35 protein-coding genes are annotated in these 44,129 nt (G+C 66.2%); 19 read left to right on the forward strand and 16 right to left on the reverse strand.

Going from position 1 to position 44,129, the window contains the following annotated elements; translation table 11 throughout:
* Positions 1 to 454: 454 nt before the first annotated feature.
* Genes NK214_RS18060 through NK214_RS18080 form a run of 5 tightly spaced genes read right to left on the reverse strand, consistent with a single transcriptional unit; the run spans position 455 to position 7,412 of the window.
* Positions 455 to 1,366 carry a GNAT family N-acetyltransferase gene (locus tag NK214_RS18060; protein WP_253315148.1) on the reverse strand — a complete coding sequence of 304 codons (912 nt, stop codon included), beginning with the start codon at positions 1,364 to 1,366 and terminating at the stop codon, positions 455 to 457.
* Complete coding sequence (locus NK214_RS18065) at positions 1,363 to 2,637, reverse strand: phenylacetate--CoA ligase family protein (protein WP_253315149.1); 1,275 nt, start codon at positions 2,635 to 2,637, stop codon at positions 1,363 to 1,365. The genes NK214_RS18060 and NK214_RS18065 overlap by 4 nt, the downstream gene beginning before the upstream one ends.
* Positions 2,634 to 5,057, reverse strand: a complete 2,424-nt coding sequence (locus tag NK214_RS18070; RefSeq protein ID WP_253315150.1) for an acyl-CoA reductase — start codon at positions 5,055 to 5,057, stop codon at positions 2,634 to 2,636. The genes NK214_RS18065 and NK214_RS18070 overlap by 4 nt, the downstream gene beginning before the upstream one ends.
* 1 nt (position 5,058) lies before the next feature.
* Positions 5,059 to 6,192, reverse strand: a complete 1,134-nt coding sequence (locus NK214_RS18075; protein ID WP_107801494.1) for an acyl-protein synthase — start codon at positions 6,190 to 6,192, stop codon at positions 5,059 to 5,061.
* 29 nt (positions 6,193 to 6,221) lie between these two features.
* On the reverse strand, positions 6,222 to 7,412 hold the full coding sequence (locus NK214_RS18080) for an MFS transporter (RefSeq protein ID WP_253315151.1): 1,191 nt from the start codon (positions 7,410 to 7,412) through the stop codon (positions 6,222 to 6,224).
* A gap of 567 nt (positions 7,413 to 7,979) precedes the next feature.
* Between NK214_RS18080 and NK214_RS18085 the strand changes: the two genes are divergently transcribed.
* The 6 genes from NK214_RS18085 to NK214_RS18110 all read left to right on the forward strand — a co-directional run bounded on the left by NK214_RS18085 (position 7,980) and on the right by NK214_RS18110 (position 14,478).
* Positions 7,980 to 8,465 carry an oxidoreductase gene (locus tag NK214_RS18085; RefSeq protein ID WP_107801495.1) on the forward strand — a complete coding sequence of 162 codons (486 nt, stop codon included), beginning with the start codon at positions 7,980 to 7,982 and terminating at the stop codon, positions 8,463 to 8,465.
* 427 nt (positions 8,466 to 8,892) lie between these two features.
* The gene (locus NK214_RS18090; protein ID WP_253315152.1) at positions 8,893 to 10,965 is read left to right on the forward strand and encodes a M60 family metallopeptidase; all 2,073 of its coding nucleotides are present in this window, start codon (positions 8,893 to 8,895) and stop codon (positions 10,963 to 10,965) included.
* A 230-nt stretch (positions 10,966 to 11,195) separates the two neighbouring features.
* Positions 11,196 to 12,152 carry a choline ABC transporter substrate-binding protein gene (choX, locus tag NK214_RS18095; RefSeq protein WP_253315153.1) on the forward strand — a complete coding sequence of 319 codons (957 nt, stop codon included), beginning with the start codon at positions 11,196 to 11,198 and terminating at the stop codon, positions 12,150 to 12,152.
* On the forward strand, positions 12,149 to 13,051 hold the full coding sequence (locus NK214_RS18100; RefSeq protein ID WP_107801498.1) for a 3-keto-5-aminohexanoate cleavage protein: 903 nt from the start codon (positions 12,149 to 12,151) through the stop codon (positions 13,049 to 13,051). Before choX ends, NK214_RS18100 begins: the two co-directional genes overlap by 4 nt.
* 1 nt (position 13,052) lies before the next feature.
* Positions 13,053 to 14,015 carry an L-carnitine dehydrogenase gene (locus NK214_RS18105; protein WP_107801499.1) on the forward strand — a complete coding sequence of 321 codons (963 nt, stop codon included), beginning with the start codon at positions 13,053 to 13,055 and terminating at the stop codon, positions 14,013 to 14,015.
* Complete coding sequence (locus tag NK214_RS18110; protein WP_253315154.1) at positions 14,008 to 14,478, forward strand: thioesterase family protein; 471 nt, start codon at positions 14,008 to 14,010, stop codon at positions 14,476 to 14,478. The genes NK214_RS18105 and NK214_RS18110 overlap by 8 nt, the downstream gene beginning before the upstream one ends.
* An 8-nt stretch (positions 14,479 to 14,486) precedes the next feature.
* Here NK214_RS18110 and NK214_RS18115 read toward each other — a convergent pair whose 3' ends face one another.
* Positions 14,487 to 15,422, reverse strand: coding sequence for a GlxA family transcriptional regulator (locus NK214_RS18115; protein WP_253315155.1), 936 nt, complete (start codon positions 15,420 to 15,422; stop codon positions 14,487 to 14,489).
* Between the two features lie 327 nt (positions 15,423 to 15,749).
* Between NK214_RS18115 and NK214_RS18120 the strand changes: the two genes are divergently transcribed.
* From NK214_RS18120 to NK214_RS18145, 6 genes are all read left to right on the forward strand, one after another.
* Positions 15,750 to 16,475 carry an ABC transporter substrate-binding protein gene (locus NK214_RS18120; RefSeq protein ID WP_227106043.1) on the forward strand — a complete coding sequence of 242 codons (726 nt, stop codon included), beginning with the start codon at positions 15,750 to 15,752 and terminating at the stop codon, positions 16,473 to 16,475.
* A gap of 463 nt (positions 16,476 to 16,938) precedes the next feature.
* Positions 16,939 to 18,060, forward strand: coding sequence for a Re/Si-specific NAD(P)(+) transhydrogenase subunit alpha (locus NK214_RS18125; RefSeq protein WP_253315156.1), 1,122 nt, complete (start codon positions 16,939 to 16,941; stop codon positions 18,058 to 18,060).
* 10 nt (positions 18,061 to 18,070) lie between these two features.
* Entirely contained in the window at positions 18,071 to 18,367 is a 297-nt protein-coding gene (locus NK214_RS18130; protein ID WP_019101645.1) for a proton-translocating transhydrogenase family protein, read from the forward strand.
* A gap of 9 nt (positions 18,368 to 18,376) precedes the next feature.
* The gene (locus NK214_RS18135) at positions 18,377 to 19,753 is read left to right on the forward strand and encodes an NAD(P)(+) transhydrogenase (Re/Si-specific) subunit beta (protein WP_107801504.1); all 1,377 of its coding nucleotides are present in this window, start codon (positions 18,377 to 18,379) and stop codon (positions 19,751 to 19,753) included.
* A 317-nt stretch (positions 19,754 to 20,070) separates the two neighbouring features.
* Positions 20,071 to 20,745, forward strand: a complete 675-nt coding sequence (locus tag NK214_RS18140; RefSeq protein ID WP_227106042.1) for an META and DUF4377 domain-containing protein — start codon at positions 20,071 to 20,073, stop codon at positions 20,743 to 20,745.
* Positions 20,746 to 20,810: 65 nt separating this feature from the next.
* Positions 20,811 to 21,488 (forward strand): META and DUF4377 domain-containing protein, encoded by a 678-nt coding sequence (locus NK214_RS18145; protein WP_227106041.1) that lies wholly within the window; start codon positions 20,811 to 20,813, stop codon positions 21,486 to 21,488.
* Positions 21,489 to 21,682: 194 nt separating this feature from the next.
* On the opposite strand, the gene pgi is transcribed toward NK214_RS18145, so the two are convergent.
* The 5 genes from pgi to zwf all read right to left on the reverse strand — a co-directional run bounded on the left by pgi (position 21,683) and on the right by zwf (position 27,671).
* A complete protein-coding gene (gene pgi, locus NK214_RS18150) occupies positions 21,683 to 23,341 on the reverse strand; it encodes a glucose-6-phosphate isomerase (RefSeq protein WP_107801507.1) in 1,659 nt (552 codons plus the stop codon).
* A gap of 5 nt (positions 23,342 to 23,346) precedes the next feature.
* Positions 23,347 to 24,198, reverse strand: coding sequence for a transcriptional regulator HexR (hexR, locus tag NK214_RS18155; RefSeq protein ID WP_048415130.1), 852 nt, complete (start codon positions 24,196 to 24,198; stop codon positions 23,347 to 23,349).
* A gap of 4 nt (positions 24,199 to 24,202) precedes the next feature.
* Complete coding sequence (locus tag NK214_RS18160; protein WP_107801508.1) at positions 24,203 to 25,228, reverse strand: glucokinase; 1,026 nt, start codon at positions 25,226 to 25,228, stop codon at positions 24,203 to 24,205.
* Complete coding sequence (gene pgl / locus NK214_RS18165) at positions 25,209 to 25,886, reverse strand: 6-phosphogluconolactonase (protein ID WP_107801509.1); 678 nt, start codon at positions 25,884 to 25,886, stop codon at positions 25,209 to 25,211. The genes NK214_RS18160 and pgl overlap by 20 nt, the downstream gene beginning before the upstream one ends.
* Positions 25,887 to 26,192: 306 nt before the next feature.
* A complete protein-coding gene (gene zwf / locus NK214_RS18170) occupies positions 26,193 to 27,671 on the reverse strand; it encodes a glucose-6-phosphate dehydrogenase (protein WP_253315157.1) in 1,479 nt (492 codons plus the stop codon).
* A gap of 254 nt (positions 27,672 to 27,925) precedes the next feature.
* Between zwf and edd the strand changes: the two genes are divergently transcribed.
* The 3 genes from edd (at position 27,926) to NK214_RS18185 (ending at position 31,411) form a co-directional block, all read left to right on the forward strand.
* A complete protein-coding gene (edd, locus tag NK214_RS18175) occupies positions 27,926 to 29,776 on the forward strand; it encodes a phosphogluconate dehydratase (RefSeq protein ID WP_253315158.1) in 1,851 nt (616 codons plus the stop codon).
* 2 nt (positions 29,777 to 29,778) lie between these two features.
* Positions 29,779 to 30,405, forward strand: coding sequence for a bifunctional 4-hydroxy-2-oxoglutarate aldolase/2-dehydro-3-deoxy-phosphogluconate aldolase (locus tag NK214_RS18180; protein WP_048408066.1), 627 nt, complete (start codon positions 29,779 to 29,781; stop codon positions 30,403 to 30,405).
* Between the two features lie 184 nt (positions 30,406 to 30,589).
* Entirely contained in the window at positions 30,590 to 31,411 is an 822-nt protein-coding gene (locus NK214_RS18185) for an HDOD domain-containing protein (protein WP_107801512.1), read from the forward strand.
* A 209-nt stretch (positions 31,412 to 31,620) separates the two neighbouring features.
* On the opposite strand, the gene NK214_RS18190 is transcribed toward NK214_RS18185, so the two are convergent.
* Positions 31,621 to 33,534, reverse strand: coding sequence for a ribonuclease catalytic domain-containing protein (locus tag NK214_RS18190; protein ID WP_227106037.1), 1,914 nt, complete (start codon positions 33,532 to 33,534; stop codon positions 31,621 to 31,623).
* A 113-nt stretch (positions 33,535 to 33,647) separates the two neighbouring features.
* Here NK214_RS18190 and NK214_RS18195 point away from each other — a divergent pair, with 113 nt between their 5' ends.
* A complete protein-coding gene (locus NK214_RS18195) occupies positions 33,648 to 35,237 on the forward strand; it encodes a diguanylate cyclase (protein ID WP_227106036.1) in 1,590 nt (529 codons plus the stop codon).
* Between the two features lie 166 nt (positions 35,238 to 35,403).
* Here the strand turns inward: NK214_RS18195 and NK214_RS18200 are convergent, their stop codons facing one another.
* The 3 genes from NK214_RS18200 to argH form a co-directional block, all read right to left on the reverse strand.
* Positions 35,404 to 36,171, reverse strand: coding sequence for a DeoR/GlpR family DNA-binding transcription regulator (locus tag NK214_RS18200; protein ID WP_019103455.1), 768 nt, complete (start codon positions 36,169 to 36,171; stop codon positions 35,404 to 35,406).
* Between the two features lie 120 nt (positions 36,172 to 36,291).
* Positions 36,292 to 37,896 carry an EAL domain-containing protein gene (locus NK214_RS18205; protein WP_158274404.1) on the reverse strand — a complete coding sequence of 535 codons (1,605 nt, stop codon included), beginning with the start codon at positions 37,894 to 37,896 and terminating at the stop codon, positions 36,292 to 36,294.
* Positions 37,897 to 38,549: 653 nt separating this feature from the next.
* Complete coding sequence (argH, locus tag NK214_RS18210; RefSeq protein ID WP_107801515.1) at positions 38,550 to 39,935, reverse strand: argininosuccinate lyase; 1,386 nt, start codon at positions 39,933 to 39,935, stop codon at positions 38,550 to 38,552.
* 159 nt (positions 39,936 to 40,094) lie between these two features.
* Between argH and NK214_RS18215 the strand changes: the two genes are divergently transcribed.
* From NK214_RS18215 to NK214_RS18225, 3 genes are all read left to right on the forward strand, one after another.
* A complete protein-coding gene (locus NK214_RS18215) occupies positions 40,095 to 41,087 on the forward strand; it encodes a sensor histidine kinase (RefSeq protein WP_227106033.1) in 993 nt (330 codons plus the stop codon).
* 145 nt (positions 41,088 to 41,232) lie between these two features.
* Complete coding sequence (locus tag NK214_RS18220; RefSeq protein ID WP_081556483.1) at positions 41,233 to 41,811, forward strand: TMEM175 family protein; 579 nt, start codon at positions 41,233 to 41,235, stop codon at positions 41,809 to 41,811.
* Between the two features lie 125 nt (positions 41,812 to 41,936).
* Positions 41,937 to 43,469: a catalase gene (locus NK214_RS18225; RefSeq protein ID WP_253315159.1), complete on the forward strand. Its 1,533-nt coding sequence runs from the start codon at positions 41,937 to 41,939 to the stop codon at positions 43,467 to 43,469.
* Between the two features lie 429 nt (positions 43,470 to 43,898).
* Here NK214_RS18225 and NK214_RS18230 read toward each other — a convergent pair.
* The coding region (locus tag NK214_RS18230; protein ID WP_253315160.1) for a hypothetical protein at positions 43,899 to 44,129 on the reverse strand (231 nt) is incomplete at its 5' end.

Genomic DNA, 44,129 nt, shown 5'->3' on the forward strand with positions numbered 1-44,129 from the left:
GCCCAGCAGCAGCACATTGCCGGCGGCGGCGGGCAAGCGCTGAGCGCAGGAACGCAGTTGCTCCATCACCGGCGCAGCGGCGGGCTCGGGGCGTTCTCCTGCGCCATGGGGACAGGCGGGAGGGGGCATTGCGGGAGGAAAGGTGGAAAAGGTCATCACGGTCTCCATGTCAGCTTTGGAAACCTGCCCAGGCGAGGCTGGGACAGGCACATGACAAGGTGGCAAGACCGGCTTACTAGACCAACGACCGGCAGTCCAGAGGACTCCCTGCCACGGCCCGTCCCGAATGGGTACGGCGTGGCAGCAGACGTAGCAGTGCCAAAGGCGGACACGGCTTGTCTGCGGTCTAGTAATTTATAGGCTTGCCAGCCCGACGCGGCGTGATTGAGCGCAGCGCGGGACCAAGCCTAAACAGGCTGGCAGAGGCCGTCAAGGCGCAGGGGAGGCACGGGCCTCAGGCGGCAACCGCCGCCGCCACCTGCCGGCTCAACTGATGCAGACGATTGGCCAAAGGGCAGCTCAGCGCCAGTTCCTGCCGGCCGTGTCCACGCAGCAGCAACGCCTGCCAGCTGCCGTCCGGGCCGGGCACCAGGCCGCCGCAGACGAAGCCGGCCTGTTGCAAGGCGTCCGCCGCGCGCGGGGCGTCCGGTCCCAGCGCCAGCCTGACGTAGACCAGCCGTCCGGCCGGCAGCGCCGCCACTTCCCTCAGCCGGCCGCCGCTGACGTCCTCCAGCCCCACTTCCAGCCGCCGGCCGTGGCTGGCGATGCTGAGTCCGCCGGCCGGCCCCTGCGCCGGCGGCGGCGCGCTGCCGAAGGCGCGGGTCAGCGGCGTCAGCCATTCCCGCCACGCCGCCGGCCAGTTCAGCGCCGGGATCGGCCGGCTTTGCAGCGGCAGGCAGCCCAGCACGATGCTTTCCGGCTGCGGCTGGCCAAACGGCGAGGCCACGTAGTCCAGCAGCAGGCCGGTGGTGTGGAAGCCCAGGGTCTTGGCCAGGCGCTGGCTCTGGCCGTGGGACGACACTTGCTTGATGGTGAGCATGCTCAGGCCCAGGGTGACGCCTTGGGCGCGCAGATGGCGGCCCAGCGCGGTGGCCAGGCCCTGGCCGCGGGCGTCCGGATGCACCACGTTGAGCGCCAGCTCGGCGCTGCCCGGACAATGCGGGTCGCGCCACAGCGCGGCGTGGCCCAGCACCCGGCCGCCGCTCACGGCGACGGCGGAATGCCAGCGACCGGCGGCGTTGTGGCGGCGGATCATAGACGGCAGATACACGTCGGGATAGACGTAGTGTTCGCCGTAGATGGCGCGGAACAAGGCGCTGACGCCGGCGGCGTCGTCCGCCTGGAAATCGCGGATGGCGATGCTCATGCCGCCACCTCGTCGTAAGCGCGCTGGTCCACCACGCGCATCAGCTTGCCGGAACGCGGATGGGTGAGCATCGCCTCCGGCGCGCAATATGCGACGTCCAGCCGCAGCAGGCCCTGGCGGCAGAGTTCGGCCAAGGCCGGTTGCGCGGCCAGCAGCCGTTCGCGCAGCGGCTCCGCCGCCGGGGCCGGCGCGTATTCGCTGGCCACTCGCAGGCTGAGGGTGTCGACGCCGTCGCGGCGGCCCACCAGCAACTGCCAGGCCAGCACGCCGTCCTGCCCCCGCAGCAGCGGGTCCAGCTCGTCCGGGAACAAGGACAGCGTGCAGACGCGCACGCGGTGGCCGCGGCTGGCGCGCCCTTGCAGCGCGAACTTGCGTTCCGGCCGCCCGGCCGGCTCGCGCCAGCAGGCCAGATCGCCGGTGGGGTAGCGGATCACCGGCATCAGCCGCCGTTGCAGATTGCTGACCACCAGCAGGCCTTTGCGGTCCGGCTCCGTGATCGGCAGGCCGCTGGCCTCGTCGATGATTTCGACGATGGTGTCGGCGTCGAACACGCGGTGTTCGCCCTGGGCGCAATCCGGCCCGGCGGCGCCGATCAGGCCGGCGTCCACGCTGGCGCAGCCGATGGAGCCGATGCGGGCATTGGGAAACGACCGGCCCAGCAGGGCCAGTTGTTCGGCGAACAGGCTTTCGCCGCCGTAAAGCAGGCAGTGCACGCCGGGCAGCGCGCGGCCGGCCTGTTGCAGCCAGCTGGCGAAGCGCACCAGTTGCACCGGCACGCCGGCCAGCACATTGATGTCCAGCGTGTCGATGGCGTCGGCCAGCGCCGCGTCCTCGACATTGCAGGTGAAGGGAAACTCCACCACCGGCGCCGGCGAGTGCGACAGCGCGCCGTGGATGAACAGCAGGCTGGTGTAGAGATCGCCGGCGAAGAACAGGTTGGCGACGCGGTCGCCGGGCAGCAGTTGCCGGCCCAGGCCTTGGCCGAAGGCGCGCACGAAGGCCTGCCATTCGTCCCGGCGGAACACCGACAATTTGCCCTCGCTGGTGGAGCCGCCGGTCTTGAACACATGGCCGTCCGCCAGCGGGCCGCTCAGCACCGGCCAGTTTTCCAGCGGCTGGCATTGGCGCCAGTAGTCCGCCGGCTCGATCAGCGGCAGATCGCTCAGCGTCCAGTCCTCTGGCAGTTCGCGGTACAGCGCGCTGAAAAACGGCGAGTGAGCGCGGGCGTGTTCCACCAGCCGGCGCAGCCCGGCCTCCGTGGCGGCCTTCATCGCGCCGGCTCCGTGTTGCGGCGCAGGTCCAACACCAGCGGGGTCTTGCCGCTTTGCGGATGGCGCTGGAACTGGCCGGCCGGGGTGGCGATGACGTCCAGTTGCAGCAGGCCGCCGCTGACCACCTCGTTCAGCATCGGGTGTTGCAGCAGGCGGGCGCGCACCTGCGCGGCGTCGCCGTCGGCCAGCACCCGGATGCGGTCGCCGCCGCTGGCGGCGTGGTCCACCAGCCATTGCAAAGCCAGGCCCAGCGGCGCGGACAGCGCTTCCGGGTTGACGAAGATGGTGCCGGCGCGCAGCAGCGCGCCGTGGCGGCCGGTGAGCTGGAAGCGCGGCGCCGGCAGGCCGCAGCCGCAGCGGCCGGGCAGCCAGCGGCCCAGATCGCCCAGGTCGTAGCGCCGCACGCTTTGGCCTTCTCGCGCCAGCGAGGTGAAGGCCAGGCGGCCGACGGCGCCGGGCGCGGCCGGGCGGTCGCTGTCCTGCTCCAGGATTTCCAGCCACTGGATATCGGCCAACAGATGGAACTCGCCGTCGCGGCCGTGGCCGCAGGCGTGGCCCAGCGGGCCGGCGTCCACCGATCCGTACATCGCGGAGCGGATCAGCTCCACGCCGAAGCCGGCCAGGAACTGGCGCTGGCCGTCGCTGATGTGTTCGCCGCCGCAGAACAGCTTGCGCACGCCGCCGTAGGCGCGCAGCGCGGTTTCCTCGCATTCGAACAGGCGCTGCAAGGTGCCCGGCATCCCCACCAGGGTGTTGACGCCTTGGGACACGATGAAGTGGGCGATCTGGCTGAAGTCGTCGTCCACCGGGCCGCCCATCGGGTATTGCGGCACGCCCAGCTTGTCCAGGATGGTGAAGAAGCTGAGCATGCCGCCGTAGAGGTTGCCGCCGTAGAGCAGATTCATCACCCGGTCATGCGCCGGGTCCAGGCCGGCGGCGAGCAGGCCGTCCGCCGCCGCCTGCATCTGGCGGTGGTAGTCGCGGTAGCTGAAGCCGGCCAGTTTGGGTTCGCCGCTGCTGCCGCCGCTGCGGAAGAACAGCTGGGCGGCCGGCCCCATTTCGGCTTGCTGGAAGGCCGTTTTGTCCATCACCGGCAGCGCGTCCAGGCCGGCCGGCGGCGGCGGCAAGGCGTCCAGCGTCGCATGGCCCGGCAGTTGGCCGTCGCGCAGGCTGACCGACACCCGCCGCGTCAGCCGGCTCAGCGCGTAAACGCCGTCGTGCGGCTCGCCGGGGTAGCCGTCGTGCATCGCTCCCGCCGGGCACAGCCGGCCGACGCCGGCGTCCAGCAGCAGGCGGCTGAGCGCCGGCAGCTGTTCCGGCGCGGCAATCAGGCCGCAGCTTTGCAAATGGGTGCGCCAGGGCAGCAGCAGTTCCACCAGCCGCGCGCGCGGCGCCGGCCGCAGTTGCAGGGTGCGGAACAGCGGCGAGGCCGCCAGTTCCTGGCGCTGCGCCCAGGCCACGCGCCAGCCCTCGCCCTGCTCCACCGCGCCGGCCACGCCGGCGAAAGACTGGTCCAGCCGCATCATGGCCAGCTGGCTGGAGATTTCCGCGGCTTCCTGCACGTCCGGCTGCAGGGCGGGCCAGGCCGGCGCGCGCCGCGCCAGCGCGGCGGCCATGGCCTGGGCCGCGCCGCGCAAGACGGCTTCGTCCTCGCTGTCCACCAGCAGGCATTGCGGGCTGGAGCAGGCTTGCTGGTCGAAACGGCAGACGTCGTCGGCCAGCGCGTCGTAATCGGCCTCCGTCGCCGCGGCCGGGTCCAGGTAGGCGAAGCTGATGCGGTGGCCCCAGGGTATCCAGCGGCAGCCGGCCGGCACTTGGCGGCGGATCGCTTCCAGCGCGGCGTCGCCGCCCCAGGCGGACACCGCGTCGGCGCGGGCCAGCAGGCCGGCCAGTTGGTCGGTGGCCAGCGGCAGCACCGCCACGTGGGCGGCCAGATCGCCGGCGGCGTCGTGGCTCAGGAAATCGGCCAGCAGCCGCGCGCTGCGGCCTTGGTCGCTGCCGCTGGGGCGCAGCCAGTTGACGTTGCCGGCCAGCAGGCTTTCCAACACCGCCATGAAGGGCAGCAGCGGCGCGTTGGCCGGGGTGATGTGGGCCACCAGGCCCAGCGGCCGCCAGCTTTCGAAGCGCGGCTGACGGTAGTCGAAGCGGCGCAGCGAGAAGGCCTGTTCGCCCAGTTCTCGGCTTACCTTGGCTTCCAGCGCCTCGCGCCGGCAAAAACCTTGCAGCGCGTCGACGGAGGCGGCGTCCAGGCCCAGAGCCTCCGCCCGTGCCGGCAGCGCGGCGGCGAAGCGCTCAGCGCAATCCAGCACCGCGTCCAAGACCGGCGGCCGGGCCAGCGCGGCCGGCAGGCTGGCTTGCAATTGCGCCAGCGCGGCGGCGGCGTCCGCGGCGGCGTTCAGTGTTCCGTTCAATAGATACATATCAGGATTCCTTGATCAATTCGGAGGCGGCCACCGCGCAGCTGCGGCTCTTGCTGGTGCCGGCGCGGCCCAGCAGTTCGAACCAGTCGGTGGCCAGGCCGCAGCCGCAGCTCTCGGCCGGATGCAGCACGGCCAGATCGCCCATCACGATGCTGTGGGCCGGGCTGGAGGTGATGTAGGGCGACAGCAGGTTGAGGAAGCCGGCCGCGCCGTAAGGCTGCGGCCGCAGGCTGGCGGTGTCGCGGATTACCGCGCGGGCGTAGCTGGGCAGGTGGAAGCGGTGGCGTTCGCATTCCACGTAAGGCACCGGGTGCTCCACCGCGCCGTAGCCGTCGCGGCAGCGCGCGTCCGGAATGCCCAGTTGCTCGCCCAGCCGCCGGTACAGCTCGGCCTTGGGAATGGCGCGGTCGGCGTGGGTTTTCCAGCCGCCGCCCAGGAACACCAGTGATTCCGGGTGCAGTTGCAGCGGCGGCAGGCCCAGTTCCCGCATGCGCTCCAGCGCGAACCACAGGAAGGCGGGGAAGCCCAGCATGCGCACCGGCAGGCCTTGTTCGGCGAAGTCCTGCAAGGCGCGGATTACGCCGAAGGGATCGAACTCATTGCCGTGGCCGTTGTGGCGCAAGGCGTAACAGGCCTGGTTCACCGGCGCGTACTTGCACAGGAATTGGTCGGTGTAGGCGGTGCCCAGGGTGATGGCGCCGGCCGGCTCGTAGCTGAGCAGCAGGTAGTTGCACGGCTGTTGCGGCGTGTCCCAGCCGTAATGCCGGAAGATGCGGTCCACCATGCTTTGCGCCGCGCCCAGGCTGCGCGCGTCGTAACGCATGCGGCTTTTCTGGCCGGTGGTGCCGGAGGAGGTCAGCTCCAGCGCGTCCTGGCCGGCGGCGCTCACCACCAATTGGCGTTTGAAGTAGTTGGCGAACAGCGGCGGCAGCCGCGACCAATCGTCCAGACCGTCCAGACCGTCCAGCGCGGCGGCGTCCAGGCCGTTGGCCTGCAGCCAATGGCGGTAGCCGGGCGTGTGTTCGCAGTGGTAATGGCTCAGCTCGCGCATGGCGGCGTCGAACAGACGGTCGCCGTCGGCATCGGCGCGATAAGGGTGTTCCAGCGCGCACAGCGCGTCGACATGGTTCAGCATGGTGGAGCTCCGGGAATGAGGAAGGGGATTCAAGCCGCTTGCAGCGCGTAAGCGCGCTGCTTGAGCAAGCGCCACAGCGGCCAGGCCGCCAGGCCGGCGCCCAGCGCGGCCCAGCCGGCGAAGGCTTGCAGGCCGGTGCCTGCGCCCAGCCAGGCCAGCGCGCTGCAACCCAGGCCGAGCAAGGCGGTGGAGATCATGCCCAGCATCGCCGCCACCGCGCCCTTGCCGCTGTCGCTGGCGTAGAGGGTGAAGCGGTACAGGGTGGCGTGGCCCAGGCCCAGGCCGAAGGCGTACAGCGTCAGGCCCGCCGCCAGCGCCGGCAGCGCGCCGCTGGACCAGGTCAACGCCAACATCGCCGCCAGGCCGCCGAACAAGGGCAGCAGCGCCAGCCGCAGCACCCGCTCCAGCTCCAGGCGCGCCGCCAGCCGGTTCAAGGTCAGATTGCCGGCGATCAGGCCGCCGAACACCGGCAGCTGCCACAGGCCGTATTCAACGCCGGACAGGCCCAGGCCGCGCATCAGCAGCAAGGGCGACAGGCCGATCCAGCCCACCAGCGGGATGGACAGCAGGCCCAGCGCCACGCTGCCCTGCATGAAGGGGGCGTTGCGCAGCAGCGCCGCGTACTGGCGCGCGCTGCGGCCCAGGCGCAGCGGGCTCGCCGCCAGCCGGCTGCCGTCGCGACGCTCCGCGCCCAGGGTTTCCGGCATCCAGCGCCACAGGCCGACGGCCACCAGCGCCGCCAGCGCGCCGATCAGCGCGAACAGGCCGCGCCAGGGCAGCAGGCCCAGCAACAAGCTGCCCAGCAGCGGGCCGACCAGCGGCGACAGCAGCGCGATATTGGCCAGCAAGGCCATCAGGCGCACCGCGTCTTTTTCCGGAAACGCTTCTTGCAGCGCCGGATAGCTGACCACCATCACGAAGCCCAGCGACAGGCCCTGGATGAAGCGCAGCAGATTGAACAGCTCGATGTCGCGGCTGCCGACGGCGGCGAGACAAGCCAGGGCGAAGCCGACGGCGCCGGCCACCAGCAGCGGTTTGCGGCCGTAACGGTCGGACAATGGGCCAATCAGCCATTGCAGGGCCACCCCGCCCAGCAGATAGGCGTTGAGCGCGGTGGGCACGTGGCGGGCGTCGGCGTTCAAGTCCGCGACGACTTGCAACATGGCCGGCATCACCATATCGCTGCCGATATACGTCAGCAGTTCAAAAGCGGCCAGCAATAGGCAAAAGCCTAACGCCCGGCCCCGGGAAATAGGCAGCAGGGATTGAATTGAGTTTTGACTCATAAAATATCTAGGTAATTTAATGGCGGCCCTATAAAAAACACGGACCATTTAAAACCGACAATAAAAAACGACGCGGAAAAGTGAACTGCGCGGCATTTGTTTCGGTGATCAAGTAGCGCCGAAGAATGACATCGGCGTACTTAGAAGGGGCGAGATTATAGACAGGCTTGCGAATTGAATTGACTGCCCTATTGGACAGTTATCCTAGAGTAAATATATTAATATCCAAGTTTGGCGACGGATATTTATACAAATAAACCATAACATAAAATAATATGCAAATGGCAAGTCAATTAATATTTGGAGGAACGATTCCAATCAAAACCACCAATAGATTGAATGATGATTTTCCAAATCAGAATCTAAACCGCGTCGCCTCATGCCGGCGGCCAGCCCGCAAAGAGCTCGTTTTCATTGCTTTGCAACAAGCATGACAATGGATTCCCATGGTTAAAATGTCATCTTCACTGACATCCCCCATGCCTTCAGGAGCCCATCCCCATGAGATCCGTCCTGCCCTTTGCCGCCTTCCTGTCCATGTTCTGCGCCGCGCTTGCGCTGGCCGGCGCGCCGCCGGCGCTGGTGGTCACCGGCCAGATCAAGGTGTCCAATCAGACCCGCGCCGGCGAATACCACTTCAGCAAGGCCGATCTGGAGCGCCTGCAGCAGCGCACCATCCAGACCAAGACCACCTGGACGCCGAAGTCGGCCTTTACCGGCCCCACGCTCTCCGCCATTCTGCGCGCCGTGGGCGCGACCGGGCGGCCCGTGGAAGTGGTCACAGAAGACCAGTACAAGGTGGTGATTCCGCCCGGCGACCAAAGCCGCTATCAGCCCATCCTGGCGCTGCGCATCAATGGCCGGCCGCTGGAGGAGATGGGCTTCAGCCAGTGGATGATGTATCCGCTCAACGACTTCCGCGAACTGCAAACCGCCGACATCGACGCCAAGCTGGCCTGGCGGGTGAAAGCGCTGGTGGTGCGTTGAGCGCGGCGTAGCGCTTAGACCCGCTAACAAAACCCCTGATGCTGCGTTGCGCCGACTTGCCGTACTCAAGTACTGTCTGCGTCGGCGCGCCTTGCCTCAGCCGTAAAACTGAGTTTTGTTAGCGGCTCTTAAGCCGCTAGCCAAGCGCTGATGCCGCGTTGCGCCGATTGGCCTCAGCCGCGAGAGCGGTTTTTATGAGCCGCTTTTAGCCGAATTCTCGACTAAAAATGTCAATGCGCTGAATAAATCCAGTTAGTCCCAAGTAAATATTTACCTGAATAAAATAAGAACTTTGGAATAAGAAGCGGACTCCAGTGGGTAGGCTCCCGCCCTTCATGCCGGCGGGAGCCAGGGCGCAACCCGCAACTGGACAGGCCGTGCCCTGCGCCCGCAGCAGTCCGGCATGGCCTGATGGAATAAGAGAAATATGCACGCATTTAAGCTCAGTTCCTGTCTATGGCTTGGCGCCGCGATGGCCGCCAGCCTGCCCTCTCTGTCCGCCTTCGCCGATGCGCCGCGCCAGCTAACGCTGGAACAGCGCGGCGATCCGGGAGAATGGCTGCTGGCGCACCGCCGCGGCTTCCTCACCCATCCCACTCAGTCCACCGGCTATTGGGCCCGCAAGGGCGAAGCGCTGAGCGTCAATATCGCCTATCAGGGCACGCCGCCCAATCTGCCCCCGGAGCTGTGGCTGGTGCCTATCGCCAACGCCAACAGCGCCATGCCGTCCAATCAGGTGGTCCAGCTGCGCCCCGGCCTCAATCAGATCACCGCGCAGAACGACGGCGTGATCTATTTCGCGCCGCGCAGCCAGCCCGGCAGCGGCAAGATCGTGGCCACGCTGCAAAGCGGCGGCCGCGAAATACCGCGTTTCGTGCTGGGTCAGCACAGCAGCGCGGACTGGAACGCCATGCTGAACCGCCTGCCGGCCGAGCCCTACGCGGAGCTGGTGGGCAAGCGCATGATCGTGACCATGCCGCTGCCCATCCTGCGTCAGCAAGTGGACGATCCAGCCGCCGCCATGACGCTGTGGGATCGCATCGTCACCCTGGCCGAGGAACAATACGGCCTGGCCGCCGGCAATCCTTACCCGCACGCGGCGACGCCGTTCCAATACCAGTTCGTCACCAAGCCGGACAGCAGCGGCGGCTATATGTCGGCCAGCAATTACTGGCTGGGCACCAATGTCGGCGGCGCCGGCTCGGTGGCCAACTCCAAATTGCTGCAGCAGGACGGCTGGGGCCCCTGGCATGAGCTGGGTCATCACTACCAGATGCCGGCGATGACTTGGAACGACCAGACCGAGGTGACGGTGAACCTGACCTCGCTCTATGTGCAGCGCGCCTTGGGCCAGCGTTCGCGGCTGGAAACTGGCGGCAAATGGGACCTGGTGCGCCAGCACCTGAACCAGGCGCAGCCGTCTTACGAGGCGCAAACGGACTTGTTCGTGCGCGCGGCGATGTTCTGGCAGCTGGACCTGGCTTTCGGCAAGGATTTCTACAGCCGGCTGGGACAGCGCTACCGCAGCATGCCCTTCGCCGAGCTGCCCGCCAGCGACGAGGACAAGCGCCAGCGCTTCATCATCGAAACCAGCCGCGTCGCCGGCCAGAATCTGACCCCGTTCTTCGACAAATGGGGCTTGAAGGCCAACTTGAGCACCCGGCAAACCGTGAACAGCCTGCCCGTCCTGTCGCAGCCGATCTGGCTGAACCGCGACGAAAACCTGCTCTATCGCTATCCGCTGGAACAGCAGGGCCTGGCCGGACGCGTGTCGCTGCCGGCCGCTGTCAACGCCGGCGGCACGTTCAACGTGGAGGCGCGGGTCGGCAACGCCGGCGGCAAGACCCTGCGTTACCAGTGGCAGGTGCCGACCGGTTTCGGCGGATCCCCCGGCAATGGCGCGACGGCGACGCTGACCGCGCCCGCTCAGGCGCTGCAAGGCGCGTACGCGCCGATACGCGTCACCGTCAGCGACGGCGTCACCCAGATGACGCTGGGCAGCGCCATCCAACTGCGCCGCCCCGGCGCGCAAGGCTACGACGCGATGATTCTGGCCGCCTACAACAAGGGTGCGCTGCAAAAATGGAGCGAGAGCCGCGCGGGCACGCCGGGCGACGTCTACGTCTACGACAACCCCTACCGCAACACCCGCGACTACTTCCAGCTGAAAACCGCCAGCTACGGCTATTTCCCGACCGAAGGCGGCAGCAACGCCGGCTGGCAGTTCCTGGACAGCTATAACGGCGCCCCGCTGTCCGCCACCCAGTCCTACGATCTGGCGATATTGACCGCGCAGCGCAAGAGCCGCCTGAACAGCTGGAGCGACAGCCGAACCGGCACGGTGGGGGACGTCTACGTCTACGACAACCCCTATCGCTCCACGCGCGACTACTTCGTGCTGAAGAACGCGAACTACGGCTACTTTCCCACCACCGGCGTCAGCAACAGCAATTGGACCTTCGTCGGCTCCTATGACGGCAGCCAGTACCTGACCCCGTAAACCCGGGTTCCGCAACCGGCGCCGGCCTCCTTCGTCGAGGCCGGCCCGGTCGCCCGGGTGACGGCATTGGTCGCTCCCGTGCGCTACTATTCGGCGCCGCCCGCCTAGATTGGTCCTTGCGCTCCGGCTCCCTCCGAGTCCGCGGCGTCGACATGGCCACGGCCATGCCTTCCAACCCAGCGGCCCGGCGCTGCCCGTCGGCAACGGAACCGCTTGCGGGAGAAGCCGACATGAAACTCTCCACCCCCTGGCTGGCGCTGCTGTGCGGCGCGCTGGCCGCCCAGGCCTGGGCCGCGGAGCCGGAAAGCTGTCGCAAGATACGCTTCGCCGACATCGGCTGGACCGATATCGCGGCCACCACCGGCCTGGCCTCCGCCGTGCTGCAAGGCTTGGGCTACCAGCCCAGCACCCAGCTCGCCTCGGAGCCCATCGCCTTCACCGGGCTCAAGAACCAGCAGATCGACGTGTATCTGGGCTACTGGGTGCCGTCGCAAACGCCGGCCATCACGCCCTTTCTACAGGCCAAGGCGCTGCAAGTGCTGCCCGAGCCCAATCTGAGCGGCGCCAAATACACGCTGGCGGTGCCCAGCCAGCTTGCGGAGCAGGGCCTGCGCACCTTCGCCGACATCGCGCGCTTTCGCAAACAGCTGGACGGCAAGATCTACGGCATAGAATCCGGCAGCCAGGGCAACGCCATCATCAAGCGGATGATCGCCAACAACGATTTCGGCCTGAAAGGCTTCACCCTGGTGGAGTCCAGCGAAAGCGGCATGCTGGCCGCGGTATCCCGCGCCATCCGGCAACAACGCATGGTGGTGTTCCTCGCCTGGGAGCCGCATCCGATGAACTACCTGATGCGGCTAAGCTATCTGGCCGGCGGCGACCAGGTCTTCGGCGCCGAATACGGCGGCTCCAAGGTCTATACCGTGGTGGCCAACGGCTTCATGCAGCGCTGTCCCAACGCCGGGAAGCTGATCAGTCAGCTGCGCTTCAGCCTGGACATGGAAAACCAGGTGATGAACGCCATCCTCAAGCGGGTCCCGCCCGCGCGCGCCGCGCGCCAATGGCTGCAAGCCAACCCTCAGCCGCTGGAACGCTGGCTGGACGGCGTCTCCTCCTTTGACGGCAAAGCCGGCCTGCCCGCGGTCCAGGCCCATCTGCGCCAAGGCGAAGGGAACGGGCCATGAACCGGGACATCGTGCTGAGCTGCGCCGTCACCGGCGCCGGCGACACCGTGGGCAAGCACCCGGCGATACCGGTCACGCCCAAGCAGATCGCCGCCGCCGCGGTGGAGGCGGCCCGCGCCGGCGCCACCGTGGTGCACTGCCATGTGCGCGACCCGCTCACCGGCAAGGGCAGCCGCGAGCCGGCACTGTATCGGGAGCTGGTGGACCGCATCCGCGCGTCCGGCGTGGACATGATTCTGAATCTGACCGCCGGAATGGGCGGCGACGTGGAGATCGGCCCCGGCGAGCGGCCGCTGCCGCTGGGGCCGGGCACGGATCTGGTCGGCGGCCTGGAGCGCCTGCTGCATGTGGAGGAACTGCGCCCGGAAATCTGCACCCTGGACTGCGGCACGCTCAACTTCGGCGACGGCGACTTCCTCTACGTGGCCACGCCCGGGCAGCTGCGCGACGGCGCGCGACGCATTCAGCAACTGGGCGTCAAGCCGGAGCTGGAAGTGTTCGACACCGGCCACCTGCGCTTCGCCAAACAATTATTGAGCGAGGGGCTGCTGGACGCGCCGCCGCTGTTCCAGCTCTGCCTGGGCATCCCCTGGGGCGCGCCGGCCGACACCACCACGATGAAGGCCATGGTGGACAGCCTGCCGCCGGGCGCGCAGTGGGCGGCCTTCGGCATCGGCCGGCTGCAAATGCCCATGGTGGCGCAAGCGGCCTTGCTGGGCGGCCATGTCCGGGTGGGGCTGGAAGACAATCTGTATCTGGCCAAAGGGGTGTACGCCAGCAACGGCGCGCTGGTGGAACAGGCGCGGCGATTGCTGGACCTGATGGGCGCGCGGGTGCTGACGCCGGCGGAAGGCCGGATCCGCCTGGGCCTGCCGCCGCGCGGCGTAAAAGGAGATTGAGATGCACCGTACCGACATCGCCACCCTGGGCCTGCTGGGCGCCGGCGTCATCGGCGGCGGCTGGGCCTGCCGCGCGCTGGCGGCCGGCCGCGACGTGCTGGCCTGGGACCCCGCGCCGCAGGCCGAAGCGCGTCTGCGCGCCCAAGTGGAGCGCGCCTGGCCGGCGCTGGAACGCCGCGGCCTGGCCGCCGGCGCCGCGCCCGAGCGGCTGCGCTTCGTCTCCCGGCTGGAAGACTGCGCCGCCGCCGCCGACTTCATCCAGGAAAGCGCGCCGGAAACGCTGGCGCTGAAACGGGAGCTGCATCGCCGCGCCGACGCGGCCGCGCCGGAGACGGTCATCATCGCCTCCTCCACCTCCGGCCTGCTGCCTTCCGAGTTTTACCAGGATGTCCGCCGTCCGGCGCGCTGCGTGGTGGGCCATCCCTTCAATCCGGTCTATCTGCTGCCGCTGGTCGAGGTGCTGGGCGGACGCGACACCGCGCCGCAGGCGCTGGACGCCGCCGAGCGCGTCTATACGGCGCTGGGCATGCGGCCGCTGCGCGTGCGTCACGAGGTGCCCGGCTTCATCGCCGACCGGCTGCTGGAGGCCCTGTGGCGGGAAGCGCTGCACCTGGTCAACGACGGCGTGGCCACCACCGGCGAAATCGACGACGCCATCCGCTTCGGCGCCGGCCTGCGCTGGGCCTTCATGGGCACCTTCCAGACTTACGCCCTGGCCGGCGGCGAAGCCGGCATGCGCCACTTTCTGAGCCAGTTCGGCCCGGCGCTGCAACTGCCCTGGACCCGGCTGCCGGCCCCGGACTTGAGCGAGGCGCTGATAGACCGGGTGGTGGACGGTTGCGCGCGCCAGCTGGGTCAACGCTCCATCGCCGATCTGGAACGCTATCGCGACGACTGCCTGATTGGAATCATGGAAGCGGTGGCGGCCGCCAAGCGCAAGCATGGGCTGGCCGCGCATGAATAAGCGCCTCGTTCTGCTCCGCGCGCAAACGCGGCCGGAATGGCTGGACTACAACGGTCATGTCCGCGACGCCTATTACCTGCTGGTGTTCAGCCACGCGGTGGACGCGCTGATGGAGCGCATCGGCATGGACGCCGCGGCGCGCGAGCGCGGCGGCCACACCCTGTACACGGCGGAGCTGCATCTGCGCTATCTGCACGAAATCCGCCAACAAGCCGAGCTGAGGGTGGAGGGGCGGCTGCTGGAGCACGACGCCAAGCGGCTGCGGCTCTATCTGAGCCTGCATCGCGACGAGGAGGCCGACGCCGCGGCCGGCTGCGAGCTGATGCTGCTCAATGTGGACCCCGGGCTGGGCCGGAGCGCGCCGTTCTCCGCGCCGGTGCGGCACAGCCTGGACGCGCTGGCGCGGCGGCAAGCCGGCCTGCCCTGGCCCGAGGATTGCGGCCGCCGCATCGAGATGCGCTGAGAAGCGGCTCACGCCTCGCCCCGCTCCGTCCCCGGCGCGCAGCCGAAGCGGCGGCGATAGGCGCGCGCGAAGTAGCTGGCGGACTCGAAGCCGCACGCCGCGCTGACCTGGGTGACGTTGAGCCCGCTCTGGCGCAGCAAGCGCCGGCCGTGTTCCAGGCGCAGGCCCAGGTAAAAGACATTGGGCGCCGCGCCCAACTGGGCGCGGAACAAGCGTTGCAGCTGACGCGCCGTCACCCCCGCCCCGGCCGCCAAGGCCGCGCTGTCCAGCGGCGCGTCCATATGTTTTTCCATCAGGGCCAGGGCCTGGATCAGCTTGCGGCTGTGCACGCCGTAACGCGCGCCCAGTTCCAGCCTTTGATGATCGCTCTGGGCGCGGATGCGCCCCAGCACGAATTGCTCCGAAACCTGCACCGCCAGATCATGGCCATGGCTGCGCGCCATCAGGGCCAGCATCATGTCGATGGAGGCGGTGCCGCCGGCGGAACTGATGCGCCGCGGCCCCAGTTCGTAAAGCTCCTGCGTGGCGTTGAGCAAGGGATAGCGCTCGCGGAACGCCGGCAGCGCCTCCCAGTGCAGGGTCAGCCGCTGCTGCCGGAACAGTCCGGCCTCGGCCAGGACGAAACAGCCGGTGTCGATGCCGCCCAACACCCGGCCGGCGGCGTCCTGAGCGCGCAGCCAGGCCAGCAGGCCGGCGCCGCCGTGGCGCAGCGGATGAAAGCCGGCCACCACCAGCACCGCGTCGGCCGCCTCCGACTCGCCCCAGCCGCCATGCGCCGCCAAGGACATGCCGTTGCTGGCGACCACCGGCCGGCCATCGGCGCTCAACAGCCGCCAGCGATAGGCGCCGCCGTGAAAGCGGTTGGCCACGCGCAAGGGCTCGGTGGCCGCCAGCAAACCCAGCATGGAAAACTCGGGCAGCAGCACAAAGCTGAAATCCCGCATGCTCAGCCCTTGTCCGCGGCAATGATGAAACCCATGGCGCGCCTTCGTTAAACATGTTTACAATCAACAGCCTACCGTTCATCCACTGAAAACGGCAAGCCGACGCGCGGCGATCCACGCCGGTCCGCGCCGCGCCAGCCAATGGGACAGGTTGCCGATGCGGACATTTCCAATACCATATTGTTTCCATGGTTTTTTTCGGAACGGTGAATTTTTCCGCCCGCGCCGCGCCAGGCCGTCCGATAATGACCCACTGGCCGCAGTCGGCAGCGCGGGGCCGCCGACGCCCGTTCGCACCTGTTCATCATTGTGAAACTCAAGTCTCTTTTGGCTCTGGTCTGCCTGCTGGCAGGCATGCAGTGCGCGGCGGCGGAGCCGACACTGGTCTTCGCCTACAATCTGTTCCCGCCCTGGAAGACCATGGACGCCCATGGCGTGCCGCAAGGCCCTTACACCGAGCTGATGCGGGAGGTGGCCAGGCGCGCCAAGCTGCGGCTGGTCTTCCTGCCCTGCCCGCTAGCGCGCTGCCTGCAATACCTGCGCCAGGGCAAGGCCGATGTGGTGATCGGCGTGAAGAACACCGCCTCCCGCCGCGAATTCATCGACTTCATCGAACCCGCCTTCGCCAGCGGCAGCCGGCTGGCCCTGTACCAGCGCGCCGACGACCCGCGGCCGCTGCGCAGCTATCGCCAGCTCTATCCCTTTTTGATCGGCGTGGTGGAAGGCGTCCGCTATCAGGACGAGTTCGACGGCGATCTGCGCCTGCGGCGCGAGCCGGCCCCGTCGCTGGACTCCAACTTCCGCAAGCTCAAGGCCGGCCGCATCGACGCCTTGATCGCCGACGAGCGCCAAACCGCCGAGCTGGCCGCCGAAGCCGAATTCCGCCAACACGTGAGACGCGCGCCGCTGCTGCTGTATTCGCCGGAGCCGCGCCGCATCGGCCTGTCTCCGCGCTCCCCGTACAAGCGCCGCATCTCGCTGGCGATGCGCTCCATGCTGCAGGACGGCACCGTGGCGCGGCTGCTGGCGGAAGCCCAGCGGCCGGCCTCCTAGCCGGCCCCGCCGTCGCGCGCGCGCAACAGCCGGCGCCCGCCGCCGCGGCCGCGCGCGCCGGCTGGCAACTGGCGCTTGTCGCAGCTTTACAAGCCGCGCCATCAACGCTAGTGTCCTGCATAAGCCTTGCCGGCAGCATATGCGCGTCGACCGGCCGCACCCGCCTCCGCGCCTTGTTCCGCCTGCCCGCCAACGGCCGCTTCGCCGTCTTTCTTCCGCATTCCCGCTCCAACAGCCGCTGACTGGCCTCTGTCTGATTCACGTCACATCGCTGCTGTAGGGTTTTGCTAGCATCCGGCCCTTTCACCGTCGAAATTGTCCGACGGTATACGGTCGGCAATATAAGTGTTGCGCGGAAAAATCCCGCATGCCTTTAATTGAATTCAAACGCTCGTTCGATTTTGCGCCGCACGGGCGTTCGCTATCTGGAAACTTTGTTATCTAATCGCAGGAAAGGAAGACCATGCATATCGCTATCCCAGCCGAGAGGCAGGCCGGTGAACACCGCGTGGCCGCTACGCCGGACACGGTGAAGAAGCTCGTCGCCGGCGGCCACGCCGTCACGGTGGAAAGCGGCGCCGGCCTCGCGGCCGCGCAGCCGGACGCGGCCTATCAGGAAGCCGGAGCCGTCATCGCGGCGGACCGCGCCGCGGCGCTGGCCCAGGCCGACATCGTGCTGACGGTGCGCCCGCTGGACGAGGACGGCATCGCCGCGCTGAAGGACGGCGCGGCGCTGATTGGCCAGCTCAACCCCTATCACAACCACAACCTGCCGGCGCTGGCCGCCAAACGCGTCTCCGCCTTCGCGCTGGAATTGCTGCCTCGCAGCACCCGCGCGCAGAGCATGGACGTGCTCTCCAGCCAGAACAATATCGCCGGCTACCGCGCGGTGCTGCTGGCCACCCAGCACTACCCGCGCTTCATGCCCATGCTGATGACCGCGGCCGGCACGGTGAAGCCGGCGCGGCTGCTGATCCTGGGCGTGGGCGTGGCCGGCCTGCAGGCCATCGCCACCGGCAAGCGCCTGGGCGCGGTGGTGGAGGCCTTTGACGTGCGTCCGGCCACCAAGGAACAGGTGGAATCGCTGGGCGCCAAGTTCATCGAAGTGCCGATGAGCGAGGAAGAAAAAATGGCCAATAGCGGCGTTTACGCCAAGGAAATGTCCGAGAGCTACCGCCAGCGCCAGGGCGAACTGGTGGCCAAGCACGCCAAGGCGGCGGACATCGTGATCACCACCGCGCTGATCCCCGGCAAGCCGGCGCCCAAGCTGCTGTCGGCCGAGGTGGTGGCGGAGATGAAGCCCGGTTCGGTGATCGTGGACCTGGCGGCGGAAACCGGCGGCAACTGCGCGTTGACCCGCCCCGGCGAGACCGTGCGCCTGGACAACGGCGTCACCGTCGTCGGCCAGACCAATCTGCCCGGCCTGCTGGCGGCGGACGCCTCCAGCCTGTACGCCAAGAACCTGCTGACCTTCCTCGGCCTGCTGCTGACGCCGGAAGGCCTGAACCTCAATCTGGAAGACGAGATCCTGTCCGCCACGCTGGTGACCCACGCCGGCCAGGTCCGCTTCCCCGCCGCCGATTAAGGAGAACAAGATGGTCGATCCTTTCATCACCAGCCTCACCGTCTTCGTGCTGGCCGTCTTCGTCGGCTACCACGTGGTCTGGAACGTCACCCCGGCGCTGCACACCCCGCTGATGGCGGTGACCAACGCCATTTCCGGCATCATCATCGTCGGCGCCATGCTGCAGGTGGTGGACATCAACGGTTCCGAAATCACCCTCACCTCGGTGTTGGGCACCATCGGCATCTTCCTCGCCAGCATCAATATCTTCGGTGGCTTCCTGGTCACCCAGAGGATGCTGGACATGTTCAAGAAAAAGAAGAAATAAGGGACCACGATGGAAAACCTGTCCGCAATTCTTTATCTCGTAGCCGCGGTGCTGTTCATCCTGGCGCTCAAGGGCCTGTCCAGCCCCGCCTCCGCCTTGCGCGGCAACCTCTACGGCATGATAGGCATGCTCATCGCCGTGGCCACCACGCTGCTGATCATGGACAAGCCGGTGTTGGCGCTGATCGCCTCCGCCATCGTCGCCGGCGGCGCCATCGGCGCGTGGAAGGCCAAGACCGTGCAGATGACCGGCATGCCGGAACTGGTGGCGGCGATGCACTCGCTGGTGGGCCTGTCCGCGGTGCTGATCGCGGTGGCGGCCATCTTCCACAGCGGCGTGGAGCACACCCAGGTGCAAAAGGTGGAGCTGTTCATCGGCGCCTTCATCGGCGCGATCACCTTCACCGCCTCGGTGATCGCCTACGGCAAGCTGTCCGGCCGCTTCGGCTCCAAGGCCGTGAACTTCAAAGGCCAACACCTGCTTAATCTGCTGCTGGCCGTCGCCATGGTCGGCTTCGGCGTGGTCTATTTCCTCAGCGACAGCCAGGCCGCCTTCCTGACCATGCTCGCCATCGCGCTGGCCTTGGGCGTGACGCTGATCATTCCGATCGGCGGCGCCGACATGCCGGTGGTGGTGTCCATGCTCAACTCCTACTCCGGCTGGGCGGCCGCCGGCATCGGCTTCACGCTGAACAATCCGGTGCTGATCATCGCCGGCGCTTGCGTCGGCGCCTCCGGCGCGATTCTGTCCTACATCATGTGCAAGGCGATGAACCGCTCCATCGTCGCGGTGCTGCTGGGCGGCTTCGGCGCCGAGGCGGGCACGGGCGGCGGCGCCGGCGACGGCGGGCCCAAGAACCACAAATCCGGCTCCGCCGAGGACGCGGCCTTCCTGATGGCCAACGCCGACAGCGTGATCATCGTGCCCGGCTACGGCCTGGCGGTGTCCCGCGCCCAGCACGCCTTGCAGGAGTTCGCTGAAATCCTGCATCAGAAAGGCGTCAACGTGCGCTACGCCATCCACCCGGTGGCGGGCCGGATGCCGGGCCATATGAATGTGCTGCTGGCCGAAGCCGAGGTGCCCTACGAACAGGTGCAGGAGATGGAGGAGATCAACTCCGACTTCTCCAACACCGACGTGGTGCTGGTGATAGGCGCCAACGACGTGGTCAACCCGGCCGCGCAGAAGGACAAGACCAGCCCGATCTACGGCATGCCCATCCTGGACGCGCACAAATCGCGCAGCGTGATCGTGGTCAAGCGCTCGATGAACGCCGGCTACGCCGGTCTGGACAATGAGCTGTTCTATATGGACAAGACCATGATGGTGTTCGGCGACGCCAAGAAGGTGGTGGAGGAGTTGCTCAGGGGAGTGGAGCAGCTGTAAGAACCTGTTCAATGTCTGCTGCGCTTCAGCGATACGGCGTTGAAAACGAGCTCAAAATGCTCATGTACCACTTGTACATTCCGCTTTTTCGCTCGTTTTCGCCTTGTCTCGCTCTTGCTCACGAGACTTTGAACAGGCTCTAAGGCGCCGCCCCATGCCTCCGGCATTTCAAAACCGCCCAATGTTTTAAGCTTGGGCGGTTTTTTGTTTCCATCTATTTCTATCCCCGCTTTTCCGCCCCGCCGCGCTTCACAAGCGGCGCTTGCCCGGTGTATTGTAAACAAATATTAGTTTTTGTTTATACATGGAGTATGGCAATGCAAAATACTGGCTTCTCCGCCCGGCGCCTGGCGGCGCTGTGGCTGGGCGCGCTGGCCTTGCCGCTGCCGGCGCTGGCCATGCCCAATCTGCAGGGAACCGAATGGCGGATGGTGGAACCCGCGCCGGTGGGCCAAACGGCGCCCACCCTGGCTTTCCACCCGGGCAAGATGACCGGCTTCGCCGGCTGCAACCGCTTCGTCCGCACCCTGGACGCCCAGGGCAAGCCGCAGGTGGCCACCACCCGCATGGCCTGCCGGCCGCCGCTGATGGAGATGGAGCAGCACTTCGTCGCCTTCCTCTCCAGCCCCTTCCGCGTCTTGCCGGACGGCCGCGCGCAGAAACTGGTGCTGAAATCGGAGCGCGCCGAATACCGCTTCGTGCGCCTGACCCCGGACGCCGATCCGGCGGCGCAGCCGGCCAAGCTGCAATACCTGTACGTGGCACCGGAACGCCAGGCCTGCCGCAACGGCGAAGCCGCGCGCGACTGCCTGCAGGTGCGCGAACGCGCGGAACAGAGCTGGCGGCCGCTGCAAGGCGAAATCGCCGGCTTCCACCCCAAGCCCGGCGTCAGCTATTACATCAAGCTGAAACCGGCGGAGCAGGCCGACGCCGGCTCGCGCTGGACGCTGGACCGCATCGTTTACAGCGAGGAAGTCAGCAAGCTGCGCTGAACTCTTGAGAACGACGGGCGCTCCAACCGCAGCCCGTCCCCGCCTTTAACCACGGAACATCGATAATGAAAAAATCGCTTTTGCTCGCCGCACTGACCGCAGCCGCCCTGAGCGCCTGCGCCACCCCGCAAACCGGAGCCAAAATGGACGCCCAAGCGGATATCAAACTGGAGGCGCTGGCCGGCCAATGGAAGCAGGACGCCGCCGAACACCCGATCACTCTCAGCTTCAAGGACGGCGGCGTGTCCGCCCGCGCCGGCTGCAACGGCATGTTCGGCCCGGTGTCGCTGGAAGGCGGCAAGCTGGTCAGCAAGCAGTTGGCCAGCACCTTGATGATGTGTCCGCCGGAGGCGATGGAGCGCGACCGCGCGCTGGCCGCCTTCCTGGGCGCCAAGCCCGCGGTCAAGCTGGCCGGCGACAAGCTGACCCTGCAGGCCGGCGACAAGACGCTGAGCTTTGACCGCCAGCCCTCGCTGGAAGGCGGCGTCACCCGCTTCGTCTACGTCGCCGCCGAGCGCAAGCCCTGCACCGGCGTGGCGCCGATGCAATGCCTGCAGATCCGCGAAAGCAAGGATCAGCCGTGGCAGCTGCACTACGGCGAGATCGAGGGCTTCAAGCCGGAGCCGGGCATCGCCTACCGTCTGCGCCTGAAGGAATTCAAGGTGGCGAACCCGCCGGCCGACGCTTCGTCCCTCCGCTGGGTGCTGGACATGGTGGTGGAGCAGGAAGTCGTTAAGAAATAACAGCCCATTCACGAGCTCGCGAGCAAGACCGGGCGTTGCGGCGGAGAAAGCGGAGCGCACACAGGGCGCATGAGCATTTCGAGGCTGTTTTCAACGCCGTATCGCCGCCGCGCGGCAGACCGTGCACAGCGATGGCGTGATCCAAACAAAACGCGAGGCCGAGGCCTCGCGTTTTCATTGGTCCGCCGTCCGGCTCAGCACTTGCAGTCGTCGGCGTTGACCTGGCGGTACAGCTCGATCAAACGGCGGGTGGAGCTGTCGTGCTCGGCGTGCTTGAGCTTGCCGGTCAGTTCCGCGTGTATGGTCTTGGCCAATTGCTTGCCCAGTTCCACGCCCCACTGGTCGAAGCTGTTGATGTGCCAGATCACGCCCTGAACGAAGATCTTGTGCTCGTACAGCGCGATCAGCGAACCCAGATTGCGCGGGTTCAAGCGGCTCATCAGCAAGGTGTTGGTGGGGCGGTTGCCGCCGAACACCTTGTGCGGCACCAGCGCTTCCAGCGCCTCGCCCTTGAGGCCCTGCTCCGCCAGCTCCGCGCGCACCTCGTCCGCGGTCTTGCCGCGCATGAAGGCCTCGGCCTGGGCGAAGACGTTGGCCAGCAGGATTTCATGGTGGCCGGGCAGGCTGGAACAGTTCTGCACCGAGGCGATCAGGTCGATCGGCGAGATATGGGTGCCCTGGTGCAAAAGCTGGAAGAAGGCGTGCTGGCCGTTGATGCCGGTCTCGCCCCAGATGATGGGCGCGGTTTCGAAATTCACCGGCTGGCCGTCCAGCATCACCTGCTTGCCGTTGGACTCCATGTCCAGCTGCTGGATGAAGGCCGGCAGACGGTGCAGGTATTGATCGTAGGGCGCGATCACATGGCTGCCGCCGCCGTAGTAGTTGATGTACCAGACGCCGATCATGGCCAGCAGCACCGGCATGTTCTGCTCGAACGGCGCGTTTCTGAAATGCTGGTCCATGATGTGGGCGCCGTTGAGGAGTTCGGTGAAGTTCTCCTCGCCCAGGTAGAGCATGATGGGCAGGCCGATGGCCGACCACAGGCTGTAGCGGCCGCCCACCCAGTCCCAGAATTCGAACATGTTCGACGGGTCGATGCCGAAGTCCGCCACCGCCTTCTGGTTGGTGGACACCGCGACGAAGTGCTTGGCCACCGCGCTTTCATCGCGCGAGCGCTGCAAGAACCAGTCGCGCGCGGTCAGCGCGTTGGTCAGCGTCTCCTGGGTGGTGAAGGTCTTGGACTCCACCACAAACAGCGTGGTCTCGGAATGGACCTTTTTCAGCGTTTCCTTGAGCTGGGCGCCGTCCACATTGGAGACGAAGTGCATGTTCAGCCGCGGGTGGCCGAAGGGCTTGAGCGCGCTACAGACCATCAGCGGACCCAGGTCCGAGCCGCCGATGCCGATGTTGACGATGTCGGTGATGGGCTGATTGGTATAGCCCAGCCATTCGCCGGAGCGCACCGCGTGGGCGAACTTGCCCATGCGCTCCAGCACCGAGTTGACCTTGGGCATCACGTCTTCGCCGTCCACGTGGATGGGCGAATTGGTGCGGTTGCGCAAGGCCACGTGCAGCACCGCGCGGTTTTCGGTGCTGTTGAGCTTCTCGCCCTTGAACATGGCCTTGATCTTGGCCGGCAGCCCGGCTTCGCGCGCCAGCTGCATCAAGCCTTTCAGGGTGTCGTCGGTAATGCGGTTTTTGGAGTAATCGAGGAACAGGCCGCCCACCTCCAGCGCATAGCGCTCCGCCCGCTCCGGATCGGAGACGAACAAATCGCGCATGTGCTGGTGCTTGGCCTCGGCAAAATGGTCCCATAGTGCCTGCCAGGCCGGTAGTTCGGTCAGTTCGCTCATGATGGTCAATCCTCTTCGGTTTTGTTGTCCAGCCTTCGGTTCTTCAGGCTGTGCTTGGTTTTTTCCAGCTGGCTGATCAGGCCCGGCCCGCGCTTGAGCGCCACGCTCACCGCCAGGATGTCGATCTGCACCAGGTGCACGATGCGCGAAATCATCGGGCTATAGGTTTCATTGTCTTCCAGCGTGTCTGCGATCAAGGCCACGGTGGAGCGGCGCGCCAGCGGCGAACCGCTGGTGGTCAGCGCCACCACGCTGGCGCCGGCGGACAGCGCCACATCCACGGCCTCCAGCAATTCCAGCGTGCGGCCGGAGCTGGAGATCGCCACCAGCACGTCGCCCGGGCCCAGCACCGAGGCCGCCATCATCTGGATGTGGGTGTCGGAATAGGCGACGGTGGGAATGCCGAAGCGGAAGAATTTGTGCTGGGCGTCCGCGGCGATGATGCCGGAGTTGCCCAGGCCGTAGAATTCGATGCGGCGCGCGTCGGTCAACAAGCGGACCGCGGATTCTATCGATTGCGGATTGACGTCGTTGCGGCACTTGAGCAGCGCGGACACGGTGTTGTCGAACACCTTGGCGACGATTTCCGAAGTCGGATCTTCCGGGCGCACGCTGGAATGCACATAGGGCACGCCGGTGACCAGGCTGCCGGCCAGCTTCAGTTTGAAGTCCGGCAGGCCGGAACAGCCCACGGTGCGGCAAAAGCGGATCACGGTGGGCTGGCTGACGCCGGCGTTCTTGGCGATGTCGGCCACCGCCGCCTGGATCACGGTGTAAGGCTGTTCCAGCACCAGCTCGGCCACTTTGCGCTCGGCCGAGGACAGGATCTCCAATTGGCTCCTGATACGTTCAAGCATGTATTTACTCTCCTGCCGCGCCGTCGTCAGGATGCGCCCGGAGTCGGGCGCGGGCGCTCGCCAGTTCGGCCGCCAGATGGGCGGCCACGCCCGGCAGAGCCGGGTAGGAGCTGACGATCAGATAGACCGGAATCGCGGCCAGATAGCCGGACATCCGTCCCTTATCCTCGAAGCGGCGGCGGAATGGTGATTGTTCAAAAAAACCGCGTAGACGCGGCACGATACCACCACCTAGATACACGCCGCCACGGGCGCCGAGATTCAGGGCCAGATTCGCCGCCGCGCCGCCCAGCATGCCGCAGAACACTTCCAGGGTTTCGCGGCAGCGCGGACAGGCGCCGGACAGACCGCGCGCGGTGACCTCGGCCGGGTCCAGCGCCGCGGCCGTTTCGCCGGCCCGCTCGCACAAGGCCTGATAAATCAAGGGGATGCCGGAGCCTGACAACAGACGCTCGGCGGACACGTGGCCGAAGCGCCGCATCGCGTAAAGCCAGATGTCGGCCTCGCGCTCGTCAAACGGGGCGAAGCCGACATGGCCGCCCTCGCCGGACAAGGGCGCATGGCCGCCCGGATAGGGAATCAGCGCCGACACGCCCAGGCCGGTGCCGGGGCCGATCAGCGCCAGCGGCGCGCCGGCTTCCGCCTCGCCGCCGCCGATTTGCAGCAGTTCGCTCGCAGGCAGATGCGGCAGGGCCAGCGCCAGCGCGGTGAAATCGTTGATCACCAACAGCGTGGTCAGGCCCAGCGCCTGGCGCGTGGCCTCGATGGAGAAGGCCCAATGGTGATTGGTCATCTGCACCCAGTCGCCCAGCACCGGGTTGGCGATGCCGAAAGCCGCGTGGGCGACCGCGCGCGCGCCGGCCAGGTCCAGATAGGCGCGCACCGCGTCCAGCAGCGTGGGATGGCCGGCGCAGGGCAGCACCTCGATGTCCTCGATCACGCCGGGCGCGGTCTCCAGCGCGAAGCGGGCGTTGCTGCCGCCGATGTCGGCCAGCAGCCGCGGCCATTGCTCAGGCAGACCAGTAGACATCCAGCTCCACCTTGTTCTGAGCCAGGAAATGGCTGATGGGCAGCGCGTCGCTGACGCCCTGGGCGGCGGCGTCCAGCACCTGGCGCTTCTTGTCGCCCTGGATGGACAGGATCAGGCAGCCGGCGCGCAAGAGCGCGGCGTAACTCATCGACACCCGGCGGTGCGGCGCGGTCTTGGGCGTCACCGCCAGAAAGGCGGCGGCGGACGCCGGGTCCAGGCCGGCCGCCAGCTCGTCGGCGCCGGGGAACAGCGAAGCGGTGTGGCCGTCCTCGCCCATGCCCAGGATGGCGACGGTGGGCGGAACGAAAGCGGCGTTGGCGCGCGCCACGTCGGCGTCGATGTCCGCGGCGTCCCCGACCAGGGGCAGGAAGCGCGCCTCCACGGCGCGGTCGCGCAGCAAGTGGACGCGCACCAGCGCGGCGTTGCTGTCCGGATGGCTGTCCGGCACAAAACGCTCGTCCACCAGGGTGACGGTCACCTTGGACCAGTCTATCGCCATGGTGCTGAGCATGTGGAAGAAGGGAATCGGCGATTTGCCGCCGGACACCGCCAGCACGGCGGCGCCCTGACTGGCGATGGCGGCGGACAGCCGCGAGGCCACGCTATTGGCCAGCGCGGTGGACTGTTGCTCGCTATCGGAAAATTCTACGCAGTTCATCAGCGGCGCTCCGCGGGTAAAAAGTTAAGGTCAAGCATCGGTGCTGCCCGAAGTTAAAACGAGACGCTCAGCATGGGGCAGCCATCGTCGCGAGCGGCCCGAGGTCGAAGCGAGAAGCGCAGCCGTACAATGGTACGGCGAGCACCGCGGCATTCGAGATCGAGACGCGCCACAAACGGTCAGCATGGGACAGCCATCGTCGCGAGCGGCCCGAGGTCGAAGCGAGAAGCGCAGCCGTACGGTAGTACGGCGAGCACCGCAGCATTCGAGATCGGGACGCGCAGCAGATGGATGCCTCCATGCGGCTCAGCATTCCTCGTGCCAGCCTATCCCATCGCGCGATAACAAAGCGCTGGACGCCGCCGGGCCCCAGGTGCCGGCGGTGTACTGCTTGGGCGGCAGATTGCTGCTATGGCTCCAGGTGTCCATGATGGGTTCCACCCAGCGCCAGGCCTCGATCAGCTCGTCGCGGCGCATGAACAGCGCCAGCTTGCCGCGGATCACGTCCAGCAGCAGGCGCTCATAGGCGTCGGCGCGGCGCACTTTGAAGGCTTTATAGAAGTCCAGGTCGAGGTAGGCCGGCTGCAGGCGCATATTGTCGCCCGGCTCCTTGGCCAGGAAGTACAGGCGGATGCTTTCTTCCGGCTGCAGGCGGATCACCAGCCGGTTGGCGGTGTGGCTGCCGCTCATCGGGCCGTTGAACAGCTGGTGCGGCACGTCGCGGAAGTTGATGACGATCTCGGCGACCCGCTCCTGCATCCGCTTGCCGGTGCGCAGGAAGAAGGGCACGCCGGCCCAGCGCCAGTTGTCGATCTCGGCCTTGAGCGCGACGAAGGTTTCGGTCTGGCTGTCGGCGGGGATGCCCTGCTCGTTCAGATAGCCGACCACCGGCTGGCCGCCGACGGCGCCGGCCTTGTACTGGCCGCGCACGGTCTTGGCCGCCACGTCCTGTTCGCTGAACGGGCGCAGGGCCTTCAACACCTTGAGCTTTTCGTCGCGCACCGCGTCGGCTTCCATATTGGCCGGCGGCTCCATCGCCACGATGCACAGCAGTTGCAACAGGTGGTTCTGCACCATGTCGCGCAGCGCGCCGGTGCCGTCGTAGAAGTCGCCGCGGCTGCCCACGCCCAGATCTTCGGAGATGGTGATCTGCACATCGTGTATCCATTCGCGCCGCCACAGCGGCTCGAACAGCGCGTTGGCGAAGCGGATCGCCATCAGGTTCTGCACCGATTCCTTGCCCAGGTAGTGGTCGATCCGGTACAGCTGCTCTTCCTTGAAGAAGCGCGCCACGTCGTCGTTGATCTCGTTGGAGGAATCCAGGTCGGTGCCCAGCGGCTTTTCCAGCACCACGCGCACATTGCCGCTATTGAGGCCCACCGCCGCCAGGTTCTCGCAGATGCCGGCGAACAGATTGGGCGCGGTGGCCAGATAACAGACCACCACGCGGTCGTCGTCGCCCTTGAGCTTGTCCGCCAGCGCCGGGAAATCCCGCGGCTGCGAGGCGTCCACTTTCAGGTATTCGATCCGCGCACAGAAGCTGTCCCAGGCGGCGGCGTCGAAATGGGCTTTGACGTGCTGACGCGAGTTCTTCTCGACAAAGGCCAGGTAGTCGTCGCGGCTCAAGTCCTTGCGGCCCAGCGCCAGGATGCGGCCCTGCTGATTGAGCAGGCCGGCGGCGTGCGCCTGATACAAGGAGGGCAGCAGCTTGCGCATCACCAGATCGCCGGCGCCGCCGAACAAGACCATATCGAAGGCCGGGGTTGGCGTAGTACGGGTATCCATCCTGATCTTCCATCTCGAGACGTTTGTAGATGTAGTTATATTACCACCAGCTTTTACCTTGTCCATGTCATCTCACTGACGCAGGCCGCTTTTGCAACACCTTTTGCCCCAAAGCAAACAATTCTCCCAATCGCAGCACTGGCGGGTGTTGCCTCGCGCCGCCGGGCGTATCATGGCGGGACGGCGCTGGAGCGCGTCTTGCATTTTGAGTGTAGTAAAACTACTATCAACCCACTTCAACACGGAACGTCATCATGGCCTTGCATTCCACCCTGTCCGCCGTTACCGAGCGCATCGTCAACCGGAGCCGGGCAACGCGCGCCGCCTACCTGGACCGCTTGCGCGCAGCAGCCCATCAGGGAAGGGTGGAGCGCTCGCAATTGTCGTGTACCAATCTGGCCCACGCCTTCGCCGCCATGCCCGACGGCATCAAGATACATCTAAAGGAAGAGCACCGCCCCAATCTGGCCATCGTCTCTTCCTATAACGACATGCTGTCCGCCCACCAGCCGCTGGAAACCTATCCGGCGCAGCTGAAGGAGGCGGCGCTGGCGGCCGGCGCCACCGCCCAGTTCGCCGGCGGCGTGCCGGCGATGTGCGACGGCGTGACCCAGGGCCAGCCGGGCATGGAGCTGTCCCTGTTCTCCCGCGACATCATCGCGATGAGCACCGCGGTGGCGCTGTCCCACCAGATGTTCGACGCCGCGCTGTATCTGGGCGTGTGCGACAAGATCGTGCCCGGCTTGCTGATAGGCGCGCTGTCCTTCGGCCACCTGCCGGCGGTGTTCGTTCCCGCCGGTCCGATGACCACCGGCATCGCCAACGATGAAAAAGCCAAGGTGCGCCAGTTGTACGCCGAAGGCAAGGTGGGCCGCGACGCGCTGCTGGAATCCGAATGCCAGTCCTACCACGGTCCCGGCACCTGTACCTTCTACGGCACCGCCAACTCCAATCAGATGCTGATGGAGATCATGGGCCTGCACCTGCCCGGCGCCGCCTTCGTCAACCCGGGCACCCCGCTGCGCGAGGCGCTGACCCGCGCCGCCGCCAAGCAGGCGGCCAAGATCGCCGCCCAGGGCAAGGCCTTCACCCCGGTGGGCGAGATGATAGACGAGAAGTCCATCGTCAACGCCATCGTCGGCCTGCTGGCCACCGGCGGCTCCACCAACCACACCATGCACATCGTCGCCATCGCCCGCGCCGCCGGCATCGACGTGAACTGGGACGATTTCGACGAGCTCTCCGCCGTGGTGCCGCTCTTGGTCCGCGCCTACCCCAACGGCAAGGCCGACGTGAACCACTTCCACGCCGCTGGCGGCATGGGCTTCGTGATCCGCGAACTGCTGTCCGCCGGCCTGCTGCACGAGGACGTGGGCACCGTGGCCGGCCGCGGCCTGTCTCGCTACGCGCAGGAACCGTGGCTGGATCAGGGCGAACTCAAATGGCGGGACGCGCCCGCCGACAGCGGCGACGACAGCGTGCTGCGCACCGCCGCCGACCCCTTCTCCGCCGACGGCGGCCTCAAGCTGCTGTCCGGCAAGCTGGGCCGCGCGGTGATCAAGGTGTCCGCGGTCAAGCCGGAACACCGGGTGGTGGAAGCGCCGGCGGTGATCTTCCACGACCAGAACGACATGCTGGCGGCGTTCAAGCGCGGCGAGCTGGAAAAAGACTTCATCGCGGTGATCCGCTTCCAGGGCCCGCGCGCCAACGGCATGCCGGAACTGCACAAACTGACCCCGGCCCTGAGCATTTTGCAGGAGCGCGGCTTCAAGGTGGCCCTGGTCACCGACGGCCGCATGTCCGGCGCCTCCGGCAAGGTGCCGGCCGCCATCCACGTCTCACCGGAAGCCCTGTCCGGCGGACCGATCGGCAAGGTGCGCGACGGCGACCCGGTGCGGCTGGACGCCAATAGCGGCGAGTTGACCGTGCTGGTGGACGAGGCCGAATGGGCCGCGCGCGAACCGGCGCAGGCCGACCTGACGCATAATGATTTTGGCATGGGACGGGACTTGTTCGCGGTGTTCCGTTCGGTGGCCGACCACGCCGAAGCCGGCGCCACCAGCTTCCGCCATCCCGACTTCCACCCCGCTTCTTGGAGAAAATGAATATGGACGCATTGACCCTGCTGCGCCAAGGCCCGGTTGTTCCGGTGATCATCGTCAACGACGCGGCCGTGGCCGTTGAGCTGGCCCAGGCGCTGGTGGCCGGCGGCGTGCGCGTGCTGGAAGTGACGCTGCGCACCAAGGCCGCGCTGGCGGCGATGCGCCGCATGCGCGACGAAGTGCCGGGCGCCATCGTCGGCGCCGGCACGCTGCGCACCCGCGCCCACGTGGAGGCCGCCATCGACGCCGGCGCGCAATTCGGCGTCAGCCCCGGCTTCACCCCGGAGCTGGGCGCCGCCGCCCGCGCCGCCAATCTGACGCTGATTCCCGGCATCGCCACCCCGTCCGAGGCGATGCGCGCCCAGGACGAGGGCTTCACCATCCAGAAGCTGTTCCCGGCCGAGGCCGTGGGCGGCGTCAAGCTGCTCAAATCGCTGGCCAGCCCGTTCTCCGATCTGCGCTTCTGCCCCACCGGCGGCATCGACATCAAGAAAGCGCCGGAATACCTGGCGCTGCCCAATGTGCTGGCCGTGGGCGGCAGCTGGCTGACTCCGGACGACGCCATCGCCAACCGCGATTGGGACCGCATCACCCAGCTGGCCTTGGAAGCGAGCCAGCTGCACAGGAATTAAACGACGTTGCTTCTTTACAGGGCCTCCCGGCCCTGTTTTTTTTGGCGGGCCGCCCGCCGCCGGCCCGCCCCTGTCCGGTTTTGTCCTTCCTTTCCCCCGCCAATTGCCTAAGCTCAAGAAGCAGGACTTCATCGCCTGCCGGCCCACGCCCGCGCCGGCGACGGCTCACCTATTGGAGACCCCTATGCAAGTGGCGGAAATATTTGAAAAAGCGTCGGGCAAACTGCCCATGGTGCCCAAAGTGGTCCAGGAGCTGGTGGCCAGTTTTCACCGCACCGACGTGAACATCGATGAAATTACCGACAAGGTGGGACATGACCAGGTGCTGACCGCGCGCGTGCTGCGGCTGGCCAATACCGCGCGCTTCGGCGGCAGCCGGCGCGTGGGCTCTCTGGACGACGCCATCATCCTGCTCGGCTTCGACAACCTCAGGGTGCTGGTGATCGCCTCCGGCGTCACCGGCGCCACGCTGGGCATCCAGGGCTTCGACATGAAGGCGTTCTGGCAGCGCAGCTTCGCGATGGCCAACGCCGCCAAACGGCTGGCCAAGCTGGCCCGGCTGGACCCGCAGCTGGGCTATACCTGCGGCCTGCTGTCCAATATCGGCGAACTGGTGCTCTATGTGGCGGTGCCGGAACAGGCTTTGCAGATAGACCGCATCGTCGCCGGCGGCGCCGACCGGGTGGCCACCGAGCGCATGCTGCTGGGCATGGATCTGACCGAGGTGGGCGCCGAGCTGGCGCGGCGCTGGAATTTTCCGGACGAAATCCAGGAAGCCATCTTCAACCAGCACGATCTGCTGAACGAGGAAGTGTCGCCGTTCGCGCTGCTGATCGGCCTGGCGTCCTTCATGACCTCCGGCTTCAATCACGATATGAGCGAGGAGGACATGCTGGCCACCCTGCCGGTCAGCGTGATGGAGCGCGCCGGCTTGAAGCGCGAGGACCTGGCCGCGGCGCTGCCGGAGTTGCGCGAGGCCTGCACCGCGCTGGATGAAATGTTCTAAGAACCTATTCAATGTCTGCTGCGCATCGGCGATCCGGCGTTGAAAACAGCTTCGAAATGCTCATGTACCACGCGTACATTCCGCTTTCTCAGCTGTTTTCGCCTTGCCTCGCCTTAGCTCGCGAAATCTTGAACAGGCTCTAAGCACCGTCCGGCCGGACGCAAAAAAGGCGGCCCAAGCCGCCTTTTCGCACGTTTCGCATTGCGGACTCAACCGGCCTGGCCGTCCGCCTCGCCCGTCTCCGTCTCGGCTTCCGACGCCTCGTCCTCGGCGGCGTCGACATGGCCGAGCACACCAACGCAGCGCAGTTCGATCTCCTGCATCAGCTCGTCAATGCGGATCACCGACAGCTGGATGCGGTCGCCGCGCGCCAGCTCCGGCAGGCCCGGGATGCGCACCCGCATCGGCAGGCCGTCGATGCGCACCAGGTCTTCCTTGATGAAGGCGGCGGTGGGATCGGACACCCCCTCCTGGCTGAACCAGCGCAGGCACCAGAAATGCTCCATCCGGTCCTGGAAGCCCAGGTAGGCGGAGTAGGTGGTGTCGAAATCGCGCAGGATGGCGAACAGCATCGCGTCGCCCTGCTCGAACTGCGGCTTCTCGCCGCGGATCATGGACATCAGCTGGCGCTGGTTGATGAAGTCGGTGGCGCGGCGCAGCGGCGACGTGGCCCACGCGTATTGAGCCACGCCCAAGCCGGTGTGCGGCTCGGGCCGCGTGGTCATCCTCACCTTGCCCATGCTTTGCGCGCGGTACATGCCGGGGATGTCGGCCTCGGCCAGCATCCGGCCCCACTCGCTGTTGGCCAGAATCATCAGCTCGGACACCAGCTTGTCCATCGGCGCGCCGCGCTTGCGCAAGGTGATCAGCACCTTGCCGTCGACCACGTCGAAGTTGTAATCCATCTGCACCGGCCGGGTCGGGTCGTATTTGCCGCGGCGCTTCTCCAGCGCCTCGGCGAACTGCCAGAACCAGATCAGTTCCTGCTTGAACGGATAGTCCACGCCCGGATCGCAAGCCAGCGTCTCTTCGTTGAAGAACTGCTCCAGCGCGGCGTGGCGCAGGTTGGCGGCGATATGCACCTTCTCGATGCGGTTCTCGTAGGCCACCGGCTCGAACTCAGGCGTCACCTCCACGTAGAGGCTGAGCGCCGGGCAGTCGTGCCCTTCCTTGAGGGTGAACATCTCCACCAGATCGTCCGGCAGCATGGTGATCTTGTCGCCGGGGAAATACACGGTGGACAGCCGGGACAGCAGCAGCTTTTCCAGCGGCGAGCCTATCTCTATGCCCAGCGACGGCGCGGCGATATGAATGCCGACGCGCTTGTTGCCGTTGGGCAGGTCCTGCACCGACAAGGCATCGTCGATCTCGGTGGTGTTGGCGTCGTCGATGGAGAAGGCACGCACCGGCGACAGCGGCAGCTCTTCCGGCAGCGTGGGCAGTTCGTACTTGCCGAAGCCGCGGCCCTTGGGGAAGAACTCCAGCATGAAGCCGGCCATCAGGTAGTCCGGCACCGAAGAGATGCCGCCCACCTTGTCCGCCAGCCGCAGCGGCGGCAGGCTCAGCTCGCGCGAGGCCTGGTCGAAGGCCTTGAACTCCAGCGTGTTCTTGTCGGGTTTCCACAACAAGGTCATCAGCTGGCCGCGGATCGCCTCCGGCAGCTGGCCGGCTTTCAGCTCCGCCACCCACTGGTCGATCTGCTCCTGCTCGCGCTTCTTGCGCTCCAGCCCGGCCAACGCCGCCTTCAGCGCGTCTTCCGGCGCCTTCTTGTAGCGGCCCTTGCCTTTTTTGTAGAAATACATCGGCGCGCCGTACAGCCGCGACACGATGGCGGCGGCCTCGGCCGCCGACGGCGCGCGGCCCCAGTAATCGGCCGCCAGCGCCTCATAGCCGAACTCGTCGTCCGGGCAGCATTCCCACAGGAAATCCAGGTCAATATCCGCGGCAAGTTGCTCTACCATGGGCAGAAAATCGCCCAATGCGGAGCTAAACTCCAGAAAAACATTCGCCGCCTTGATCTTGGCGCGCTTGCCATGCTGGGTATCCACTTGCAGACTAGCGTCATTGCGCGAAACGATGCTGCCGACCTTAAAGCCGCCGCTCTCTTCGTAAAAAACGTTCATTAAAAATTTTTGCCAGGCCGTTGCAATCCAACGGCGGATTATAACAGCGCGCCTCAGGCGCGGCTTCAGAACTTGAATATTGGACGACCGGGTCCACCGGGGAATACTTGATCATGTCGCAACATCAGGCTTTCAAACAACGTGTGCATCTGGCACAGGAAATCGATCGCATCGGCCACCTGCTCGTCACCCGCTGGGAGCGGCCGCTGGCCGCCCACCTGCTGTCGCTGATCCTGCGGCTGGAGGACATGGTGCGCGAGCAGGACCTCAACGAAATCACCGGGGAAATCCAGACCCTGTCGCGGCTGCTGCAAGGCTGGATCCAGCAACCGCAGACCGCGCCGTCGGAAAGCGAGCGCTACAACCGGCTGCGCCACCACCTGGGCCTGGTCAGCCAGCTGGGCATGATGGAGCGCAAGGACGGCCTGCCGGAGATCGACTACGACGCCCTGCTGGGCGGCGGCCTGGTCACCCTCTATCTATGGCTGCCGCAAGACGTGGACGCCACGCCGCTGATCCAGCAGCTGTCCTGCTACGGCATCCACGCCAAGGTGATCCAGCAGGCGGCCAAACTGGCCCAGGCGCTGCAGGACAAGGCGCCGGAAGCGGTGGTGGCTTTCACCGAGTTCGCCGCCAACGATCCCATCCTTTTGCTGGCCCCCACCATCAGCAGCATCTGTCCGCTGATCCTGACCTCGCCGCTGCACGATTTCCAGGCGCGGCTGGCGGCGGTGCGCGCCGGCGCCGGCAGCCTGCTGGACTGGCCGCTGCAAGCGCATCAGCTGATTGACCAGCTGAGCTTCAGCGATCTGGGCGAGAAGCGCGAGCCCTTGCGCGTGCTGATCGTGGAGGACATGGAATCGCTGGCCGGGCTCTACTCCAGCGTGCTCAACGCCCAGGGGGTGGAAACCCGCGAGGAGACCCAGCCGGAACGGGTGCTGGACATGATAGAGCAGTTCCGCCCCGACCTGATCCTGATGGACATGTACATGCCGCAGTGCAGCGGCATGGAGCTGGCCAAGGTGATCCGCCAGCAGCGGCTGCTGGACGGCATCCCGGTGGTGTTCCTGTCGGTGGAAAAGCGCCAGGCGGTGCAGCTGGACGCGCTGACCCTGGGCATAGACGGCTTCCTGACCAAGCCGGTGGCGCCGGAGGAGTTGATCGTCACCGTGATCAACCGCGCGCGCCGCTACCGCAAGCTGCGTTCCTACATCATCAACGACAGCCTCACCGGCCTGCTCAACCACTCCCATCTGCACGGCCAGCTGGAGTACGGCATCCAGCGCGCGCGCCGCGATCAGCGGCCGCTGTCGCTGGCGATGCTGGACCTGGACTTCTTCAAGACCATCAACGACAGCCACGGCCATCCGGCCGGCGACGAGCTGCTAATCAATCTGGCGCGTTTCCTCAAGGAACGGCTGCGCAGCAGCGATCTGGTGGGCCGCTACGGCGGCGAGGAGTTCGCCATCGTGCTGCCCGGCACCCATCAGACGCAGGCGCGCGAACTGATGGACCAGCTGCGCCAGGACTTCAGCCAGATAGAGCAGCGCGCGCCGGACGGCGACTTCCGCCAGACCTTCAGCGTGGGCATCAGCTCGCTGGACACCGCCGCCAGCAGCACCGAGCTGGTGCGTCAGGCCGACGAAATGCTGTACCGGGCCAAGGCCAACGGCCGCAACCGGGTGGAGATCATGCAGGACTGAGCCCCGCCGCCGGGCCCCGCCCGGACGCGAAAAAGCCCGGACCACCGAGAGGTTCCGGGCTTTTTTTCGGGCGCGGCGCTCAGCGCCGCACCCAGGACGCCTGTTTACGATCCGCGTGCTCAAAGCCTGTTAACACCGCCGAAGCGCGGCAGGCTTTGAAAGCGTCTCAGGCCTCGGTCAGCACCAGGCGCACGCCCTGCTCTTCCAGCAGCTTGGTCACCGGCTCCGGCGGCAGCGCGTCGGTGAACACGGTGTGGAACTCGCTGATGTGTCCCATGCGCACCAGGGCGTTGCGGCCGAACTTGCTGTGGTCCGCCGCCAGGTAACGGTGACGGGCGTTGGACATCATCGCCTGCGCCACCCGCACTTCGCGGTAATCGAAGTCCAGCAGCGAGCCGTCCGGCTCGATGCCGGACACGCCGATGATGGCGTAGTCCACCTTGAACTGGTTGATGAAGTCCAGCGTGGCCACGCCGGTGATGCCGCCGTCGGACGCGCGCACCGTGCCGGAGGTGATCATCACCGTGAAATCCGGATTGGTGGACATGATGGAGGCCACATGGATGTTGTTGGTGATCACCCGCAAACCCTTGTGCGTGCTGGTCAGCGCCTGGGCCACCGCCTCTATGGTGGTGCCTATGCTCATGAACAGCGAGGCGTGATCGGGAATGCTGCTGGCGATCATGTCCGCGATATGCGCTTTTTCGCTCTGGAATTTTCCTTTGCGCGCGAAATAGTCCTCATTCTCCACGCTGCTGCCCAGGGCGGCGCCGCCGTGGTAGCGGCGCAACAGATTGGCCTCGCACAGCTGGTTGATATCGCGGCGAATGGTTTGCGGGGTGACATCGAGCAGTCTGGCCAACTCTTCGATCGGCATGAAGCCGTTTTCGCGGACCAGCTGCAGAATCTTGTCGTGACGGGGTGAGCGGCTCATAACTATTCGGAATCGAAAATCACGTCACTTTAGTAACATATTTTGCGGGTCAGCGGCAAACAGAACCACTATTCCGGCTTGATATCGGCCAATAGTGTTCGTTTATTGCGTATTTTTTGCTCAGGAGACCGGCTGGCCCTCCGCCAGCGGCGGACGCCCCCACAGAAAATCGCGCAGCTGTTCCAGCGGCATCGGCCGCGCCAGCAGATAGCCTTGCAGATAATGCACGCCGCTTTGCTGCAGATAAGCGCGCTGCTGTTCGGTTTCCACGCCCTCGGCCACCATGGAGATGCGCAGCTGCTTGGCCAGATCGATGATCATCTCCAGGATGCGGTTGGCGATGGAGTCGCTGCCTATCGCCGCCACGAACACCCGGTCTATCTTCAGATGATCGGCGTGAATGCGGTTGAGCTCGGCCAGGCTGCTGTGGCCGGTGCCGAAGTCGTCGATGGCGATCTGCACCCGCATCCGCCGCAGCGCGGCCATCACCTGCTGGCTTTGCGGCGTCACCCGGATGGGCTCGCGCTCGGTCACTTCCAGCACCAGCCGCGGCGGCGTCTTCGGGAAGTGTCGCAAAAACGCCTGACAGTCCTCCACCAGTTGCGCGTGCTGCAGATGGCTGGGCGACAGATTCAGCGCCACGAAAAAGCGATCGGGCAAGGGCAGCGACGCCATGTCGGCGGCCACCCGCCGCATCAGATAGCGGGTGATCTGGATGATCATGCCGGAGGCCTCCGCCACCGGGATGAACAGATCCGGCGGCGTCAGCCCCTGACGCGGATGCTGCCAGCGCAGCAACACCTCCACCCCCATGCAGCGGCGGCCGCAGGCGTCGAACACCGGCTGGTAGTAAGGCAGGAACTCCTGATTGCGCAAGGCCAGCAGGATTTCCCCGCTGACCGAGCCGCGCTTGCGCAGATAACCCAGCAGCAGGACCGCGCCGACCACGCCCACCGGCAGCAACAAGAGCAGGGCGCGCAGCAGGCGCGCCGACGCGCCGCGCCACAGGTAGTCGGCGTCCACCCAGCTGTGCACCGCCAGCGGAAAGCGCTCCGAGGCCGCGATCACCCGCAGCACCGCGCTGGCCGGCACCTCGGCGGCGCCCGGCAATGTGGACTGCACCGCCTCCTTGTGATTCAACACCAGCAGCGAACCGCTGTGGCCGTCGTCGGCCTGCCAGGGCAGCAGAGGGCTGAAATAGGCCAGTTCCACGCTGGCGACGACGGCCTGCCCCCGCTCCCCCAGCAAGGTGCGCATCAGGAAGGGACGCTTGGGGTACAAGGGGCCGGAGTCCAGACGGTAGATCAGCTGCTGCGGCGCCGACGGGGTGAAGGGCAGATCCGAGTACTGCGCGCCCAGCACCGAGGTGCAGTACAGGCGGCGGCCGTCCATCAGCCCCAGCGAGCGGATATAGGGATCGAAGGCCGCCAGCGACACCAGCTTGCCGCGCGCCTGCGGGCAGGGCTGGCCGGCCAACGGCGCGGCCTCCCGCAATGAGCGGTCCACCTGGCTGAACACCCGGTCCACCGAATTGACCGCGCGCCCCGCCGCGCTTTGCAGCTGCGCCTGCACGTCCAGCTGGTAGCGGTTCCAGGTCAGGGGCAGGCCTATCACCGCCGGCAACACGGCCACCAGCAAGACCAAGGCCCATTCCGCGGCGTTGAGGCTGCCGCGGAATTGATTGCCTCGGCTGATCAGGTGACGGAAGCGATGGCGACAAAACACATTGTTCCCCGGCGTGACTGAGTGACTGTAATGACAAGAAGCGGCCCCGCGTCCGGCCATGGCGGCGCGCGCCAATCCGCGGCACGGCTGGCGCTGGCGAGAACAGCATGGATAGACGGGGACTGCCAGGATGAGGGATAGGCGGGCGTTGCCGCGCCGTCCCTTGGAACCTGTTTACGATCTGCCGCGCGCCGTGAGACGCGACACGGTGAGCTGCGCTTCGAAACACTCATGCACCACGTGTGCATTCCGCTTTCTCAGCCGCAACGCCTGGTCTCGCTCTGGCTCGCTGGATCGTAAACACGTTCTTGGAGAAATTTGGAAAACCAGCCGCGCGGCGTGTCGGCCGCCGTCGCGATTTTTCGAAGCTCCCGCAAGTCTGGCGCTAAAGATAACGGTTTAGCCGGAGACAGAAAAGCTAATTAGAAAGATTTATTTAATAAAATGTCTTTGATTGACTGTTGTTTGATATAAATTGCCGCAATCGGCAGGCCCCCAAACAAGAACAGGCCGCGCGCCGCCGGGATGGCGGGCCGCGGCCTGACGGCCATCAAAGGCCTATTCAAAGGCTTGCGGGCAAGAACGAGACAGAGCGGCGCTCAGCGCGCCGCATCTCAGGAAGCGCAGCCGACCTTGAACAGGTTCTAAGGGGCTTAACGCGGCTGCAGGCGTTGACGATGGCGCTCGATCTGCAAGCGCACCTGGCGCGGCGCGGTGCCGCCCACGTGGTCGCGCTGCGCCAGACTGCCTTCCGGGCTCAGCACCGCGAACACGTCCTCATCGATCAAGGGCGAGAACTCGCGCAGCTTGGCCAGCGACAGGTCGGCGATGTCCACGCCCTGCTGCTCGGCGTGGCGCACCGTCAGCGCCACCACCTCGTGGCTGTCGCGGAAGGGCACGCCCTTCTTCACCAGGTAGTCGGCCAGATCGGTGGCGGTGGCGAAGCCTTGCAACACCGCCGCGCGCATCGCCTCCGGCTTGACGGTGACGCCGCGCATCATGTCGGCGTAGATGCGCAGGGTGTCGATCAAGGTGTCCGCGGTGTCGAACAGCGGCTCCTTGTCCTCCTGGTTGTCCTTGTTGTAAGCCAGCGGCTGCGCCTTCATCAGCGTCACCAGCGCGATCAGATGGCCGACCACGCGGCCGGACTTGCCGCGCACCAGCTCCGGCACGTCCGGGTTCTTCTTCTGCGGCATGATGGAACTGCCGGTGCAGAAACGGTCGGCGATGTCGATGAAGCCGACGCGCGGGCTCATCCACAGGATCAGCTCCTCGGACAGCCGCGACAGATGCACCATCACCAAGCTGGCGGCGGCGGTGAATTCAATCGCGAAATCGCGGTCGGACACCGCGTCCAGCGAGTTGTGGCAAACATCGTCGAAACCCAGCAGCTGGGCGGTGTAATGGCGGTCTATCGGGAAGGTGGTGCCGGCCAGCGCCGCCGCGCCCAAGGGCAGGCGGTTGACGCGCTTGCGACAGTCGCTCATGCGTTCGGCGTCGCGCGCCAGCATTTCCACATAGGCCAGCATGTGGTGGCCGAAGGTCACCGGCTGCGCCACCTGCAAATGGGTGAAGCCGGGCAGCACGGTTTCGGCGTGCTGTTCCGCCAGGTCCAGCAGGCTGTGCTGCAGTTCACCGATCAGGCCGACGATGGCGTCGATCTGCGCGCGCAGCCACAGGCGGATGTCGGTGGCCACCTGGTCGTTGCGGCTGCGGCCGGTGTGCAGGCGCTTGCCGGCGTCGCCGATCTTGTCGGTCAGCCGGCGCTCCACGTTCATGTGCACGTCTTCCAGATCCACGCTCCACTCGAAGCGGCCGGCGCGGATATCGTCCAGCACTTCGCCCATGCCTCGTCGGATCGCTGCCAGGTCTTCGGCGGACAGAACGCCGGCGCGCTGCAACATGGCGGCGTGGGCCAGCGAGCCCTCGATGTCGAATTCGGCCAGTCGTCGGTCGAAATCCACCGAAGCGGTGTATTTCTTGACGAGTTCGGATACCGGCTCCGAGAAACGGCCGGACCAGGCGTGTTGATCTTGCATGGCGATGCTTTCTACGATGGCTGCGGACGAAAAACTTGGCGAAACTCCGGGGGCGCGCGGCGCCGCCGGGAATCCCCTACTATGCCAGCGGCGAGCGCCTTCGGCCAGTGCGGGTTTTCCTTGCTATGATGCGGCTATCCTATTTCCGGCCGCGCCCTCATGCCGCTACCGCCCCCGTCCGACCTGCCCGACTACCGCAACCTGGGCGTGCTGCTGCGCGCCTTGCTGCTGCTCGGCCTGTTCCTGCTGGGCGGCCTGTTGCTGGACGACGGCGGCGAGCCGCTGCCCTGGCGGCTGCTGCGCCTGTCCAGCCTGCTGGTGCCCGGCGCCTTGCTAAGCCTGGGCCTGCTGGCCTTGCTGGGCCGCCGCCTCTACCGCGGCCGGCGCGTGACGCTGAGCGCCGCCGCCATCTGCCTGCTGTCCTTCGCCTTCTGCGGCCGTCTGCTCAACCCGCTGGCGCCCATGCCCTGGGGTCAGGTGCTGCTGGCCGGCGCGGTGGGCGGGCTGATGCAGCATTACCTCAATCTGCGCGCGCGCGCCTTGTCCCCGGCGCTGTCGGAGGCGCGGCTGATCGCGCTGCAGGCGCGCATCCGCCCGCATTTCCTGTTCAACAGCCTCAACGCCGCCATCGCGCTGATCGGCAAGCAGCCGGACAAGGCGGAAATGGTGCTGGAAAACCTGGCCGATCTGTTCCGCGCCCAGCTGGGCGATCCGGCGCGGCAATCCACGCTGGGCCGCGAAATCGAACTGGCGGCGATGTATCTGGCGATCGAGGCCGAACGGCTGGGCGCGCGCCTGCAAGTGAGCTGGGACGTGCAAGCGCCGCTGGACGCGGCGCTGCCGCCGCTGATCCTGCAGCCGCTGGCGGAAAACGCGGTGTTCCACGGCATAGAACGGCTGGCCGACGGCGGCGAAATCCGCATCCAGGCGCGCCAGCTAGAACATCAGCTGGAGCTGACGCTGAGCAATCCGGTCAATCCGGAGCCGGCGGCGGCCGCACCCGGCCACCACATGGCGCTGGACAATCTGGCCGAGCGGCTGGAGCTGTATTTCGACGCCGAGGCCTCGCTCAGCGCCCGGCTGGACGGCGAACGCTTCATCACCCGCATCCGCCTGCCTTATCGCCCGGCGCCGGCCCAGCGGCCGGGCTAAGAACCTGTTGACGCTCTGCTGCGCGTCGCGGAGCGTTGCGCGGTGAGTACGCCTTGTCCCGCCCTTGCTCGCCCGATCGTAAACACGCTCTGAAAGCCGTCTATACTGACCCCGTCATCCACTTGAAACAGCTGATAGGGACATCATGGGAAAGAACCGGCTGGAAGCTTTCAGCGACGGCGTGCTCGCCATCATCATCACCATCATGGTGCTGGAACTGAAAGTGCCGCACGACACCAGCTGGACGGCGCTGCAAGACCGTTGGCCGGTCTTTCTCAGCTATGTGCTCAGCTTCATCTACGTAGGCCTGTACTGGAACAACCACCACCACTTCTACCACGCCATCCAGCGCGTGGACGGCCGCGTACTGTGGGCCAATCTGCACCTGCTGTTCTGGCTGTCGCTGATTCCCTTCGTCACCGGCTGGATGGGGGAAAACCACTTCGCGCCGCTGCCGCTGGCCCTGTACGGCGTGGTGTTGCTGATGTGCGCGCTGGCCTGGTGGCTGATGCAGCAATCGCTGCTGTGCCTGCCCGGCAACCGCACCCGACTGTCCGAGGCCTTGGGCAAGGACATCAAGGGCAAGATCTCCCCGCTGTGCTATCTGATCGGCATCGCCGCCGCCTTTTACTGGGAATGGCTGTCCGCGGCGATGTATGTGCTGATGGCCCTGATCTGGCTGGTGCCGGACCGCCGCATAGAACGACTGCTGGCGGAGAAATGAGGCCGTCTTCGTTCCATTAATAAACACTATCAAACAAATTGTAATTTAAGATTTAACAAAACTATCGTCACTTCCGATAATGGCCGCTCCCTTAGTAAATGTTCTAATAATTTATGGGAGTGCCAATGTCAGTTCTGACCTTTTCCGTGAACCGCAAGCTTTTCACCCTGGCGCTGGCTTGTAGCGCCGCTCTGAGCCAAGCCGCCAACCTGACCCAGGACAACGGCGCGCCGGTGGGCGACAACCAGAACAGCCAGACCGCCGGCCCCAACGGCCCCACCCTGCTGCAAGACATTCAACTGCTGCAAAAACTGCAGCGCTTCGACCGCGAGCGCATCCCAGAACGCGTGGTCCACGCGCGCGGCGTAGGCGCCGGCGGCGTCTTCGTCGCCAGCGAGGGCTTGCAGGACGTCAGCCGCGCCCTGGTATTCCGCAAGGGCGAAAAAACGCCGGTGTTCGTGCGCTTCTCCACCGTGATCGGCAGCCGCGGCGCGCCGGAAACCGACCGCGACCCGCGCGGCTTCGCCACCAAGTTCTATACCGCGCAGGGCAACTGGGACCTGGTGGGCAACAACCTGCCGGTGTTCTTCATCCGCGACGCGATCAAGTTTCCGGACATGGTGCATTCGCTGAAGCCGGACCCGGTCAGCAATGAGCAAGACCCCAACCGCGTCTTCGACTTCTTCTCCCATTTGCCGGAATCCACCCATATGCTGACCCGGGTGTACTCCAACTACGGCACCCCGGCCAATTACCGTGAAATGAACGGCAGCAGCGTGCACGCGCTGAAACTGGTGGCCGCGGACGGCCGCTACCAATACGCCAAGTTCACCTGGAAATCGCATCAGGGCGAACGCAATCTGCGCCCGGACGAACTGCCCAAGGTGCAGGGCCAATCGGTCGGCCACGCCACCGCGGACCTGCTGCAAAGCATAGAACAGAAGCGCTACCCGTCCTGGGACTTGTACGTGCAGTTGATCCAGCCCGAGGACATGAACCGCTTCGCCTTCAACCCGCTGGACCCCACCAAGGTGTGGACCGGCGTGGCGGAGCGCAAGGTGGGCACCATGACGCTGAACCAAGTGCCGGCCAACTTCTTCGAAGCCACCGAGCAGGTGGCGATGTCGCCGGCCAACTTGGTGCCGGGCATCGAAGCCTCGGAAGACCGCCTGCTGCAAGGCCGGCTGTTCTCCTATCTGGACACTCAGATGCACCGCGTCGGCACCAATTTCCAGGCGCTGCCGGTGAACCGTCCGCGGGTTGAGGTGGTGAACAATAATCAGGACGGCGCGCAAAACGCCTCCGGCCGCCAGGGCAGCGTCAATTACGAGCCCAGCCGGTTGGCTCCCAAGCCGCAGGACCCGCAGTTCAAGCACAGCCGCCTGCCCTTGCAGGGCAATACCCAGCAGGAGGCCATCGCCAAGACGCTGAACTTCCAGCAGGCCGGCGAGTTCTACCGCTCGCTGAGCGCGCAGGACCAGGCGGACTTGATCCGTAATCTGTCCGGCGATCTGGCCAAGGTGCGCAATGTCGAAACCCGCGACATCATGCTGTCGCACTTCTACAAGGCGGACCGCCAGTACGGCGAGCGTCTGGCCAAGGCCTTGAAGGTGGAGGTGAAGGGGATTGAGCGCAGGGCGGCGTTGTTGCAGGAATAAGCGTAGCCGCTTGAGTTAAGCGGGGCGGCCCAGGGCCGCCCCGTTTTTGCGCGCGCGCCGCGCCGTGACAGCAGTGTCGGCGGGGTTTGGTGGGTATCGCCTGCGGCTCCACCCACCCTACAAGACCATCCGCCGTAGGGTGGGTGGAGCGCAGCGATACCCACACGGAAACGCGATGGAATCGATGCTTGGACCTTGGCGGCGGGCTTTGGTGGGTATTGCCTGCGGCTCCACCCACCCTACAAGACCATCCGCCGTCGGGTGGGTGGAGCGCGGCGATACCCACGCGGAAACGCGATGGAACCGATGCTTGGGTCTTGGCGGCGGGCTTTGGTGGGTATCGCCTGCGGCTCCACCCACCCTACAAATACCCCGACAAACCATCCGCCGTAGGGTGGGTGGAGCGTAGCGATACCCACCGCAAGGTGCTTAGCGGTTTCGCAGGCGGATGCGGCGGAAGCGCGCTTCCAAGCTGAAGCGCTGTCCCAGCGCCAGGTAGATCTGGTGCTGGCTATCGACATGGCGGTAGACCCGGACCCGGTCGGCGCCCAGCAGCATCATGATTTCCAGATAGTTGAAGAAACCCATCCACTGGCCGCGTCCGGCGCGGTCGTCAAAATCGATGTCGCGCGCCACGCGGCTGAGCAGGCCTTTGCCGAC

Source organism: Chromobacterium sp. S0633, from assembly GCF_024158805.1.
Classification (GTDB): Bacteria; Pseudomonadota; Gammaproteobacteria; order Burkholderiales; family Chromobacteriaceae; genus Chromobacterium.

What these genes read in the sequence shown, in the direction of transcription:
- NK214_RS18060 (WP_253315148.1), bottom strand. Translation starts at nt 1,366, where the DNA reads ATGAGCATCGCCATCCGCGATTTCCAGGCGGACGACGCCGCCGGCGTC.
- NK214_RS18065 (WP_253315149.1), bottom strand. Translation starts at nt 2,637, where the DNA reads ATGAAGGCCGCCACGGAGGCCGGGCTGCGCCGGCTGGTGGAACACGCC.
- NK214_RS18070 (WP_253315150.1), bottom strand. Translation starts at nt 5,057, where the DNA reads ATGTATCTATTGAACGGAACACTGAACGCCGCCGCGGACGCCGCCGCC.
- NK214_RS18075 (WP_107801494.1), bottom strand. Translation starts at nt 6,192, where the DNA reads ATGCTGAACCATGTCGACGCGCTGTGCGCGCTGGAACACCCTTATCGC.
- NK214_RS18085 (WP_107801495.1), top strand. Translation starts at nt 7,980, where the DNA reads ATGAGATCCGTCCTGCCCTTTGCCGCCTTCCTGTCCATGTTCTGCGCC.
- NK214_RS18090 (WP_253315152.1), top strand. Translation starts at nt 8,893, where the DNA reads ATGCACGCATTTAAGCTCAGTTCCTGTCTATGGCTTGGCGCCGCGATG.
- choX (WP_253315153.1), top strand. Translation starts at nt 11,196, where the DNA reads ATGAAACTCTCCACCCCCTGGCTGGCGCTGCTGTGCGGCGCGCTGGCC.
- NK214_RS18100 (WP_107801498.1), top strand. Translation starts at nt 12,149, where the DNA reads ATGAACCGGGACATCGTGCTGAGCTGCGCCGTCACCGGCGCCGGCGAC.
- NK214_RS18105 (WP_107801499.1), top strand. Translation starts at nt 13,053, where the DNA reads ATGCACCGTACCGACATCGCCACCCTGGGCCTGCTGGGCGCCGGCGTC.
- NK214_RS18110 (WP_253315154.1), top strand. Translation starts at nt 14,008, where the DNA reads ATGAATAAGCGCCTCGTTCTGCTCCGCGCGCAAACGCGGCCGGAATGG.
- NK214_RS18115 (WP_253315155.1), bottom strand. Translation starts at nt 15,422, where the DNA reads ATGCGGGATTTCAGCTTTGTGCTGCTGCCCGAGTTTTCCATGCTGGGT.
- NK214_RS18125 (WP_253315156.1), top strand. Translation starts at nt 16,939, where the DNA reads ATGCATATCGCTATCCCAGCCGAGAGGCAGGCCGGTGAACACCGCGTG.
- NK214_RS18130 (WP_019101645.1), top strand. Translation starts at nt 18,071, where the DNA reads ATGGTCGATCCTTTCATCACCAGCCTCACCGTCTTCGTGCTGGCCGTC.
- NK214_RS18135 (WP_107801504.1), top strand. Translation starts at nt 18,377, where the DNA reads ATGGAAAACCTGTCCGCAATTCTTTATCTCGTAGCCGCGGTGCTGTTC.
- NK214_RS18140 (WP_227106042.1), top strand. Translation starts at nt 20,071, where the DNA reads ATGCAAAATACTGGCTTCTCCGCCCGGCGCCTGGCGGCGCTGTGGCTG.
- NK214_RS18145 (WP_227106041.1), top strand. Translation starts at nt 20,811, where the DNA reads ATGAAAAAATCGCTTTTGCTCGCCGCACTGACCGCAGCCGCCCTGAGC.
- pgi (WP_107801507.1), bottom strand. Translation starts at nt 23,341, where the DNA reads ATGAGCGAACTGACCGAACTACCGGCCTGGCAGGCACTATGGGACCAT.
- hexR (WP_048415130.1), bottom strand. Translation starts at nt 24,198, where the DNA reads ATGCTTGAACGTATCAGGAGCCAATTGGAGATCCTGTCCTCGGCCGAG.
- NK214_RS18160 (WP_107801508.1), bottom strand. Translation starts at nt 25,228, where the DNA reads ATGTCTACTGGTCTGCCTGAGCAATGGCCGCGGCTGCTGGCCGACATC.
- pgl (WP_107801509.1), bottom strand. Translation starts at nt 25,886, where the DNA reads ATGAACTGCGTAGAATTTTCCGATAGCGAGCAACAGTCCACCGCGCTG.
- zwf (WP_253315157.1), bottom strand. Translation starts at nt 27,671, where the DNA reads ATGGATACCCGTACTACGCCAACCCCGGCCTTCGATATGGTCTTGTTC.
- edd (WP_253315158.1), top strand. Translation starts at nt 27,926, where the DNA reads ATGGCCTTGCATTCCACCCTGTCCGCCGTTACCGAGCGCATCGTCAAC.
- NK214_RS18180 (WP_048408066.1), top strand. Translation starts at nt 29,779, where the DNA reads ATGGACGCATTGACCCTGCTGCGCCAAGGCCCGGTTGTTCCGGTGATC.
- NK214_RS18185 (WP_107801512.1), top strand. Translation starts at nt 30,590, where the DNA reads ATGCAAGTGGCGGAAATATTTGAAAAAGCGTCGGGCAAACTGCCCATG.
- NK214_RS18190 (WP_227106037.1), bottom strand. Translation starts at nt 33,534, where the DNA reads ATGAACGTTTTTTACGAAGAGAGCGGCGGCTTTAAGGTCGGCAGCATC.
- NK214_RS18195 (WP_227106036.1), top strand. Translation starts at nt 33,648, where the DNA reads ATGTCGCAACATCAGGCTTTCAAACAACGTGTGCATCTGGCACAGGAA.
- NK214_RS18200 (WP_019103455.1), bottom strand. Translation starts at nt 36,171, where the DNA reads ATGAGCCGCTCACCCCGTCACGACAAGATTCTGCAGCTGGTCCGCGAA.
- argH (WP_107801515.1), bottom strand. Translation starts at nt 39,935, where the DNA reads ATGCAAGATCAACACGCCTGGTCCGGCCGTTTCTCGGAGCCGGTATCC.
- NK214_RS18215 (WP_227106033.1), top strand. Translation starts at nt 40,095, where the DNA reads ATGCCGCTACCGCCCCCGTCCGACCTGCCCGACTACCGCAACCTGGGC.
- NK214_RS18220 (WP_081556483.1), top strand. Translation starts at nt 41,233, where the DNA reads ATGGGAAAGAACCGGCTGGAAGCTTTCAGCGACGGCGTGCTCGCCATC.
- NK214_RS18225 (WP_253315159.1), top strand. Translation starts at nt 41,937, where the DNA reads ATGTCAGTTCTGACCTTTTCCGTGAACCGCAAGCTTTTCACCCTGGCG.